Consider the following 55,084-nt stretch of genomic DNA (forward strand, 5'->3'; position numbering starts at 1 on the left):
GAAAAGCCAATTGCTTGGCTTTTCGAGCTTCGAACGCCCTGAGCCTGCGAAGGGCCGGGCGACCTCTCAGAACTTAGCTTCCTCGCCCCCGCAAAGCGGGGGAGAGTGGCCGCGAAGCGGTCGGAGAGGGGGCTTCGTAGGGTGCCGGGTTGGCAAGATGAGATTGGCGTCATCTGCCAGGTCTGCGCCATCCCCCTCTCCGTCGCGGCTTCGCCGCGCCACCTCTCCCCCACATTCGTGGGGGCGAGGAACCCAGGCTTTCCGAGGCCCCCCATGTCCCGACACGTCACCTTCATGACCATCGACGATGCCGCGCATTATTCCCCGCAGGAGCGGGCGGCGATCGTTGCGGCCTATCCCGCGCATGAGCGCGAAGCCCGCGCCCGGGGCATTCCGGTGCTGGGGTCGGGGCGCATCTTTCCGGTGGCCGAGGCGCTGATTGCCTGCGAGCCGTTCCGGCTGCCGCGCTACTGGCCGCGCATCGGGGCGCTGGATTTCGGCTGGGACCATCCTTCGGCGGCGATAGAGCTCGCCTGGGATACCGAGGCCGATGTCGTCTATGTCACCAAGGCGGCGCGCGCCTCGCAGCAGACGCCGGCGATGCAGACGCTGACGCTCAAGCCCTGGGGCGAATGGCTGCCCTTCGCCTGGCCGCGCGACGGCCGCCGCGAGACGCTGGAGGGCGCCGGCGTGGCGCTCGCCCGGCAATATCAGGCACACGGGCTGAACATGCTGTCGCGCCACGCGCAATTCCCCGATGGTTCGGTGTCGGTCGAGGCCGGGCTGATGGAGATGCTCGACCGCATGCAATCCGGCCGCTTCAAGGTGTTTTCGACGCTTGGCGACTGGTTCGAGGAATTCAGGCTTTTCCATCGCAAGGACGGCCAGGTGGTGAAGTTGCGGGACGACCTGATGGCGGCGACGCGCTACGGCGTGATGATGCTGCGCGAGGCGGTGGTCGATCCGGCTGAGTTCAAGGCCGCGCGGAAGCAGACGGGGCAGAGCGATCCGCTGGGGGCTTTTCGGTAGCTTCCACACTTCGTCATTCTCGGGCTTGACCCGAGAATCCATGCCGTGACATCGGCCGACGAACGCGGCCCGTCGGAATTCTGCACCGCTGGCGGCGCACAGCATGGATCCGATGGTCCGCACCGCGTCCGCTTCCTTGCTGCGCCCAGGATGACGAGTGGGCGGCGTGCCTGGCCGCGCCTGTAATCCGCAGTACCGGTCGGTCCCTTAAGAAATTTCCCTCCGCCAAATCCCGCGAACGCAGCGGCCAGCGAGCGCGTCATCCGGTCCTGCCGCGATCACCAGCGCGGGGCGCGCCCTTTGTTCAAAACCAGTTGGGCAGGAGACAGCCAATGGTCAGCATCATTCCTCTCTCCGTTGCCCAGCGCCGGCTCGATACCGGCAACGCGGTGCAATATCCGCAAGGATCGCCAATCGGCGGCGCCATGCAAGGCCTTGGCGAGCACCTGTCCGCTGTCGCCGAGCGCTATCAGCAGATGAAGGAGCAGCAGGAGGCGTTCGACGCCGAGCTTAAGCGCCGCCAGTTCAACGCCCAGATCGCTCAAGCCGAAGACGCAGTGGCGGCCAATGCGCCGGCCGATGGCGCTGGTCTGCATGAGGCCATGTACGGCCAGGTCGACCCATCCAATGGCCGGGTGGTGAAGACCGGTCTGTTCGACACGCTGTTTGCCGCTGCCTTGCCCGACATGCCCGAGAGCCAGCGTGCCGCTTTCGCCAGGCAGAAGGAAGCGCTGCGCGAAACCGGCGCGCGACGCATGGCGGCACGGGAGCTTCAGCAGCGCAAGGATTATGAGCGGGCGCAGGTCGACACGGCGCTGCAGACCAGCGCCACCGCCATCGGCAATGCCAATCCCGACGATCACCTCACGTTCGAAGCAACCCGCCAGCAAGGGCTCGACCTGATCGACAAGATGGGGGTCGACGCCGGCATCAGGCAGCAGATGGTCAAGGACTGGTTCGGCACCGCTGCCAGGACGCGGTTCGAGGCACTGATGGCCAAGGACCCGCAGCGGGCGCTGGAGGTGTTTGGTGTCGGCACGCCCGCCGCCGGCAGCACGGCTACGGGCGACAGCGCGCAGACTGGGGGCATCTCGTTGTCAGGCAGCCCCGACGTCGCTGCGGAGAAAGGTGGCCGTATCGGCACACCGACGCCGCATGAGCGCATGGCGCAGGCGTTCAGGGACGATCTTCCGCAGCAGGACCAGGATGCGCTGTCCTTGAAGGCAAAGCTAGCCAAGTTCGCTCGGGACATCAACCTGCGCGTCGCGATCACTCGCGCCGAGGCGGAGGCGCCAGACGAGATCGCCCGCAAAGGCGTCTACTCGGGCAGTATGCCAGGCCGGGATGCCTACAGAACCATCTATGGCCTCGACGAGGGTGACAAGCGCCTGAAGGCTCTTGAGTGGCAGACCGATGTCGGGAAGCAGATTTTCGACATGGGCACCATGCCGAACCAGGCGATTCACGCCGCCCTTCGCGATGCGGATGCGGGTGCGAACACTTCGCAGGAGGACCAGTCGCGCCGTGAGGCAACCGCCGTCGCTGCGAAGCTGGTCTTGGAAAGGAGACGGGCCAATCCCGGTGACTACGTCAGCGAATTATCTTCAGATATTTCCGCTGGCTGGAAGGCTGTACTTGGCAATGGCCCTTACGGTCCAGAGGCATATGACCAAGACGCCTACGACAAAACGCTGGCCTTGTCTGTCGCCCAGCAAAAGGCATTGGGCGTCGCTGATGAAGATCTTCAGCCCGTGCCGTTCTCCATTCTCCTTAGGCTTGCCGAGGACCGCGACAGCGGAAGCATGGACGTCATGGACAATTACGCGAAGGCAAGCGCGTTGTTCGTGCGCACGAAAGATCCTGTCGTGCGGGCAGCCCTGGTCCGGGAATTGGATGCTGCCGGTCTGGGCGGGATTCTCCCCGGCGGCAAGCCGGGCCTTTCGGCGGGCGAGTTGTTTCGGGAGGACGCCAAAGCCCTTGGCAAGGTCGCGGCGAATACCGGGATCGCCGTAGCCAACGTAAATGATTGGGTTGCCTACGGCCTTTCGGGAGGAACGATCAGCCCTCCGCACTACGAGAATGCCTACTACGAGCCTTCGAACAATATCGAGAAGGTGGCTATGCGTCAGGGGAATGACGCATTGGGCTGGGCGATTCCGGGGCCTGGGGTTGGTCGAGCTGCGGTTGTCGAGAAAGACATATTACGAGCAGTTGGGCCGACGAGTGACATAGCGGCACAGCGTGCCGAAGTGCTCGGCGCAATTCCGGCGCCAACAGGCCAGTTCTACAGTGTAATATATGAGATGCGATTGGACCCGACCTTGTATCCGGGTTCGTCGCGCCCAGTACACGTCCAAGCTGCAAACGAATCCCTATTGCGAACGATGGAAGAGGAAATTGCTTTCGCTCAGGATCTGCTGAATCAGGGTCTCAATCTTCAGCGAACGCCGAAAGGGCTAGCCCCCCGCGCTGCACCTTCCGGCTTCAGCTGGCACCACGCAGATGAACCCGGTGTAATGCAACTCGTCCCTAGATCTCAACATGATCAGGGGAGTATCTTTCAGAAAACACTGCATCCCAATGGCCGAGGAGGATTTTCCCTATGGGGAAAAAAATGAAGTTGCTGGATATCGTTGGGCGGTTGTCGGAATTTGACGAGGAGGACCCGGTCTACGCAGCGGAGCCCACAATCTACGTGGCGGAGCCTTGGACAGAGGATTCAGACGCAATGGTTTTGCCTCAGCAGGATGGGGTGTTGGTACCACCCGAGGCAGCTAAAGAGGGCCTAGCATACTTTCTCGAAATCAACCTTGCGATCGAGATTGCCGAGGCTTTTCTTGCATCGCAGAAAGAAAAGCCAAGCATTTCTGCCATCTGCGAACGCGTTATTTATTATGCCACCTATGATGCGTGAGAGGTTAAATGTCGAATAACCCACGTTATGACGGACAGCCGCTGCTTAGACTGCTGGATGTTTATGTGCTCTGGGCGATCGGAGAACTTTCTCAAGAGTCGGAGGAGGGCTTGAAAAGAATGGCCCCCAAACTGCAATCTCTGTTTGGTGGTGATGGACAATGGCATGATGCAGTCGCCCAGTCCATGCACATGCCCGACGGAATGCCGGAAGCAATCCGGGATATGTGGGCGAAAAACCTCAAAATCGCCCGCGACAACAATATGACGCTCACGCCCCAGCAATTTGCCGAGATGTTCGTGGACAACAATTTCGCGGCGTGAGCTTCGGCAGAATTACGGTGACGGTATTGCCCTGCCGTGGTCGGCCTCGTCCCCGAGGTTTCGCGAGCAAAACGCGGCCATGCGGTCAATCCATACGGACTACCTGCCGGGTATGGTGCACTGTGGCCGTAATTCGAAGTTGATCGAAAACAAGCTACGCCGTGGTGGAATCAGTTGCTGAAGGACCTGGGAGGATAGCGGTGGGATACAGTTTGACTGAGGGCCAGTTCGACGCGCCGGCTGAATCCACAGTTGTCGATGGCCTGTCGGCACGTTTGGGAGTCGCACTGCCCAAGGACTACGCCGATTTCCTCAAAGAGCATAATGGAGGTGAAGGATTCATCGGCGACAGCTATGTAATTTTTTTATCAAACCGATTGCGGTTGGCGGCGATCCAGTCAGTTTGGAGAACAAGATATGGTTGACCAGACAAGAGCATTTTTAAGTGGTGCGCTTCTGGAATCGAACTATCGAAATTCAGCGTAAGGTGGCACTGGAGAAGGTGGCACGGGCGGATCGTTAGGGCGCGGCAATTGCGGCGATGTGCATTTTAGCGGCTGTGTCTATGTGAGTGGAGGGAGGTTCGGGACCGAGACGTGGAAATAGTGCACTGTCACCGTAATTCGGCTTTGGAGCTTGAAGATGAGCTCCACGCGTTACCGATTTTTGCGGAATGACCGGGCGATACGCTCGGCAATCGGCCCGAACGTCGCCTGATCCTTCTTGTTCCAGACCATATCGAAACAGGTGATGATACGGTGTTTCTGGCACATGCCGTAGAAAATTGCCGTTCCGTCCGCTGAGGTGCCGGAAACCGCGGCGAGCGATGGCCTGTCAAGCTTATATGTCACTTTGTGGGCATCGCCGACGACCGCCTGCTTGAGATACTCGAACGGGCTCATTTTGTTGTTATCGGCCCGGTACTGACGGAGCTCGGCATCGGGATACCCGATTGGGTCGAACGTTTGGCCGTGGTTGTCGGCGAAGCCACCAAGCAATCGACCATCGCCCTCAACAAAGAAAACGGGGATTTCGATTGTGCTTCCACCGCTGATGGAGGTGGTCCATTTGATAGGCTCCTTGGCAACGGCCAGCGGTTGCGCCAGCATCAATAAGCCAAGTGCAAAGACGATTGCTCTCATGACATTTCCTCTCCCAGCATCGCCATCGTAGAAATGCCTCCTATGGTTGTGCCGTTTGTCGTACTACGCCGATCAGGTTGTGACAACAATTACATGGGCCGCAACAGCAGTTTCGGCAAGCGTTGTGAGATTATCCCAAACGCTGCGCGACATGGCTTTGCGATGGCCGTGCTTTTCAATGACGATGGCTTGAGAACGATAGGGAGTTACATGCTGGCCCGGAAGCATAAATTAGGAATTTTTTCTTACGTACCATTGACGGCGTGACGGCACCAATGGTACATTTTTGTCCATGGTGCTGATTTGCGCCAACGGCCCGCCGACGAGGCGGGTTTTGTTTTGGGGCGATGGTCGGTTCGGATAGATGCCGCGACGATCGCGACGGAACGCAGCGCCTCGTCGCGGCGCCCGCAGGTCACGGGATGAGATCCCTTGGGCTGCGGAGCAGCTCCAGGTCTGCGCTGCGCTTCCTCCGCCATAGGATGACGAAGCAGATGGCGCATCGGCGCTTCCTTCGCCGACGATGGCTTCCGACTGACGAAAGTCCATCCATGACGCTCCGCATCATCCCCGCCACTTTGCGGGACCTCTCCTATATCGCCGCGAACCTGCGCCCCGAGGACCGCGCCGAGATCGACTGCCAGCTTGACCATTGGTCGCCGGCGCTGCTGGCGCTGACGGCGCTGCAGGGGTTTGCCTATGTCGCCGAGCTCGACGGCAATCCGGAGGCCGGATTTGGTGCCGCCGAGCAGCGCGGCGGGCTGTGGATCGCCTGGAGCTGGGGCACGCGCCGCATGAAGCGCTGCGTGCCTGGGATAACGGAATTCTTTCACACGGTGCTTGGGCCTCAGGTCGCCGCGCGCGGCGCCTGGCGGGTCGAGGCCCGGGCGCTTGCCGCCAATCATCTGGCGCTGCGCTGGCTCGGCCGGCTCGGCGCCACGCAACGCTGCCGGCTGCCGGGCTATGGCAAGAACGGCGAAGATTTCTTCCTCTATGACTGGACAAGAGAAGGCTGGAACCATGTGTCTGTTTCAAAAACCACCGGAACTGAAGCCATTGCCGCCGGTGCCGACCGTGCAGGACAAGGATGTGCAGGCGCGCGAAGCGGCGCTGCGGTCTGAGCTCGAACAGCGCCAGGGCACGGCGAGCACGATCAAGACCGACCTCGCGCCGTCGAGCCTCACCGGCCAACGCCGCGTGCTCTTGGGGCTTTGACCATGACCGCGATGAAGCGCAGTTTTCGCCGCCGCGTGCTGGACTGGTGGTACTGGCGCCGGCATGCACGGCTGGTGAAGAAGCGCGGGTGAGGGGGGCATCCTTCTCCACCAGGGGGAGAAGGGAAGGCTCCGCCGTTCACGCCTTCTTCGCGAACGCCCAGACCATCAGCGGGTATTCTTCATCATTGCTCAAGTCGCGCCACAGGCCGTAGGCGCGCACGGGGCCACCAATATGGGCGCGGGCGCAGGCCTTGTTGCCCCAGCCATGCACCTTGACGTTGGCCTCGGCAAAACCACCCTCGACCATCAGCTGCTTCAGGCCGGCTGGCGTCCATCTGTTGTAGTCGTGCGGCCTGGCATGGACCCGGAACAGGAAAGGCGTCGCCACCATCGCCCAGCCGCCTGGCCTTGTCATGGAATGGATATTTGCCACCGCCGCCAGCGGCCGCTGGACATGCTCCAGCACCTGGTCGGCGATGACGATCGAATATTGCTCGTCGGTGCGGTCCTTGCAGATGTCGAAGGCGGGGAAATCGACCGACCTATAGTTGGGGCACATTGCCCGCCAGTAGCGGTTCCAGCCGGGCGAGATCTCGATGACATCGGAGGCCTTGCGGTTTCCGGCTTCGAGGAAGAGCGTGAACGCCTCGATCTGGCGGATGCGTAGCCAATTGCGGGAATCATAGCCAAGCAGACGTTTGGCCGCCTGTTTGCCGCGGTTTTTCAGGGCGCCGGCAAGGCTTGTCGTCATAGGATCGACCTCCTTCAAAGCCCGCCGCGCAGGAGTCCCTAACACCGCCAGGTGGGCAAAAGATGACAGGGCAGCCAATCTCCCCCCTCGTGGGGGAGATGCCCGGCAGGGCAGAGGGGGGCGTGAAGGAACGCCAACCTCGGCCATTTCCAATCGAACACCCGTGACGGGCAACATGAATATGAGGCTGGCGGGACAGCGCCCCCCTCTGGCCTGCCGGCCATCTCCCCCACGAGGGGGGAGATCGACAGTTCCTGCCTCCGCGCCAAACAAGCGAGCTTAGACATGACCGATTCCCGCGCCCGCGATATCCTTGTCCGCCAGTCCGAGCTCGAGAGCGAGCGCAGCCAGTATGAGGCTGTGTGGGAGCAGGTGGCGGAGTTCTGCGACCCCGACGCGCCCGATATCTGGCGCGGCCGGCGCAGCGGCGGCCCGGACTCGCAGGCCGAGCGGCAGGAGCGGCGCGGGTCACGCGTCTACGCCAACACCATCAACTCGGCCGCCAACCGGCTGGCCGCCGGCCTCGAAAGCCTGATCATTCCGCAGTCGGAAAAATGGCACGGGCTGTCGACCGCGCAGATGAATGACGAGGAGACCGACGAGGAAAAGGAGTGGGCGGAGGCCCTGCGCGATTTCCTATTCTCGCTGCGCTACTCCGCCAATTCGAACTTCGTGCCGGCCACGCAAGCCTGCCTGCGCAACGTCGTGCGCTATGGCCCGGCCTATCTCTATGCCGAGGAAGGGTTCGGCAACACGCTGATCCGCTACGCCTCGATCCCCGTCGTCGAGGGCTATCTCTCGCGCAACCGCTGGGGCCAGGTCGACACGTTCCACCGCCGCTACGAGCGCACGGCGCGGCAGGCAGCACAGCTGCTCGGCTACGACAAGCTGCCGGCACGCATCAAGGTGCTGGTCGACGACCCGGCCAAGTGCGACACCAAGATCTCGCTGGTCCAGTGCATCCAGCCGCGCGACGAGCGCAAGATGTACCGGCTGGGCGGCCAGTACCAGTATCTCGACACGGCGTTTGCCTCCTACCACGTCATCGAGGACGAGGAGGAGATCGTCCGGGAAAGCGGCTTCCGCACCTTCCCGGTGTCGACCTTCAACTGGCGCCGCTACGAGGGCGATCCCTATGGCATTTCGCCGACCATCGAGGCGCTGACCACGGTGCGCGAGGAGAACGCGGTGCGCCGCTCGGGCCTGCGCGCGCTGCAGCAGATCACCGACCCGGCCACCGCCTCGAAGGCCAGGCTCGACTATGTGCCGGTGCTCAATCCCGGCGAGAACTATCCCGGCCTGATCGACGACAATGGAAGGCCGCTGATCGCGCCAATCACCACCGGGCAGAACCCGACCTATGCCTTCAACTACGCGCAGAGCCGCGCCGACGAGATCCGCGACATGATGTTCGTCAATCTGTTCCAGACGCTGGTGCAGAACCCGCAGATGACGGCGACCGAAGCGCTGATCCGGCAGGAAGAGAAGGGGGCGCTGCTCGGGCCTTCCGGCTCGATCATCCAGGCGGGCTTCGCCACCAATCTTGATCGCGAGCTCGGCATTCTCGAGGACAAGGGGCTCTATGACGAGGACAGCCGCTTCCTGCCGCCGGAAAGCCTGGCCGGCAAGGCGGTGCGGCCGACCTTCACCGGCCCGCTCGACGTGCTGCGCCGCTCGGCCGAGGCGCGCGACACCATCCAGGTGGTGACGACGGCCATGCAGATGGCGCAGTTCGACCCCGGCGTGATGGACAACATCGACAGCGACGAGGCGATCAAGATCGTGCAGAGCGCCGGCCGCAGCCCGCAGCGCATTTTCCGGCGCAAGGAGGAGGTGGACGGTCTGCGCGGCGCGAGGGCCAAAGCCCAACAGGCGCAGGCCGGCATGGCGGCGATCGCCACCGCGGGCAAGGCTGCCAAGGATGCGGTGCCGGCGGCCGTGCAGGCGCGCGACAGCGGCTTGCTTGATGGGTTGCAGACCATGCTGCAGGGCGCGGGCGGGCAGGGTGGTCAGACCGGGCAAGGCATGCCCGGTGGTGGCCAGGCGCCGGCGGGTGGCGGCGCATGAGCGGCAAACGCTTCGCCCGCGCCAGTCAGGCCGGCGGCCCGGCCAGGGCGCGGGACGCGCTGACCAAGGCGTATCTGCGCGTCTTCTCCGGCGAGGATGGCGAGATGGTGCTGGCCGACCTCGCGGCGACCGTCGGCTACTACCGGCGGCCGTCCTATGGCGAGTGGATGGCACGGACCCGGACGCCCGATGGCTTCGAACTGCACAGCGCGCTCAGCAATGCGCGTGCCGAAGTGGTGCAGCACATTATGGGGTTCCTGACCCTGGACGAGGCGCAGCTGGCGGCGCTGGAGAAGGCGGCAAGGGCGGAGGGGTAGGCGAGGGCCATCTCGCCAAGCATACGGTGATGACAGCGCTCATCGAAAGACTTTCTTTAAAGAATATCCCGAATTAGCTGGATCCGTTTTTTATTCACCACCGAATCGAGCAGAAAGTTCTTAAGAGATATATTGGAGTTATAACAAATGAGATGATGCACTCGCTTGAAAATCTCCGCGGGATACCAAAGGAGTTGAATTCCACGTTGCATCTGAGTACCATCCGGCGCGAATGGGGCGCTTTCTACAGGCAGAATCCAACTACCACACTACAGAAGCTGCTAGAGAAGGCGGCGGAAGTAGATCAACAATATGGCCACCTTTTCAATCCACCAATAGGTAAGAAATGAAATATTATTATCTAGAACCAGAAGTTTCTGGCGGCCCTGGTGAAAATACCATTATGAACTCAAGCGTTCACCCTCCTTTCGTAACCCGTTTACACTATGAATTTGATGGATGGTTGGGCGATAGCATAGTGACGTCGTTCCCGTGTTACATTGTAACCGAAGATGCCAGAGAGAAAATTCTTGAAAGTGAGTTCTCTGGTATAACATTTGATGACGTCGAGGTGACCACATCCGAGTTGTTCGAGGAAATGCAACCGGACCAGAGGCTTCCGCCCTTCGCATGGCTGAAAGTGAACGGGGATGCGGGCCACGACGATTTCGGAATCGCGAAAGACTATCGCCTCGTCGTTTCCGAACGCGTTCTCGATGCCCTCAAGCCGTTCGGGATCTCCAATGCCTTGGTTGAACCTTTTGAAGCATCTTGATGTTCTCAGTCTTGGGGGCGGCGTTGAGGCGATGGATTGCTGTGCTGAGGTCGAAACCTGACGAAGCGACACCGGGGCACCCGCCCAACGAGTCGGCAGGATACTTTAAAATAAGACCGAACGTCGCTGGCGGGATTGGCGAAAACACCGTTCTCGACCGGAGCGTTCACCCGCCAATCGTAAGCAGGCTCCACTATGTGGTAGAGGGCTGGTTCGGTGATGTAATCGTTGCGACATTCCCCTGTTTCCTCGTCACTCAGGAAACCCAGCGCGCACTGCAGGAGATGGGATTTTCAGGTGCGACGTTCGCCGACGCCGAGGTGACTATCTCGGAAGAGTGTCAAGAGGATCAACCCGGTCTGGAGCTGCCACGTTTCGTCTGGCTGAAAGTGAATGGGAAGGCTGGCCGAGACGATTTCGGGATCGCAATACCCTTCCGCCTCGTCATCTCGAAACGCATTCTTGATTTGCTGGAATCACTGGGAATACCGTTTGCAGTGGTCGAACCCTACGAACAGTAACGGGATTGCGCCTTTGTTGTCGCGGCGACGCAACGGCCTCTCCGGTGAGTTTGGCGGTAGTCCGATCGACACCTCCAACGAGATCGTTCTGCCTCGCGAAGTTCATCGACAACAGGCTACGCCGTGATGGAATCAGTTGCTGAAACACCTGGGAGGATAGCGGTGGGATATGGTTTAACTGAGGGACAGTTCGATGCACCGGCTGAAGCCGCAGTCGTCGATGGCCTGTCCGCACGCCTGGGAGTCGCGCTGCCCAAGGATTACACCAAATTCCTTAAGGAGCATAATGGCGGCGAAGGCTTCATCGGCGACAGCTATATAATTTTTTTCAAAGCCGAAGAGTTGGTAGACTTCAACCGAGAATATGAGGTTGAAAAATACGCACCAGGCATCCTGTTGTTTGCATCAAACGGAGGAGGGGAAGCCTATGGCTTCGACACCCACGATGTGGAAATGCCAATCGTGCGCATCCCCTTTATATTTATGGAACGGCAATCCGCCGAGACGATAGCGCGAGACCTCGCCGATCTATTTGCTACGCTGGGGGACTTGAAATGAGCGTACAAGATACAGCTTCTCGCTCCAAGGGCATGGAACTGTTCGAGATCAAACCGATAGCGGTTGGTGGCGATCCAGTTAGTTTGGAGAACAAGATCTGGTTGACCAGACAAGAGCATTTTGAAGTGGTGCGCTTCTGGAATCGAACAATCGAAATTCAGCGTAAGGCGGCGCTGGAAAACGCGGGACGAAACGGGGAATAGGGCGCAAGGGGCACTGCAATGGTTGCGCCTGAGCCGGACGAGGGATTGGTGCCGCCAGCGGCCGCCAAAAAGGGCCTGACATATTTCATCGAAATATTCATCGCGATCGAGAATTACGGTGACAGTGCACTAATTTCCTTTCGCCGTCGGCCTCGTTTCTGGGGTTTCACGGCTCTGCCGGTTTGCCCGGCGATCCGATCCAAAAACGCCTCGTCGCCCACCGGCCGGCCGATGCTCTCGGCCTTGCGCAGGTTTGGCATAAGGCACCAGCCCAGGTGCTGACATCGGCGGCCCGGCAATGCTCGACCAGCAGCCCCCTATAGAACTCATAGTCTCGATGCGTGATTGTCGACGGCGGCACCCGGCAAGACCAGGCAACCGCTGATCTGGCCAATGTTGATGGCTTCCTTGGCCTGTGCGGAGACCGAAAAGGCAACCAGGAGTGAGGCTGTCAGAAGTCGCATCGTCACCCCCTTGGAGAGGAGACGATAGCGTCGAAATGCTCTGGGGATAAGGGCAGAGCCAGCTTTTCAGGCCTTGGCGCTGCCCCTCATCCACCCTTCGGGACCTTCTCCCCGTTGAACGGGGAGAAGGTGGCTAACGGTCAATAATCGCCGTTGTAGTAGCGGTCGTCGCAAGGCGCCGTGTAGATGCGGCCGTAGCGGTCCTGGTAGCGGCACATCTGTTCGCCGCGGCGCTGCGGGGTGGTGGCCGAGCCGACGACGGCGCCGAGCAGCGCGCCACTGGCCGCGCCGATGACCGTGCTCTTGGTGTTGCCGCCGATGGCCTGGCCGACGAGAGCGCCGCCGGCGCCGCCGATCAGTGCGCCGGTGGTGGCACGCTGCTGGCCTTCGGTCTGAGTCTCGCAGCCTGCAAGGGCCGCAGTCATGAGGACGGCCAAAATCGCTTTCTTGATGATCATCTGAAGAACCTCCTTTTGAGGCCACGGGGGCCGATGCCCAGCCAAGTGCGGTCGCATTGCGGCGGAACGGCGGCGCCCTTTCTCACGAAGTGAGTCATGGTTTCTCGGGCGTTGATAGGCCGAGAGGCGAAAACACCCCTTTCGAACAAGGCGGTAGCGCCGATCCTTGTCAAAATGATTCAGCCTTGGCGTCTGGCCCACGCCGGCCCGTCGCCATCGCTCCCCAGCCCTTCGACCTATCAATCCGCCCGAAGGCGGACCGGCCTTTCACCGTTCGTCATCTGGAAAGCCAAGCAATTGGCTTCCCGTGCGCCGCGCGCACCACGTCTCGCCCAACAATGGAGAAATGAAATGACCCGAGGTCTTCCCCGCACACTCGTCCGCGCCGCCGCCCGCGAGGCCGGCTTTGCCCCGCCCAAGCTCGGCCTGAAAGCCGTCACATCAGGGCAGGGCGGCTCTTATCGCACCGTGTTCACCTTCGCCGGCATGCAGGTGCCGGTTACTGACGCGCTGGCCTATGCCAGCCAGAAGGTCTTCGACTTCACCGACGGCAAGGTGCGCATCAAGGGCGGCACGGCAAGGCTGCAGTTCGCGGTGCTGACGGCGCGTGCATCGACCATCAACGACAATGCGGCGCTCACCTGGTCGCTCGGTTCAGCGCCGGCATCCAGCGCCACGCTCGCCGGGGCCATGGTCAATGTGCTGGCCTCGACCGCCCGCGCGCTGGACGGCGCCGGTGCCGCGCTGTCGACCGCCTCGGCCGCTGACATCGCCGCCGCCGCGACGCTGGATGGCACTGCAACGCCGGTCGATCTCCATCTCAACCTGGCCTTCGCCACCGGTACGGACATCGATGCCGACGGGACGCTTGCGGTGACCGGGACGATCACGCTGCTCTGGGAGAACTGGGGGGATAATGCGTAGGCGCCCGATGACGGCCAATCTCCCCCGTGAGGGGGAGATGCCCGGCAGGGGCAGAGGGGGGCGCTGTCCCGCCGGCCTATCCTGTTGATCAAATTGCATTTGCACGAAGGTGCAGGCCGACGAAGTGCGCCGATCGCTTGCGTTCCTTCGCGCCCCCCTCTGTCCTGCCGGACATCTTCCCCACGAGGGGGAGATTGGCAGCTTCGCCGCCGGCTCATTTCTAACCCTCACAAGGAAATCTCACATGACAGATCTGGCAGACGCCGGGTCCGTGGCGGCGCGTGCGCTGCCGGCGGGCAACCCAGTACGGCCACCGGCAGGCGCGGACAACGGGTCCGCCGCACCTGTCGCCAAGAGTTGGTTTGACGGTCTTTCCGAAGGCAACCGCAAGCTCGCTGAAACCAAGGGCTGGACCAAGCCTGAAAGCCTCGATCGGGTTTTCACATCCTATGCGGAACTGGAACGGCAGCAGGGTGAGAGCCTGCGCGTACCCGGCCCGGATGCATCACGCGAGGACTGGGAGCGTTTTCATGCCCGGCTGCCCGAGACCATGCGTCCGGTTACCTCGTCCGAGAAGGTCGAATACCGGCGGCCGGAAGGCCTGCCGGAAAACTTCGCCTATTCTGACGAACTCGCCAATGCGTCCAAGGCCTGGGCGGTCGAAGCCGGCGCAACGCCGAAGATCGCCCAAGCCTACCACGACAAGTTCGTCGGCTACATGGCCGAGCAGGCCGCGCGCCAGGAAATCGCGCTCGCCCGCTCGGTCGAGGCCACCCATGACGACCTCGTCAGGGACTGGGGGCCGACCGACAGCGACGGCTTTCGCCAGAAGCTCGAGGTCGCCAACCGGGCGATGAAGAAGCTCGGCCTGGTCGACGCCTACAAGGCGAAGGGCATCCTTCTGCCTGACGGGGCGCTGACCGATCCGCAGATCGCCAAGGCGTTTCACGCCGTTGGCGAGGCGATGTTCCGCGAAGACACGATCGACGGCGGTGCTGCCTCGAGCGGAGGCAATCCCTTCAAGCGCAACGCCGCCGGCGAACGCAACCTGACGGCGATTTCAGCCCTCGTCAAAAGCGACCCCGCACGCGCAAGGCGGCTGGCTCGCGAGGCCGGCGAGAGCCCGGACCTCTGGATGCCAAACAACCCCCTCTGACTCTACAGCTCGCCGCCAAACCCAAACCTGAAGGAAGAGAAAAATGGCAGATGCCTACACCCGTATCGCGGACGCGATCGTTCCGTCCGTCTATGCGCAATATGCTTTCGAGGAACACGTCCAGTCGCTCGAGATCTACCAGGCTGGAATCCTGTTCTCCGACCCGGCCATCTCCTCGAAACTGTCGATGGGCGGCCGCTCGGTCGACATGCCCGGCTGGAAGGATCTCGGCAACGATCCGTCCGAGCCGGTCAATGACGATCCGGCCGACTCCATCGAGATGAAGAAGATCGGCTCGCGCCGCGAGGTCGCCGCCCGCAATGTCCGCGCCCAGGCGTGGGGCGTTCCGGACCTGACCTCGATCCTGGCGGGCGATGATCCGCAGAAGCTGATCGTCAAGCGGCAGACCGAGTACTGGCAGCGCGCCAACAAGCTGACCTTGCTCGGCATCCTGAAAGGCGTCGTCGCCGACAACATCGCCAATGACGGCGGCGACCTGGTGCGCACCACCGGCGCTTCCATCGTCGACACCGACATCATCGAGGCGGCTTACCTGATGGGCGACCGCGCCGACAAGTTCAAGACGATCTGGATGCACTCCAAGCAGATGAAAGCGCTGAAGCTCGCCGACCTCATCGACTATGTGCCGTCCTCCGAGCAGGGCGGGCCGCTGATCCCCTACTACATGGGGCTGCGGGCTGTCGTCGACGACGACATTCCGGTGGCCGCGGGCGTCTACACCGCCTTCATGTTCAAGGACAAGGCGATCCTGTGGAACGAGCTGCCGGTCAACACCGAAGGCGGGCCGCTGGAGTTCGACCGCAAGCCGCGGCAGGGCCATGGCGGCGGCGTCACCGAAATGGTCGGCCGCCGGCACTTCGTGCCGCATGTTCCCGGCACTCGCTTCCTGGACGCCTCCTCGGCCGGCGAATTCGCCACCGATGCGGAACTGGCGCTGGCGGCCAACTGGGACCGCACCGCGTCCAGCGTCAAGAACATGACGTTCATCGCGCTGAAGACGACAGAAGCCTGACCGGGCCGAGGCGAGGGGCGGGGGCGTCGCGCCCGCCCCGCTGAAGCGTGGCCAGGCCGTGAAGAAATGCTGGTATCCTGGTGTGGCCGGGGTCACGCGAAAAGGCGGACCCGGGGGACACGGGTCCGCCTTTGCTTGCCGAGCTGCTTCGGGGGGAAGACGGGTTTTCGGCAAACAATCCGATAGCAATGTCAGCATGCGTTGAATGTGCTGGGCTTCGGAAGATTGGATAGTGAGCGCGTCTCGCCTCGCATTCAATTCGCCCGATAGGCGTAATCCGATATACCTAAGGCTGGGACGCCAGCTATGTTGGCCTCCTCACAGTCGACGTCGGCAATCCGTCGTACAATCGAGCCTCCGGACAGAGGCGCGCGGTCCCCCCAGCTTCGCGTATCCGCCGACGACAACCGCCGGCTCCCACCTCCCATCCACATCAGACACACTGCCGCCCCGCAGCGGCTTTTTGCCGTGGAGGCATCAAATGTTCCGATCAACCACCCTGACGGAGGCCTGACCCATGGCCATCACCCCGCTCGACATCGCCAACATGGCGCTCGCCGTGCTCGACGAGGCGCCGATCGACAGTCTCGATCAGGACGTCAAGGCGGCGCGGCTCATCAATCTGCATTTCGACCTCGCGCGGGAAGCGGAACTCACCAAATACGCCTGGGTGTTCGCGATCCTGCGCGCCACGGTCGCGGGTACGGATAGCGGCAGCGGCGATTGCACGCTGAACTTCGCCTATGAACTGCCGGCCGACTGCCTGCGGCCGCTGCCATTGACCCACAATGGCGAACCGGACGGCGTGCCGATTTCCTGGCTGCAGGAGGCCGGGGTGATCTACTGCGACCAACAGGGGCCGCTAGCCATCCGCTATGTCGCCAACCTCACCGACCCCAACGACTGGGACGCGCTGTTCACCGAGGTGCTGGTGGCGGCGCTCGCCATCAAGCTCGCGCATCCGCTGACCCACAAGTCGGGCATGATCGACATCGCCCGCTCGGCCTATGACCGGGCGCTGGATGCGGCGCTGACCGCCAATGCCATCCAGCGCGGCGGCCGGTTCTACACCGCGTCCTGGGGCAGCCAGCGCGGCGACAACAGGATTGCGCGCTGATGACGACACTCTATCCGGTCCAGGACGTCTTCACCCGGGGCGAGATTTCGCCCAGGCTGCACGCCCGCGCCTCGCTCGATTTCTATCGGGCGGCGCTGTCGAAATGCGAGAACTTCGTCACGCTGCCGCATGGCGGCATCCGCAAGCGCGGCGGCACCTATTTCGCCGGCGAGGTGAAGGTATCGGCCAGGAAGACGCGGCTGGTCCCGTTCATCTTCTCGGCCGACCAGGCCTATGCGCTCGAATTCGGCGACCAGTATATCCGCGTCTACGCCTATGGCGCGCGCGTCGGCACGGTGGAGGTCGCCTCACCCTATCTCGAAGCGGACCTTTTCGAGCTCACCTATGTGCAGTCGGCCGACCAGATGTGGATCACCCATCGGGATTATCCGCCCAAGGTGCTGACGCGCACCGCGCATACGAGCTGGACGCTGACGGATTTTCTCTTCCTCGACGGTCCATACGATCCAATCAATGAGACCGCCACGACGCTTCAGCCGGCGAGCACCGGCCACGCGACGCCGAAGATGACGAGCGCCACCGCGCCGAGCGGCACGGTGACCGATGACGGTACCGGCGCCAACAGTTGGCAGATTTTCGATCGCGATTTCACGCAATACGTAAAGGTCGGGGACGGAAGCAACGGCTTCGTGCAATACCGGTTCCCGGCCGGGCAAGGGAAGGCGGTCAACGCTTACTGGATCGCGGCAACCGACAACGTCACCAGCAACGGCGACATGGCGACCGCGTGGACGCTCTCGGGCTCGAACGACGGTGTCAATTACACATCTCTCGACAGCCGTGCGGGCGAAATCGGCTGGTCAGGCTCGGAGGTCCGTTTCTACGAATTCCAGAACTCGGCCACCTACGAATATTACAGGTTCAAGTTCTCCGGCGGTGGCGGCGGTGATGCAACCGTCACCAGCATGGCTGAACTCGCCATGGCCGAAAACGGCGACACCATGACGCCGTTCGATCTAACCGCCTCATCGATCGTCGGCATCAACGATGGCGCCGGCTTTCAGCCGAGCGATGTCGGCCGCGCCATCCGGCTGCTCGGCGGCGACAATGTGTGGCGCTGGGCCAAGATCACCAGCCGCACCAGCACGACGGTCGTCAAGATCAGGCTCCATGGCCATGCGCTTCCCGACCTCTCGCCGATCACCCGCTGGCGTCTCGGCACCTTCGTGCCAGGAAAATATGTCGAGAGCGGCTCGCTCTACGAAGAGCGCCTGGCCTTCAGCCGGAAATTCTCGGTCTATGCCTCCGCCACCGGCGACTTCGACAATTTCGCGCTCGGCGAGAAGGACGACGATGCGCTGGAGTTCGTCCAGGCCGGCGGCGGCCAGGCCAACGACATCGTCTGGATCGCCGATTCCGACGGCGCGCTGCTGATCGGCACTTCGGGCGGCGTGCGCGCCCTTTCGGGCTCGGGCATCGACGAGGCGCTGACGCCGTCCTCGTTCAAGAACCGGCGTTCGCGCACCTTCGGCTGCGCCCGCATCCGCCCGGTCGATGCCGGCCAGTCGTTCCTCTATGTCACCCGCTCGCGCAAATCGATCGCAGAGCTGACGCAGACGGCGCAAAGCCGGTTCACCTCTGACGATGTCGGCCAGATATCCGAGCATATCCCCAAGCAAGGCGTGGTCGAACTGGCGTTCCAGACCGACCCCGACCCCATGCTGTGGTTCCCGCTCGATAATGGCGAGCTTGGGGGTTACACGCACCAGCCATCCCAGGATGTCAGAGGCATGCACCGGCACCGCCTGGGCGGTGGCTTCGGTGGCTCCGATTGGGCGGTCGTCGAAAGCGCCGCGGTGACCCCCGGGCAAGACGGCAATGACGACCTCTGGCTGGTCGTCAAGCGCACCATCAACGGCGTGACCAGGCGCTATATCGAGATCAAGACCGCGCCGTTCGAATATGGCGCCATCGCCGACGCCTTCGAGGTCGATTGCGGCCTGACCTACGTTGGCGCCGCGGTGACCACGGTGGGCGGCGCCATGCATCTCGCAGGCCAGTCCGTCGATGTTCTGGCCGACGGCAAGGTCTATCGCGGCCTCACCGTCAGCGGCGGCGGCACGGTGACGCTGCCGGGTGGGGCGACCGCCGCCAAATGGCAGCTCGGCCTGCCCTATGCGGCTGGCGCCGACACGCTGGAACTCGATGTCGGCGGCCGCGACGGCTCCATCATCGGCCGCCGCAAGAAAGTGGCGAAAGTGATCCTGTCGCTGCTCGAGACCGACACCACCGGGCTCGAAGTGCAGTCCTTCCTGCGCGGCCGCTGGGAGCCGGTGCGGATACATTCGGTCGCCGCGCCTGACGGGCGGGCAACGCTGTTCACCGGCAATGTCGAGGTGCCGATCGACGACAGCTGGGAAGGGCAGGGCCGGGTGCGGATCCGCCACGTCAACCCGACGCCCTGCACGATCCGCGCGTTCACGCCGGTGTTCGACGCGGAGCCGTAAGTGAAGCCAGCGTAGCGTTCCCGCCCACCCCCCTCCCTCTGGCCTGCCGGCCATCTCTCCCGCAAGGGGGAGATCAGCGGCACCTTCTGCTTTCGCCAATCGCCAACGTCGCAGGAATAGCGCCACGTCTGAACTGCCAATCTCCCTCCTTGCGGGGGAGATGGCCGGCAGGCCAGAGGGGGGTGCTGTCCCTCCGGCCTCGGCTGTTTCTGCCAGCCAAAAAAGGGACCTCCCCACCAATGACATCCCACCATGCCGAGCAACTCGGCAGGGCGCGGACGGCTGCCGAGTTCGCTGCCGTCATCGCCTTGCTTGATACCGAGCTCAATGACGCGATCGCCCGCAAGAGCGAACTGGCACAAGCCGAGGACCGCGCGGTCTTCGGCGACGGCGACCTGGCCGCCGCACGTGCCGCCCTCGACGACTGCAACGACCAGATCGCGCTCCTGGAAAAGACCATCGACGCCGCCGGCAAGCGCCGTGCGGAGGCAGCGCAGAGCGAAGCCCGGGCCGACATCGCCGCCCTCGGCGACGAGATCAAGGCCAAGGCGGCAGTGCTCGGCGAGCGCTGGCGCAGCGTCCACCGGCTGGTCGAGCAGCTGCGCCAAGAACTGTTCGAGGCCGATGCGCTCGCCCGCACCATTGCCACCGCCAATGGCCTGTTCGACGCCGCCGGCGTCACCGAGCTGAAGGTGAATCTCACCACCACCCGCCGCGCCGCCATGGCCGGCGTGCGGGCCGCCCCACCGGCGCGTCTCAGCCGGCCGGCGCTGCAGGCCGACAGGCTGCTTTTGTCCTTCCTCAGCCCCGGCGGCGCGCTCGACCCGCGCCCGGCGCTCGGCGCCCCCGTGGACGGCATCAAAAGCAAATTCATTCCCGCAAGCTTTAGCGAACGAGGCTGACCATGTGCACACTTGCCCTTCTTGGACTGGCAGGGACCGCCCTGTCGGCCGGCGGCGCGCTGGTCGAGGGCCAGCAGCAGAAGCAGATGGCCGACTACCAGGCCAAGGCCTATGAGCAGCAGGCGCTGGCCGACGCGCAAAGTACCGCCTTCGAGCAGAGCCAGGAGCGCCACAAGCAGGACCTGCTGCAGGCTCAGGCCCGCGCCCAGGCTGGCGCGTCCGGCGTCGGCATGGCCGGCTCGCCGACCGAGGTGCTGGCGGCCAACGCCAGGCAGGGCCAGCTCGACCTCGACGCGATGTTGTACGGCTCGCAGCTACGCCAGAACAATCTCAACAGCCAGGCGGCCATCTCGCGCTTCTCCGGCAAGCAGGCGGTGACGGCGTCGATCTTCAACGCCGGCAGCGCGCTCGTCGGCGGCCTCTCCAAAATCTACGACCCGGCGAAGAGCCAGACCTCGAGCATGGCAGTCGGCACGGCGCCGACGCGTTCCGTGATCTTCGGCAGTTCGCCTCTCAGGGCTGCGTGGGCAGGGAACACTTAAATGGCAACCATCCCTCTCCAAATAGCCCAGCGCCGGCTCGATACCGGCAATGGGGTGCAATATCCCCAGGGATCGCCCGTCGGCAGGGCGATGCAGGGGCTGGGCGACCAGCTTTCCGCTGTTGCCGAGCGCTACCAGCAGATGAAGGACCAGCAGGAGGCGTTCGACGCCGAGTTGGCAGGACGCCGGTTTAAAGGCCAGGTCGCGCAGGCGGAAGACGAGGTGGCGGCCAACGCGCCGGCCGACGGCAGCGGCTTGCATGAGGCCATGTACGGCCAGGTCGATCCGCGCACCGGCCAGGTGGTGAAGCCTGGGCTGTTCGACACGATGTTCGACGATGCCCTGCCGACCATGCCCGAGAGCCAGCGCGCCAGTTTCGCCAGGCAAAAGGAGACGCTACGCGCGGTTGGTGCGCGGCGCATGGCGCAGCGGCAGAAGGCGCAGCGCGACGACTACGAGTTGGCCGAGTGGACCAAGGTCGACACCATGTCGACGAGCGCCATCGCGAACAGCGACCCGAACGACACCGCGAATTTCGAGGCGATCCGGCAGAGCGGGTTTGACCTGATCGCCAAGATCGGCAACCCGCTCGCCCGACAAGCGGCGGAAGCCGCCTGGCGCACCAATACGGCCAAGGCGCTGGTCCAGGCGATGATCGCCCAGGACCCGAAGCGCGCCGTCGAGATGCTGGGTGCGGCGCAGGTTGGGGGGCGGACGAAGGACGATACGGCAGAGGCGGTTGGTGGCTCCCGCGCCTCGGGCAACTCAAATGCGGCTGCGGCAGATGATGCTGGCAAGCTGATGCCGGTCGAAGGTAGTGCGCGGGCATTCGACGGAAGCAGCGCGACGGCGCCGGACGACAAGACAGCCATTCCCCTCGACGCCATCACCTACCTGAAGCCCAGTGATGTCGTAGCGCTAAGGAATCAGGCCAACACCGCGACTGCCGCGCAATTGGTCGATGCCCGCGCCAAAGTGCAACTCGCGGAGCAAAATGCACCGGCTGTCATCGCCAGCACGGGCGAATATCCCGAGGCGAAACCGACTACGCAGGATTTTGCCAGCATCTACGGAGCCGAGGACGGCCCGAAGCATTTCGATCAGTTCAGGATAACGACCGGCGTCGCTGGTTCGGTCTTCGACATGCGCCGTATGCCGAACCAGGCAATACACGCTGAGCTTCGGGACTTTGAGCCCGGTCCCAACAGCTCGCAGGAAGAGCGGGCGCGTTACGAGGCAAAGGCTGCCGGCGCACAATTCGTTCTGGGCGCTAGGAGGGCCGACCCTGCCGCCTATGTCGGCCAAATGTTCCCAGGCCGGGCTCCCGACTGGGACAAGATCACAACTCCCGAGGACTACAAGGCTGCCATCACCTGGGCCGTTGCAGCCCAACAGGAGATGGGTTTCGACAAGATACTGCCGTTGCCGCGGTCCGCCGCGGAAAGCCTCGCCGCGAAATTTATCGACCCAAGCGTGCCGTGGCGGCAGCGTATGACCGAACTGAGTACGATCTTTCTGGCGGTTCGCGATCCACGCTTGCGTCTTGAGATGGCGAGGCAACTGTTTCAGTCTGGCTTGCCTCGGCTGCAACAGAACGCGGCAACCGATCCGAAGCTGACACCGGCAGACATCCAGGCACGGGAAGACGCCTTAGCGGCCGGCCTGTTGACCATCACATTGCATCCGGCCCGGTCACAATACAACGCTGCGTCGTTCTGGCTGAAACCCTTCCAAGCCGCCGATGACGTGGTCCGCCTGATGGCCAAAGGCGTCAGCTTTGGTCACGCGGACAAAGCCGCGGCCGCCCTCAATTCGCTTTTCTCCGACAGAAGCTATGAGGAACTGCTCGCCGCCGAACGGGCCGCGACAGAAGATGCCGAGGACCGGGCAGGGTCGGCAGCTCTACCGGCGGAACTCCTCGGTGGTGCCATCGCCGGACATGGCCTGGCGAATTCGGGCATCACTCTTACGGGCAGGTTGGGCACCGCAGCCTTGGACGGCCTGACCGGCTTGGCCGCGCGGACCGCCGTCGCCGGCGGCGAGGGTGCAATCTATGGCGCCGCATATGCGCACGGCTTGGATGAGGACATCCTGAGCGGCGCGGCGGCTGGGGCACTTTGGGGCGCCGGCGGCAATGTCCTTGCCGAGGGGCTCAGCGAAATTGGCAGGCAGGTAACGGCGAGGCTCACCGGTTGGTCGAGGGGCGCAAAAGCATCCGAATTTGCGCAGAACAGATCGGCTGAAGAGGTAACCGAAGTACCTGGAAAAGAAGGAGTTGGTGACCCGAAGGCGGCTGAAGTCGAGGCGTTGGAACGGTCTGCTACTGCTGAGAACCCGGCCGCAAAAATTACTGACGAGGATGATCTAAAGCTTGTTCCTACCAAGCGCACCATGACGAGCAAAGCTCTTCGCAAGGAATGGGAGTTGCTGCATGGTAAGCCCTGGCCCAAAGACCCTGCGACAGGTCGAAATATGGATGTTTCCCATGAGAAACCGCTGGCCGACGGGGGGTTGGATCACGTATCAAATATTGCGCCTCGTACGAGGGAAGATCACATACGGCACCACAAAGAATCTGGGGATTTCGAGCGCTGGGCTAGGAGACGATGGCGCCAGAAAAAACCGAGTATTGGAGAAACATCGTGAACGCAGTTACGCCAGACCTCAGTAAAGTCAGTCGTTTGCCGCTGGCTTCCGACGATCCTGAATCGGGGGATGACATTGACGCGGCTCTTCTGGAAGCCCGTCAATACCTCCAGTCTTATAACTGGGGAAAAAATATCAAAGCCGAGTATTTTGGGTATGGTGCCGAGGGTATAATATACATTTTTCTCTTCGAGATTTTACCTGGAAGACCAGATGTGCCTCAATGGATATGGGTGATCGTGGGCGATGTGCCTCCGGCCTATATGCCTGGCGATGACGTCCAGACACCGTATGAGGTGCTGGATGGATATATCGGTGCAATGGAGGATTGGGTTGAAGCTGCGCGACAAGGGAAGTCAGTTGCGAAGCTGATCCCCGTTAATGTCCCGGCGACTCCTGCCAACGCTGAAATGCTGGACAGTCGTCTCAAATTTCTTGATGAAAAGGTTCTGCCGCTGCTTCAAGAGTGACATGTTCTACTGGCTCAAGGTGGACGGCAGGGCAGATTACGATGACTTCGGGATCAACCTGAACCTCGTGATATCGGAGCGAGCCTTCAGCAAGAAACCGCTGTTTCTGGGCGGCGGGGACGCAATCGAGAATCTCGAATTGTCGGACCTGGTGTCTATTGGCATATCATGGGTCAAATTATCGCGAAGGTGCGAGGCCTGCCACCTGGGACGGCGGTAAATGTCCGCAAAGCACCCGAAACAGAAGCAGCGGCTCCCGCGGCACCACAGAGTTCAACGCTGGGCAAGTTGTGGAGATCATTGACTAAATAGGCCTGATTCTCAGCTGCGCGTTGGATGTGGCCACTTGATGGCTGCCGACCTTCGCGCGGTAGTGTCGTATCGGTACTCAACCTTCTTCAAGCCTCGCTTTCGCGGGGCTTTTTTCATGGAGCAAGCCTTATGGCCCGACCTGCAACCGCCGCCGTTCGCCTGTTGACCGGCGAACGCGAACCCGTGCGCCTGGCGACCACGGCCAACATTGCCCTCTATGGGCTGCAGACCATCGACGGTGTCGTGACAGAAGTGGGCGACCGTGTGCTGGTGAAGAACCAGGCCGATGCCAGCGAGAACGGCATCTATACGGCGAGCGAGGGCCAGTGGTTCCGCGCCGCCGACGCGCGCACCGCGCGTACAATGCAGAAGGGTACGACGGTGCATGTGCAGCAGGGCATGGCCTCTGCCGATTTCGTCTATGCCTTCGAAACGCTGAACCCGGTGATCGGCAGCGATGCGATCACACTCGCGTTCTTCCTCTCGGAAGACACGCTGGGCGATGCCACGGCCGCCGCGACGGCCGCGGCCAACAGCGCGGCCGCGGCGCTGACTTCCAAGAACGCCGCCGCCACCAGCGCCACCAATGCCGGCACCTCGGCAACCGCCGCGTCTGGCTCGGCCACGGCGGCTTCCGGCTCCGCCTCCACGGCGGCGAATTCGGCCACCAGTGCCGGCAACTCGGCAAGTGCCGCGTCGGGCTCCGCCTCGAGCGCCGCGACCAGCGCCACCAATGCCGGCAATTCGGCCACCGCTGCCGCCGGCTCGGCAAGCGCGGCCTCGGGATCGGCCACGGCGGCGGCGACTTCGGCGACCAATGCCGCAACCTCGGCCACCGACGCCGCGACATCCGCCACGGCGGCTGCAAGTTCGGTGGCGGCGCTCGGCTATACCTTTTCGACGACCACCGCTGATGCCGACCCCGGCAACGGCACCTTGCGGCTGAACAACGCCACCGCCGCCTCGGCGACCGCCGCCTATATCGACAATCTGGACGCTGGCGGTGCGACGGTGAGCGGCCTTCTCGATACGTTCGACGACAGCACCAACACCATCAAGGGCCAGCTGACGCTGCGCTCCAAGACCTCCGCCGCCATCTCCTATGTCTACAATGTCACCGGCGCCGTCTTGGACGGCGGTGGCTACCGCAAGCTGGCGCTGGCCTATGTCAGCGGCTCCGGCACGTTGCCGACAACGGCGAACGGCATCTGGCTGATGTTCGACCGGGCAGGGGACAAGGGCGCGGATGGCGCGGGGGTCGGTGATTTCACCGGTCCGGCTTCGTCGGTGGCCGACAACATCGTTACCTTCAACGGCACGACGGGCAAGGTGGGCAAGGATAGCGGTGTCAAGGCAAGCGACTTGATTGTCGGTCCTGCCTCGGCGGTGGCCGACAACATCGCCACCTTCAACGGCACCACCGGCAAACTCGCAAAGGACAGCGGTGTAGCCGTGTCGAGCCTGGCGCCAAAGGCCAGCCCAACATTCACCGGGACTCCGGCCGCGCCGACAGCCGCGCCTGGCACTAACACGACGCAGCTAGCAACGACTGGATTCGTCAAGGCCGCGATCGACGTGGTGCTTGGTGGCGTGTCAGCGGCGTTTGACACGCTGGCGGAGATCGCGGCGGCGATGCTGCAAAAGGCGGCGGACAACACGGGCATCACGGCGGGGTTTACGGCGACTGCGGCGGCTGACGGGACCAAATCCTCGGGCACTTACACGCCTTCGCCAGCCGGCGGCAACTTCAAGACCATCACCAACGGCGGCGCCTTCACCCTGGCGGCACCATCACTTGCCGGCACGTACAACATGGAGATAGACATCACGAATAACGCCTCGGCTGGTGCCATCACCTTCGCCGGCTTCGCATCCGGCAATCCGAAAGGCGATCCGCTCACCACCACGAACGCAAGCTTGTTCAAGCTTCACATTTCGAAAACGGCTGCTGGCGTGACGGCGGTGATTGAGGCGCTGCAATGAGTGCCGGCCTGATAATGCCAGCGTATCAAATACTTGATCCGCTGCCGGTCAAACAGTTTGTCAGTTCGCTTTTCGATACCTCCGCACTGTCGGCCTACACAATATCTGTCGATACCGGTTTGCCTTCGCCGCAGCGCTGCATTCTCGTCATGTGTTCCAGCAACGTGACGCCTGTTGGCCTGAGCGGGACGATTGGCGGGGTTGCGATTACCTGGGTGTCGTCGGTATCGAATAGTGTTTCGTGGTGCGGGATCGGTATTGCCCGCGTTCCCAGCGGGTTAGGAGCTCAAAACGTCGTCGTTAGCTTGGGCACATCTGCCGCTTACTGCACGGTGGCGACGTATCGCCTTTATAATGTCCGAAGCATTGCGGCGGCTTTCACGGCCAGCTCGACCGCAAATCCTGGATCGACAACCATCAACGTTCCCAAGAATGGCCTGCTCTTTGCCAACGCCCGCGAAGGCAATGTTAGCTCCACATACACATGGACCGGCGTCTTGGAAGACTATGACACCGACGTAACGGGCCAAAGCCGATCGACATCGGGGGGTAGCTACCAGGCGATAGAAGCCGAGACGGCGCGCGGCGTCGTGGCGACGCGCGCCTCCAATGGCAACAACTACGTGATGGGCGCTGCAAGCTTCAGATAGAAGAATCCCCACCGATGACACTTGCTCTTATTCACGATGGCGAATTTGTCGCCGCGATAGTCGAAGGCGCGTCCTTCGAACATGAAGTCATGCAGGGCAGGAAGGTCGAGAGGTTCTTCCCTGACGCGGCAAATCTCTGAGCTACCAGATGCGCCATGCGATGATACACAGCATGGCGAAGCAAAGCCAAAGCACAAGCCGAATTTCAAAGAGAGCATGGCTGACGGCGCTCGGCGCAAAATGGTGCGCATCGTTATCAAGCGTCTCTGCCTCGAACCGCTCCTGAGCGTCGATAAACTGCTGTTCGGCTCTAGTCGGTTGTCTGTCAGATCTCACGGGCGCAACTCCAAGCCTCTGCGATACCTGAAAGCCGCGCGCGGTTCAATCTTCATCACACTCCCAACATCAAAGCCCGTGAGGGGCGGAGAGGAATCCCCATGGCCCGCACCTTTGCGGAGGCGCTCGCGCAGCTGTGCCCGAACGCCTCGAAGACGATCATCGCCGGCATTGTCGATAACCTTCATCTGCTCGACCATGCCGGCATCAATACGCCGATCCGCGTGCGCCACTTCTTCGCCCGCGTCTGCGTCGAGACCGGCGGCCTTCACGCGATCGAGGAGAACCTGAACTATTCGGCGCGGCGTGCGCATGAGGTGTGGCCGGGCCGGTTCCCGACGGCTGCCTCCGCCAAACCCTTTGCCAACAATCCGGTGAAACTTGCCGAGAAGGTCTATGGCGACCGGCTTGGAAATTTTGCGGCCGGCGATGGGTGGAAATATCGTGGTTCCGGGCTGCTGCAGAACACCGGTCGTGAGAATTTCGAGGAGGTCGAGGCCGCGACTGGACTGCCTGTGGTCGCGAACCCGGACCTGCTGCGCGGTTTCCCCGGCGCCCTGCTGGCGGCCACGATTTACTGGAGCAAGCGCAACATCAATGCGCTGGCCGACAGGAACGATGTCGCCGGTGTGTGCAAGGCGGTGAACGGCGGTGCGATCGGGCTGGCCGACCAGAAGGCGTGGCTGGCCAAGGCGGCGAAGGTCTGGCCGGATGGCGCGGTAATCGCTTTTCCCGCCGCGCCCGCGCCCGCGAAACCCGTTCCGGTGGTCGTCCCCGACCCTGCCGCGCCCGCAATGCCTCCACAGGCGACCCCGATACCTCCGGTCGCGCCGGGTCCGTCTGCCGAAACGGGAATTCCCGTTTCGCCTGCTGGCGAAGCTCCGGCAGTCCGGCCCGTGCCTTCGGCAAAACCGACGTCGTCCGGCGGCAAGGCGGCTGTCGCGGCTGGCGTCTTCGCTCTCGTCGTCACGGCGCTTGCAGCCTTCTGGCGCCACGTCACCGAGCTTTTATGGAGCATCTTCTGATGAAATGGTTCAACACGAATGCGCTGCACAATGTCCTCAACACGCTGATCGCGATCATCTGCGGCGGCGCCCTGGTCGGCTTCGACTGGACGATGTTCGGCCTGACCGATCGCACAGCACTTCAGATCAGCGGCGCCATCGCCCTTGCAAAGATCATCATCAACGCGCTGCGCGATGGCCCGGGCGGCATGGTTGCGCCACCAGCCGGGGAGAAGTGAGATGTCGCTTGTACCGATCGCAACCGCGCTCATCGAGCAGCTTTGGCCATATCTTCTCGCGGGCCTCATGGCGATCGCGGGTATCTGGACCGCCTACGCCAAGGGCAAGGCCAGCCAGAAAGCCAGGCAGGCGGCCGCGGATGCAGCGGCACGCACCGAAGCCCAGAAGATCGATGATGCCGTCGCCGGCAGGGCGCCGGATGACAACCGGGCGAGACTGGGCAAATGGGCAAAATCATAGCGATTTTGCTCATGCTGGCCGGCTGCACCACGGTTGGCGGGTCGTTCTGCGCGGTCGAGCATCCCATTCGGCCGGCAAAGGCGGAGGTGGCAACCCTTTCCGACGCGTCGGTGGCGGCGATCCTGGCTCACAACGAAAAGGGCCAGAAGCTTTGCGGATGGAGGCCATGATGCACGATTTCTTCGACATGCTCGGCATCAAGGGACCTGTCGTCGCCGCCGGCCTTGCCGGCGGTGTTCTGCGCGCACTGTCGCGGCACCGTTACAAGCTGCGCGAAATGGTGGCCTCGCCGATCTGCGGCGCGCTGGCGGCGGCGTATCTGACCTTACCGGTCGTGTCCTATTTCAAGGCGAGCGGCCTGCCGATGCCTGATCCGGCCGACGACACGACCACGCTTGCCGCTGCCTTCCTGATCGGCGTATCGGCGATGTGGATTTCGGATATTTTGTTCGAGTTCGTGGTGAGGAGGTTCAAGCCGTCGGCTGAAGAGTGATCCAGGATGATCCTTGAAACGGCCGGACCGGGCAGAGCATGCCATTTTTGCGCGTTCAACTGCATGGAATAGGTTGTTTTGCCGGGAGTTTGGCCATGACCAAGCGTGTTTCTGCCAATCCCAGCCGATCACCGCCGCTTTAAGCGGGCGTCTCCTGCTTGATCCTGACGTAGCCGACGAGGCTCGAACACAACCAATAGCCCGTCCGGTTCGCCGGGCGGGCTATTTTGCGTTTTTGGCCCGAGAAGTCCCGCCCATCCGCTCAACGAGCCTTGCATCGGCGATCCGGCCTGGCAAGCCTCAAGCCAGGATGTTGACCGCGCGTGCGGCGACCAGCGCGATGGTCAGCAGCGAGATCATGGCCTCCGCCATCATCAGCAGCTTGGCGCGCTGGGAGAGCGGCAAGGTATCGGTAGGCGAAAACGCCGTCGCGTTGGTGAAGGCAAGGAAGACATAGTCGACGAAACCCGGCAGCCAGTCGCGAAGCTCGCGGTCGTTGAGTGTCATCTGCGCAAACAGGAAATCGGCCTGGGCGAGCTTGACGAGGCCGCAGGTCGGCGGTCCGCCGCGGTCGGTGCTCCAGAACCACAAGGCGAAGACGATGACGTTGGTCACCCAGATGTTGAGCGCGTCGATCAAGAGCGTCGTGCCGCTGCTGCCGGCATGGCCCTCCAGCAAGGCACGCACCAGCAGGACCAGCGAACCGCAATTCATGATGCTGATGACGGCTGTCATGGTCAGTGCCGTTCTGCGGATCATGACGCGAAACTGGCCGATCGCGTGCCACTCGTGGTCCTCGACCGCCTTTCTGGTGGCAGCCTGCGTCCAGGCCGTTGCCACCGACAAGGGCAGCAACAGGGCGGCTTCCAGTGCCGGCGCCAGCCAGCGTGGCCCGAATGAGAGGTTGTTGATGACCAGAAGCTGCAGGCAGATGATGATGAGGACGGCGGCACGCGCCATCCAGAAGTCGAGCGCTCGGTAGTGAATGACGGCATGCTGGTGGCGCATTGTAATCCTGGCGAACTTTGAAGGGTTTGGAGCGCGGCGGGATGATCCGCTCAGGCGCAGGCGACGTGCGCCGCCATCTCGCCCGGCGCGTGGCTGGGATCACGGGCATCGTGGGCCGGAAATGAATCTCCCCGATGCGTGGCTTGTCCCGCGGGCTCGACATTTTCGAGGGGCTGCCTGGAGACGTCTTCCATCGCTGTTCTGCTTGTATTCGAGGTGAGGGTTAGCATCGGAGCGATAAACTCCGCCTCAATCTTGGTCTTGCAATGGTCATGTAAGTATACATTTTCGTAAGCTTCGATTTCTGGGCTGTTCGGAAAATGGTCCGGTGTGATTTACCCACCGCATGGCGAGAATCGATGAATCCATGGACAGCTGGCTGCCGGTCGGCCTGGCTGTTGCGAGTGGCCGGTACCGGTCGTCGATCTGGTCGACCCTGGTCCGTTATCCGGAAGTCGTCCTCGCGCTTTTGTGCCTGATGCAGATCCTGTGCTGGACCGTGGTACCGGCGCTTGTCGACGCCGCGCCGCCCGGCGATGTCGTCGAGGGTTTCATGTGGGGGCGCGAATGGGTGCTGTTGACCTACAAGCACCCGCAGCTTCCGGCATGGCTGCTCGAGGCCAGCCATCTTCTGACCGGATCGTTCCGCTGGCCGCAATATCTGCTTTCCCAGCTTGTCGTTTCGACCACCTTCATCTTCGTCTATCTGCTGGCCCGCGACATGCTCGGGCGAACCCGCGCTCTGGCCGCCGTGCTTTTGATGCCGTCGATCTATTTTTTCGGCTGGCCCACCCCGCAGTTCAATCACGACTACGCGCAGATGCCTTTCTGGGCCGCCATCTCATGGCTTTTGTGGCGCGCAACCCGCGACACTGGCTCCAGATGGTGGTGGATCGTGCTGGGAATGGTGTCCGGGGTCGGGCTCTACGCCAAGTTTTCCACCGGTCTGCTGTTGCTGTTCGGCGCGATCTGGCTGTTGTCGGACACACGGGCACGCACTCGCCTCGCCACGCTTTGGCCATGGCTGGGGCTCGCCGTGTTCGTTGCCGTCGCCGCACCCTTGGCCGCCCAGCTCTACCGCATCGACTTCCTGCCGCTGACCTATGTCGCCGGCCGCGATGACTGGGTGATGGCCCACCGCGCCCGTCTCTACTACATCGGCGTGCAATTGGCCGGGCTGACAGGCTTCCTTGCCGTTCTCGCAATATCCGGGCTGTTGCGGCGCGAGCCGCCGCGCAAGGTCGTGGCAGTGCACATGGCGCCGGTCGGGCCGAGGGCGTTCACCTATCTCTTGTGTATGGGGCTTGGCCCGGCCATTCTCGTCATGGTGGCTTCGCTGTTCACGGGAGCGGGGGAGGCGTGGGGCGCGCCGATGTACAATCTTGTCGGCGTCGTGGCCATTGCCTGTCTTGGCGACCGGCTCGGCATTTCCGAGATGCGCAGGCTGGCGATCTGTGCGCTCGTGTGCGTCATCGGCGTGTCCGGGGCCTATGCGACGATCCGATCGACAAGCTGCAATGTCCTCGGACACATGCAACCCGTCTGCTGGCCCGCGCAACTGGTGTCCGATGAAGCGGAAACCGTCTGGCACGAGGCCAGCAAGGGTCGGCTGGGCATCGTCGGCGGTGACACAGGGCTGGCCATGCTTGCCGGGCTGAATGCCTATGACGAGCCCTCGATCTTTACCGGCCTCGACATGCGGTTTGCGCCATGGATCACGCCAAAGCGGCTGCAGGACCAGGGCATGCTGCTGATCTGGCAGGGTAGCCAAAAGCCGCCGCGGCGGCTCATGCCATGGATCAAGGCACTTCCGGTCAAGACCGTCATGCTCGGCTGGTCACGCCAGGCGCCTCCCGTGGCCATCAACTTCGTCGTCATTCCCCCGGGCACGCACGATCTGCCGAATGATCCGCCGGCCCCGCCTGAAGATCAGGAGAACTGACCGCTGCCCGCCGTGTCCGACGCTGGCGACTGGACGAAAGCCGCGACAATGCCCATTTATGGGGAGATCCAATTCATTTTTGCGCAATTCCAGACGGAAAAACCGCTAGACACTTTTCCTGGAATTGCTTTGAGAGGAGACGTGATATGGCGACTTCGACCGAACGCGCAGTGCTTGCCGGCGGCTGCTTCTGGGGCATGCAGGACTTGATACGGCGCTATCCCGGCGTCATTTCCACCCGTGTCGGCTACAGTGGCGGCGACGTGGCCAACGCCACCTACCGCAACCATGGCACCCATGCCGAAGCCATCGAGATCAATTTCGATCCGGCCACGATCAGCTATCGCACATTGCTGGAGCGGTTTTTCCAGATCCACGACCCGACGACGCGCAACCGCCAGGGCAACGATGTCGGGATGAGCTATCGCTCGGCGATCTATTACACCAGCGACGAACAGAAGCGCGTTGCCGAAGACACCATCGCCGATGTCGATGCCTCTGGTCTGTGGCCGGGCAAGGTCGTAACCGAAGTCGCGCCGGCCGGTCCCTTCTGGGAAGCCGAACCCGAGCACCAGGACTATCTGGAGAAGTACCCTAACGGCTACACCTGCCATTTCGTCCGACCGGGCTGGAAGCTGCCGGTGCGTGAAAAGGCGGTTTCTTAGGGTTCGCAGGATCGGGGTCAAGGCCCCGATCCTCGCCTTGCCGTCTATCGCGGATCAAGCCTGTTGCGTCGGGTATAGCGTCAGGATGTTGACGTTGACCCTTGGCGGCTGCGACACCGCGTAGAGCATCGCTGCGGCGATGTCCTCGCTCTCCAATTGCTCCATGTCGCCCAGCCGGTGCTCGACCGCCAACCGCACATCGTCGCGCATGTTGGCGGTGAACTCGGTCCTCACCGCGCCCGGTTCGATCACGGTAATCCGGATGCCGTCCTTGCCGATTTCGCGGCGCAGCGATTCCGCCATGGCGCTCACCGCGTGCTTGGTGCCGGAATAGACCACGGAAGGGTGGATGTATCGCCCGGTGCCCGACGAGACGATGACGATATGGCCTGATCCCTGCCGCTTCATCGCCGGCAGTGCCGCGTTGATCGCGTAGAGCACACCCAGGATGTTGATGTCGACCATCTCCCGGTACTCGCGGGTGGTGGTGTTCTGGAAGGGGGCGGCGACGCCGACGCCGGCGACATTGAATAGCATGTCCAACTGGCCGTAGCGTTCCAGCACTCGCCGGACCATGGCGGTGGCTTGTGCCTCGTCGCTGATGTCGGCCTCGATGGTGAGTGCCTCGCCACCGGCGTCGCGGATGCGCCTGGCCAGATCGTCGAGCCGCCGCAGGCGCCGCGCCGCGATGGCGACGGTAGCCCCTTCAGCCGCCAGCGCCAGCGCGGTTGCCGCGCCGATGCCAGAGGACGCGCCGGCCACCAAGGCGATTTTCCCATTGAATTTCCGCATGTTCGCTGCTCCTGCTCAGAGGGAGATTCAGATGCGCTCGGTACCGGGCCGACCCTGGTCGGATCCCCTTCGAGGCGTCTCTGCAAACTAGGTGACAGACACTGTGCGGATAATACGATAGAATTCCATCGCACTCATTGGAGAATCTGGCATAATGCGTGGCAGCGACTATGCGGAACTGAAGGCCTTTGCCGCTGTCGTCACGCATGGCGGCTTCGCCCGCGCCGCGGAAGATCTCAGGATTTCGGCGTCGACGCTCAGCCAGACGATCCGTCAGCTCGAAGCGCGGCTTGGCCTGCGGCTGCTCAACCGCACCACCCGCAGCCTGTCGCTGACCGAAGCCGGCGCACGCCTGCTTGCGCGCTTCGCGCCGGCCATGGCCGAGATGGAAGCGGCGGTCGGCGATGCCGTTGCCTTGCGTGACGCGCCGGCCGGCGTTTTGCGCGTCCATATGCCCAGCGTTGCCGCTGCCACCTATCTGGAGCCAGTGCTCGGTGGCTTTTACGAGGCATGGCCGGACATCGTCCTCGACGTGACGATCGACGACGCCGCCATCGACATTGTCGAGGCCGGCTATGATGTCGGCGCCAGGCTTGGCGAATTCCTCGAAGCCGACATGGTCGCCGTGGCGCTTGGCGGCAAGCAGCGCCAGTTCGCCGTAGCCTCGCCGGACTACATCGCCCGCCACGGATCACCGTCAGCACCGGCGGACCTGCTCCAGCATCGCTGTATCAACTGGCGCCGGCCGGGCAGCAGCGGCCTCTACAAATGGGAATTCGCCAGGGAAGGCCAATGGTTCTCGGTCGCGGTCAACGGTCCGCTTGTCGTTTCCAGCCGTGACATGGCAATTGCCGCCGCGGTGCAGGGGGTCGGCATTGCCTTCTGGGCGGAAGATTTGCTGCGCCCGCTGATCGAGGCCGGCAAACTGGTGCCGCTGCTGGACGACTGGTGCGCGACCTTTCCCGGCTGGTTCCTCTGCTACCAGAAACAACACCATACGCCGCCGGCCGTGCGCGTCTTCGTCGATTTCCTGCGGCACGCCAATGCCGGCCGCCAAACCCTGCCTGGCGGTTGACAGTTTGCTGTGCCGCTGGCCAACTGCGGATGCTGATTTGATGTCAGTGCGCTTTCGGGGGTGGACATGAAGAAGATCTACGAAAAGCCAGTGCTGGTGAAACGCGAACGACTTTCGGTCGTCACCGCCGTGGGGGCGCTTTCACCCAAACCGGCCGGCTGACGGGCGCGGCTCGACCCTGCTTGGCGGTTTGTGCGGTCGGCCTGGATCGCCGGTCGCAGAATGGTGGCGAGGAAGGCACTGTTTGACCGGACGTCAGAAGATGAATTCGACTGACCCCGCCGGTCGTGGGGTGTCGATCAGTGCGGTTTTCATGCTGGATATCTCTGCTTACACCGGACCGCTGCTTGCCGGCTGGGTGGAGGCGGGAAACCACATCGGCGCGATCGTCGTGCCTGGCTTCCGGCGGCGGCCCACCGGCTTCAGCATCGGCAATTTCCGTCGAAGGCTGAAACGCAAGCTCCTGCTCCGGCGCTATCTGGGTAACGCCGGGGTGAAGCTGATTGAATTTGGCCGGCCTTACGACTGGGGCGAGCTTGACCGGCAACTGTCTGAAATCACAGCCGATGTGCTGATCTGCTATGCTTTCCCGGCCCTGATCCCCCAAGACCTGCTTGGTCGCTTTCCCAAAGGCGGGCTCAATCTTCACCCGGCGCTGCTGCCCAACTACCGTGGCCCGCACCCTCTCCACCGTCTGGCCGTGGACGGTCTGCATGCTGTTCACGGCGGCGTCACGCTGCACAAGATGTCCGCCGGTTTCGACGAGGGCGACGTCCTCGGACAGGTTCCTTTTTCCGAAGCTGACTGGGTGTCGAGACAGAGCCTGGTCGATGGAGCGGCGACCGCGATGCGGATGCTGGTGAGCGAGGCGGCGCCGGCCTACTGCAAGGGCGCCTTGTCAGGAGTGCCGCAGCCAGCCGGTGACTTCGTCTGGGCGCGGCTCGAGCCCGCCCATTTGATGATCTCGCAGGCCATGTCGATCGAGCATGTTGCGCGGCTGTGGCATGTGCTGGGACTGCTGCCGGGCATCTACCTCACGGTAGCCGGCCGCAAGGTCAGGCTGGCATTGCAGATTCGCAGGCTGGGTCCTCCCACCGGAGAGGCACCGGTCAAGCGATGGGGGACGGTGGAGTTCGATCTTGCCGATGGCAGGGTTCTGCATCTCACCTATAGCCGCCTGCTCAAACGGCTCCTGAAAGTGCGAAGTATGTTCGTACCCGCTCCAGTCAAGGAAACGCGCCCGGCAATGCGACTTTTCGGCAAAATGGAAAGCAAGTCCGGGCAGAGATGAGCGTCCGCCGCATGGCCTGCTTGCCGCAGTTGTTGTCGGCAGGGCGGTGTCCTGCGAGCTGCCGTTGGCCCCTGGCGCAATGGTTTTGACGCAGCGCGCTGAAGAAAACGGCTTCCCCAATCGCTTGAATGGTGCTTTAACCCCCGCATCCACAGGGGTGCTCCGTACGGTCGGGGCTGAGACGGGGGCGGCAAGCCCACAGACCCTAGAAGCTGATCTGGGTAATACCAGCGGAGCGAGGCGGGCGATGTTTTCAGGCGCACAAATTTCCCTATATCCCATGGCCGACGATTTCGTCGGCATCATTCTTGGTGCGCTCAGCGCGCTCGATCCCTACCGCGACAGGCTCAGGATCGAGACCGACGATATCTCGACCTTGCTGGTCGGGCCGCCCGAAGTCCTGTTCCCGGCTCTTCGCGATCTGTTCGTGGCGGCGGCCCGCAGCGGCAAGCACTGCGTGCTGTCGGCCGCCATCTCGCGCGGCTGCCCGGGCGAGCCGGACGATCCGATCTGCCGCTCCGATGCGTTTGGCGGACCTGTCGGGCCGCTCGGTCCGCGCAAGGAGGCTGCCATCCGCGCGGTGCGTGAAGCCGCTGTCACCGGCCAGCCGGCGGCGGCGCAGTTCTCGCTCTATGTGATGGGCACCGACGACCACATGGACGAGATCTATGGCTGCATCGACTTCTTGAAGCAGTCCGGCGTCTATGAGCGCTCCAAGAATTTCTGCACCAAATTGCGCGGCGATGCCGGCGCGATCTTTCTGGCGCTGAACGAGGCCTTCTGCCGCTTCGGGCCAGGCGCCGGTCACGTAACCCTCGACGTCACGGTCTCCGCCAACAGCCCCACCGCTGTCTGAGCCTACCCGCGCTTGTGCGCGAGTACCCGTCCAAGGACATCTCCCGTGGTCTCATCGTCGTCCAGCCACTCGCATCAATTCGCGGGTCTCTTCGCCAGGGCAGCCCCGGCGGTGATCTCGGCCGGGCTGCTCCTGCTGGCGTGGGAGCTTTGCGCCCGTTATTCCGGCATCAAGCCGACGATACTGCCGGCGCCGTCGCGCGTCTTCGCGCAGGCGATGCTCAATCGCCAAGCGCTGATCGACAACACCATTCCCACCCTCCGCGCCACGCTATTCGGCTTTGCCTGTTCGCTCAGCGCTGCCTTCGCGCTGTCGATGCTGGTCGACTTTTTCCAACCGCTGCGGCGTGCGCTGTTTCCGGTGTTCGTCATCAGCCAGACCTTGCCGCTGGTCGCCATCGCGCCGCTGGTGGTGCTGTGGTTCGGCTTCGGGCTGACCCCTAAGATCATACTGGTGGCGCTGGTCACCTTCTTTCCGATGCTGGTGGCCCTGGTGCAGGGCTACGAGGCGACGGAGGCCGAGATCGGCCAAGTGCTGCGCGCCATGGGGGCAGGGCCCTGGCGCGTCTTCGTGCTGGCGCGGCTGCCTTCGGCGCTGCCCTATTTCTTCGCCGGTCTGCGGATCTCCATCACCTATGCCGTGGTCGGCGCCATCTTCGCCGAATATGCCGGTGCCGCGAAGGGGCTGGGCATCTACATGCTCAATGCCAAGAACAATTTCCGCCCCGATCTGGTGCTGGCCGCCGTCGGCGTCAGCGCCGCGCTCACGCTCGTCCTGTTTGGACTGACGGTGCTGCTGCAGCACCTGGCCATGCCCTGGGAACGGACCGACAGGCAAGCTCGGGGGAAGGGACCGGGGCGATGAGCCGGCTCGAACTGCGGCATGTGCGCAAGGCGTTCGGCGGGCTCGAAGTGCTCGCCGACATTTCGCTTGGTGTCGGTGCCGGCGAATTCGTCTCCATCCTTGGGCCTTCGGGCGCCGGCAAGTCGACGCTCTTCCAGCTTCTGACGGGTGCGGAGCATGGCGAGGGCGAGATGTTCTTCGACGACGCGCCGCTCGACGACCATGGCAGGCATTTCGCCTTCATGCCGCAGCGCGACGCGCTGATGCCATGGCGGCGCATCCTCGACAACGCGACACTCGGGCTCGAAGTGCAAGGCGTCAAGCGCAAGGCGGCGCGGGCACGTGTTGCGCCGCTGTTTGCCGAGTTCGGCCTTGCCGGCTTCGAGCGGCATTTTCCCGCCCAGCTTTCGGGCGGCATGCGCCAGCGTGCGGCGTTGCTGCGCACGGTGGTGCAGGAGCGCGACATGCTGCTGCTCGACGAGCCGTTCGGCGCGCTCGACGCACTGACCCGTGCGGCCATGCAGCGCTGGCTGGAGCAAATGTGGCGGCACCACCGCTGGACGGCGCTGCTGATCACCCACGATGTGCGCGAGGCCGTGTTCCTGTCCGACCGCATCTATGTGCTGTCGGCGCGCCCGGCCCGCATCGTCCGTGAAATCAAGGTGCCACTGCCGCGCCCGCGCGGCAGTGGCGGCGATGCCGCGCGGCAGGCGAGCGCGCTGGAAGCCGAGATCCTCGACATCATTCTTAACCCCGAGCCCGCAACCACTCAAAGGATACGATCATGACTGACTTGACGCGCCGCCAGGCCCTGTTGCTGACCCTTGCCAGCAGTCTTCCACTTGTTGCCGGAGCGGGCCGGGCTCAAGCGCAATCGGCGGCGCAAAAGGTCACCGTCGCACTCGACTGGACGGTCAACACCAACCACATCGGGTTGTTCGTCGCTCGCGACAAGGGGTTTTACCGCGAGGCCGGCCTCGCGGTCGATATCCTGCCCTACAGCGACACCGGTGCCGGTACACTCGTCGCCAACCGTGTCGCCGATTTCGGCATCAACGGCACCATCAGCCTCTTCACCCAGAAAACCGCCGGGGCCGACTTGAAGGCCGTCTATGCCGTGGTGCAATCCGAAACCGGCCGAGTGGTCTTCAATGCGGCGCGCGGCGAGATCAAAAGCCCGAGGGACCTTGACGGCTTGACCTATGGCGGCTTCGGCAGCGCCTGGGAAAACGCGCTGATCGGCACCATCATCCGCCACGACGGCGGCAAGGGCAATTTCGAGACGGTGACGCTCGGCACCTCGGCTTATGAAGCGCTGGCCAACGGCTCGGTCGATTTCACGCTCGAGGTCGCGACCTGGGAGGGTGTCGAAGCCGAGCTCAAAGGCATCAAGCAGCGCAGCTTCGTCTATGCCGACCATGGCGTACCCGACGAGCACACGACGCTGATCTCGTCGAGCGAAGCCTATCTCCAGGCCAACCCTAAGGTCGCGGCCGGCTTCGTCCAGGCGACGCGGCGCGGCTACCAGTTCGCCGCCGATCATCCCGATGAGGCTGCCGCACTGTTGATCGCGGCCAACAAGGATGCCTTGACCAATCCGGCGTTGATCCGCGCTTCGCTGAAGGCACTGATCGATGGTCACTTCTTGCGCAGCCAAAGTGGCGCCATCGCCACCATGGATCCGGCCAAGATGGAAGCAATCGGCGACTACCTGTTCGCCGCCGGCATTTTACGTGACTCCGATGGCAACGTCGTCAAGCAACGTCCGGATTTTGCGGGATATTTCAGCAACGCGTATCTGGGGTAGGGCAGGATTCTTGAACCCAGAAGTCTCATGCAGGACCACATCGTCGGCGTCGACGGACGATGACGGTGAGCTGGCCGCAATCGGGACTGGACGAGCTTTGGATCGCGAAGCTGCAAGGCAGGAACGTCCAATCCCATGCGCCGCATAGATTGCATGAATAGAGCAAGGCAACCCTGCCTGCTTTCGGCGATATATATCCGGTTTAATACCGATCTGATCTTGTCAATTAACTGCCCGGCAATGGTTGCGTGCAAAGGTCGGCCCGAGGGGAACATCGGGGTGCCTGCATTGCTTCTGTCAAAAAGTGAACCGCTTTCGCGGGCCAATGAGGACGGGATTTTGTCCGTAGCGCGAAAGCGCGAAATCCTGATCGACCTGCGGGAGGGCTTCTTTCGCGCCTGCGCGCTGGCTTTCGCGGCGCTCTTTGTCTACCGCGGCGTGTATCACTTCGTGCAGGATCCGACCCGGCTCAACATCGCGCTGATGGCGATTTCCGAGGTGCTGACCTTCACCTGGCTGCTGCTGTCACGGCGGCCGGTGACGCGCGACTGGAACCCGCTCACCGTGGTCGTCTCCGTAATCGCCAGTTTTGGCGCCGCCTTCATCACCCTTGAGCCGGGCATCACCATTATCCCGGTTTATGTCGCCGCACCTCTGCAGTTCCTGGCGTTGTGGTTCGTCATCTGGGGGAAGATATCGTTAGGGCGTTCCTTTGCCATCCTGCCCGCCAATCGCGGCGTGATGACGGGCGGTGCCTACCGCCTGGTGCGGCACCCGATCTATGCCGGCTACCTTGCCGGCCACGTCCTGTTCCTGCTGTCGGCGTTTTCCTTCTACAATTTGGCCGTCTACGCCGTGATCACCTACCTCCAGCTGTATCGCATCCTGCGTGAAGAGGCGTTGCTGGCCAACTTGCCGGAATACCGCGCTTACATGAACCGCGTGCCCTACAGGCTGTTCTACGGGATCGCCTGACAACAAGGCGGCGACCTCAACATTGAAGTTAGTGCCCGCTGATTTACCCGCCGCCGAGGCCAAGAGCGCAGAATCGGCCGTGAGGCTTTGACCGCACCCTCCTGGCATCCGGCCGGTCGGAAGGCCCGCCACCCAGGCGGGCTTCCGCGTGAACCAGGGTTTCTTCCGCTTGTTTTGCTACCGACAGGTCACGCGGAACGCTAACGCGCTGAAAGCGTTCATTCCCAGCAACATGCGAATGGCCATGTTGAGACCGGCGCGTCAGCGCCTAGAGGAGCGGGAAAACCCATGAGCTTAGGCACCATACTAATCATCATTCTTATCATTGCACTGCTCGGCGGGTTCAGTGGCCTTGGCGGCGGTCCGTTCTACGGAACCGGATATTATGGCGGCGGCGGGCTTGGACTGGTGCTGCTGATCATCATCGTGCTTGTCGTGCTCGGACGCATCTAGCCGTTTCGATCATCGCCGGGGTTCGCAATCTCGTGACCGCGTGAACAGCGCGGCGCACCGGATTGTGATGAGTTCAGGTCGGCTTGTGATCCGGCGTTCCGCAAGAATCCCTTATGGTGATTGCGGTCCACACCCCCCGTGGAAACAAGAGGAGAGGGTCCCACCCCTTGTCCTCCTCCAAGGCCCGCTCCGGTTTTGCCGTAGCGGGCTTTGCTTTGCGGTCGAGGGAACCGGCTTGCGTCGATATCGTTGAGTTGTGGAAGGCTGCAAAATGTCCCTGACTCTCCGAGCGACACTGTGCGAAATTCGCGACGATCTTCACGTCCTGCGGCGGATGGTGGCGGCTCGCGGCCATATGGAGACCATCCAGGGAATCGATGCGCTGATTGGGGTGGCGGAAGCAGAGACCATCAAGGCAATCCGCAGCATCGATCGCCCCACCTGAAAGAGATGCCGGGTCGCTTTCTGGGACGGCAGCGCCAATTGGCGGAGTAGGGTGCGCTGAGGCAGGCGTCCACGGTTTCAAGCAGCCATCTCTTCAACCGGATCAGATGTCGGAAGGAGGCATCTTGGCGGCGATATCAGGCCGCCCGCGGCACCCGGGAGGTAAACGTCGCCCGGGTCACAGATACGCTTGTGCCGTCGGCGTCGCTTATAACCTCCACCTTGGCCTCCAGTTGTTTCACCAGCGCCTCTATGATGGCCGTTCCAAGCCCGGTGGCCGGCAAGTTATTGGCGATCTTGCCGACGCCATTGTCCGAAACTGTCAGTTTCCAGTCGCTGCCAGCGGTCTCGTAGCTCACCTGGATGCGCGCGCCGGCTTTCTCCTTGGGGAAAGCATATTTGATGGCGTTGAGAACGAGTTCGGTAACGATCAGTCCCAGGCTGACTGCCCTTTGCGAATCCATCCTGCCGCCTTCTGCCATCGCGGTGACCGTGATTGGCTGAGCTTCGCCGACCATCGACGAGGCGAGGCTGCTACACAGTTTCGGAAGGTAAGAGCCGACATCGATCTCGTCGATGCCGGCTGAGGTGTGGAGATGGCGCTGCACTTCGGCCACGGATAGAACCCGTTGGTGGGCGTCCTTCAGATGCTGACGCGTTTCTTCCGACGTGACCGAGCGTGCCTTCAGCAGCAGGATGCTGGCGATGATCTGCAGGCTGTTGGCAACCCGGTGCTCCATTTCGCGCAGCAGCACGTCCTTCTGGTGGAGCAGATCTTCGGTACGCTTGAGCAGTTCCTCCTTCTCTCTCTCGATCACCCGACGGGCGGTAATGTCGTTGAAGGCGAGAAGGATGGTGATGGCCGAACTGTGGTCGTAAAGCACCTTGCGGGCATTGAGCAGCATGGTGCGGCGGCCGATGCGCGGGAAATCATGCTCGACCTCGAAACCGTCCATGGCGGTCTTCTCGGGAATGATCGTTTCCAGCAACAGCCGAAGTGCGGGAATATCCCATTGGCCGTCGCCGAGCGCGTAGAGCAGCGAGCCCTGGGTCTGCGCTGGGTCGACTTCGAATGTCTTGTAGAAGGAGCGGCTGGCCGCCAGCACGCGAAACTGCTCGTCGAGCACGAGAAACGGCTCGGTGATCGTGTTGACGATCGCCTGCGCCAGCGTCTGCGCGTCTTCGATATTCGCGATGGGTTGAAACATGGGCACAAGCCAAACGAGCGGCGTTCTACCCCTCCAAGGATGGACTTATACCTTTGCCGGCCCGCTGTCGCGAATTGAATCCGCCTGGCACGCGGATGTGATCTCCACATCGCGCTGAAAATAAGGCGGGCACTTCGCCCGCCTATTTCGGCTGTCTTAATCCGGGCATGCGCCCAAATCGAAATGCGTCAGTTCGCGCCGCCGAGTTGCTTGGTCATCTTGCAGAAATTGTCATGCGACTTGGCAATGGCCTCGTCGCCACATTCCTTCATCATGCCTGCACGGTCTTCTTCCTTCATGGCCATCCAGGCGGCCTTGAATTCCGCTTCGGACTTCATGGTCTTCATGCCGGCGTCGGTGAAGAAGGGCGACATCTTTGCCGGATCGTCGAGCGCGGATGTTCCGGTGCTGCCGCCGGCAAGCGCTGAGCCAGTCATCATCGCAAGCGCCATCGCGCCCATCGTGAGCATCTTGAAATTCATCTGGATATTCCTCTCTGTGGAGGTCATTGGAATAAACGACCTGCAGATAAACGGTATCGATAGAAAACAGTTCCTTCGGATGAGCAAATATCAAAACACCATTTTATTTTTCTGGCCTTGTCCGGAGTGCCGCCCAGCCGATTGGATTGGCAGCGATATTTTTGGCCCAGCCGCCGATATTGAGCGTAGGCCAGACTCCTGGCGCCAACCGACTACTCCATATCCGGTACGTCGCCGAAGACAAACAGCGTGTTCGGCGGGCCGTATTCGCCCATCGTCGGGTCGGCCTCGCGGCTCCAGGCGATGACGCCGGCATGTTTTGCCGCCAGAGCCCTGGCGGTGCGTATGGCGCGGTCCTCGCTCTGCTGGTCGGCAGGACCGAAGGCCGGAAACAATTCGCCATCCTCGCCACGATCGAACGCGACCACGACGATCAGCTTGGGACTTTTCCGGCCATTGGAATCGGACATCTTGCACCTTTCTTCCGGAACCTATCACAATAGCGGAAATTGGGTCGGCACGTTCGATTTCGGGAGGTGAGGTGGTGCAGGACCAGCGTTTCGACGAGCCGGTCAGGATTGCGCTCGGCCGCTCTGGGAACACGATCTTCAACGTGGAGAGGGTCGCTCAAGCCGCCGACATCCTGATGAATCGGTGGCCGGTTGCGACAGGGCAAAGGCATATGGTCGCTCGCAAGGCCTGCCTGGCCGTGCTCGAAGGAAAGAAAGAAGCCTCGGTGGCGCGGGCGGCGTTCATCAATGCCGCGATCGAGGCAGATATCCTCGTCGAGCCCCGTGAGGTGTCGATGCCTGTGCCAGTCCGATCAAGCTGAATCAGGATTTGCCTCTATCCTTCTGGTCGGTCGTGGTTTTTCGGCAACCAGGATGGGGCTTTCGGGGTCGTGCCGTCTGGCCGCATAACCCGCTTTGCGCGCATTTCCGCAACGTTCGCTGCCCGTTTGGCCTGCCTCGGCATCGCGTTGACACGAGACCTATGTCAATATATTGAACAGGACTATACAGGTTCACTGAACAGGTACCCATATGAAACGGCGTGCGGTTCAACTGTCTCCCGGCACTGGCAAGCCCGAGCAGATAGCCACAGTTCTGGAGCACGAAATCCGCTCCGGGGTTCTCGGTTTCGGCGACCGCCTGCAAAGCGAGAACGAGCTCGTCCAGCGCTTTTCCGTCAGCCGCAACACCGTGCGCAAAGGGCTCGAGGAACTGTTGAGCCGTGGGCTGATCACCACCAAGGTCGGAATCGGCTCCTTCGTCACCTTCGACGGCAAGCCAGTAGACGACGCCGTCGGCTGGTCGCGGGCGCTGGCCAATGCGGGCGCCAATGCCGAGACGCGCACGCTGCGGCTGGAGGTGATCGAGGACGCGGATCTGGCATCCCTGCTTGGCATCGAAAGTCCTTTTTTCATCGCTGTCGACCGGGTGCGCACCAATGCCAGCGATGGCCACGCGATCTCGATCGAGCGCAGCCGCCTGCCACTGTCGCCCGAACTGGAAGACGTGCCGTTGCGCGGCCTGCGCGAAGGTTCGCTGCACCAGACGCTGCGCGGCGCCGGGCTCATTCCCGACCATGGCGAGGAATGGGTCGGCATCGAAATGCTCAATGCCGAGGACGCCGCCATTCTCGGCTGCCCGCAAGGCACGCCGTTCCTGCGCGGCCGCCGGCTGACGCGTGCCGCCGACGATCGGCCGATCGAATATGTGACCAGCCTGCTCAACCCGGCGCATTTCGCGCTGCATATGAGGTTCTGAGCGATGCCGGACACCACCAGGGACACGCTCGATCGCGCCATGGGCGCACTTGTCGGCGGAGCGCTGGGAGACGCGCTCGGCATGCCGACGCAGCTTTTGTCGCCGGCCCGGATTGCCGACCTCTACGGACATGTCGAGGATTTCATCGCTCCTTTCGCCGATCATCCCGTGTCGAAGGGACTGCTGGCCGGCACCATCACCGACGACACCGAGCAGGCGCTGCTGCTCGGCCGCATTCTCGTTGAATCGGGCGCGCGCTTCGACCACACGCGCTGGGTCAACGCGCTGCTCGACTGGGAGCGCGAGGTCAAGGCGCGCGGTAGTTACGATCTGCTGGGGCCGTCGACCAAACGCGCCATCGACGCCATCAACAAGGGCGTGCCGGCGGAAGAGGCGGGGCGCGGCGGTGACACCAACGGTGCTGCCATGCGCATCGCGCCGGTCGGCATCATGATGCCGCCGGAGCCACTCGACGCGCTGGTGGCCAAAGTCGCCGAGACCTGCCGGGCGACACACAACACCTCGATCGCGATTGCTTCGGCCTCCGCCGTCGCGGCAGCCGTCAGCCGCGGCGTTGCCGGCGGCGACTGGCGCGCCGCTTCAGACAGTGCCGTCGCGGCGGCGAGGCGAGGGGCGACGCTCGGTCACTGGGTTACCGGCGGCGACATCGCCGCGCGTATCGTGTGGGCGCAGGATATCGTGCGCGGCGAGGCGACGAGGGATGCGATCCGGCTGATCACCGACCTGGTCGGCACCGGCGTCGCCAGCCAGGAATCCGTTCCCGCCGCCTTCGCGGTGCTGGAAGTCGCCGGTGGCGATCCCTGGCAAGCGGCGGTCATCAGCGCCAATCTCGGCGGCGACACCGACACGATCGGCGCTATCACCGCCGGCATGGCCGGCGCCTGCGCGGGCTTTTCCCAGCTGCCGCAGCAGCATATCGCGCGGCTAAAGGGCATCGACATTGCTGAGGTTCGCGCGCTGGCCGCCGACCTGGTGGCGGCAAGGGTGGCGAAAGCCGGGTCCGGCAAGGACGCGGCGGCATGAGCGGGCGTCTCGTCCATATCGGCAGCGCGGTGGTGGACTATGTCTACCGCATCGACGCCCTGCCGGCGCCCGGCATGGAAAAGACCGCATCAAGCTTCGCCCAGGTTGCCGGCGGCGGCTTCAACATGATGGTCGCAGCCGCCCGCACCGGCATGAAAGTGGTGTTCGGTGGCCAGCTCGGCAGCGGGCCGAACGGAGATTTCCTGCGCGCTGCCTTCGCCGCCGAGGGCATCGAGACGCTGACGCCGCCATCGCCCGTCATGGACAGCGGCAATTGCGTCGCCATGATCTCGAGCGACGCCGAACGCACCTTCGTCTCGTGGCCCGGCGCGGAAAGCGTTCTCAGCCTCGCCATGATGGCGCCTGTCTCGGTCGTGCCGGGAGACTGGGTGTTCACCTCCGGCTACACGTTGAGCTATCCCGGGAGCCGTGACGCGCTCACCGGCTGGATCGAAGCGCTGCCGTCCGAGATCCCCTTCGTCTTTGATCCGACGCCGATCATATCGGACATTCCACGCCCGATCCTGTCGCGGGTGCTGGCCCGTACGACATGGCTGAGCTGCAACACGGCGGAGGCGGCCGAGATCGCCGGTCCGGGCGATGTCGAGGCCGTCGCCGCACGGCTGCTGGCCGACCACTGTCCGAAGGCAGCGGGCGTCATCATCCGCGCCGGCGCGGAGGGCTGTCATGTGCGGCTGGCCGACGGCACCGCGCAAACCATTGCCGGATTCGAGGTCGAAGCCATCGATACCAACGGCGCCGGCGACACCCATATCGGCGCTTTCGTCAGTGCGTTGGCGCGCGGCGTGCCGCCTTTCGAAGCAGCGCGCTACGCCAATGCGGCGGCCGCTGTTTCGGTCACCCGCCACGGCGGGTCATCGGCGCCGACCGACCACGAGATCGGTACATTCCTGAGCCAGCCCGCCGGTCCGTCGACCGGCGAACCAGGCCAGAACCAGAAGGCCCATCAGACAGCCTGACAAGCCCGGGAAGCGGGCAAACCAAAGAGAGGAACGAACATGCGCATGCCTGATTTGACTGCCCTGTTGACGGCCACTGCCGTCTTCACCTCCGCACTCGCCTTCGCAGCCAAGGCCGACGAAGTGCATGTGCTCAACTGGAAGGGCTACGGTGCCGACGAACCATGGGCCATTGCCGCCTTCGAGAAGGCGACGGGCCACAAGGTCGTCAACGACTTCTTCAATTCCGAACAGGAAATGCTGACCAAGATCCGGACCAATCCCGGCCTCTATGACGTCGTCATGATCAACGCCGCCTTCAACGACCAGGCGATGGCCGAGAAATTGATCCAGCCGATCGACACCTCCAAGCTACCTAACTATGCCGACATCAGCAAGGACAAGGCGGGGTCGCCGATGCTCGACCATGACGGCAAGGTCTATGGCGTGCCGTGGGTCTGGGGCCTGACCGCACTTGCCATCAACGAAAAGTCCTTCGACAAGCCGCCGACGAGCATCGCCGAAATGTGGGATCCAGCCCACAAGGGCCGCGTGGTCATCCGCGACGATGCCGTCGAGGCTGTCCAGTTCGGTGCAATCGCCACCGGCCAGAACATCAACGATATCAAGGATATGGACGCGGTCAAGACGAAGCTCACCTCGCTGATGCCGCAGATCAAGACCTTCTGGAGCTCGGAGAACGACTGGAACCAGATGGTCGCCTCCAACCAGATCGACATCGGCACCTACTGGAGCGGCTCGGCGGATCGTGCCAAGACGCACTTCAAGCTGCCGGTCTCGCTGGTCATCCCACAGGAAGGCGCCGTCGCCTGGCTCGACGCTTTTTCCATTCCGGCAGGCTCCAAGAATGTCGCCGGCGCCGAGGCTTTCATCAACTACATGATCGACCCGAAGTTCTATGTCGAATGGGTCACCAAGGTCGGCGCTCCGGTGTCGGCCAACACCAAGGCGGTGGAAGCACTGCCCGAGGATGCCTTCAACCGCAAGGTGATGGGTGATCCGGAGGTCGCCAAGCGCATCCAGTTCCAGGCGCCCGTCACCGACGCGCAGCGCGAGGCCTATCTGGCGCTGTGGCAGCAGCTCAAGGTCGACGTGAAGTAAAGTCGACGTCCGGGCCGGCCGGCGGTTCGCGCCGGCTGGTTCTTCCAGTCCTGGGGAGGAGGGTATCATGGCAGCGCAGGGTGCGACCGCGTCGCGCGGCGGGCTGAGATCGGCACTGCCGCTGCTGGCACCTGCCTATCTCTGGCTGACGGTGGCGATCTTTCTGCCATTGTCGGCCATGGTGTTCTTCTCCTTCATGACCGAGCTGCCGCTGTCGGGAAAGCCGTGGACGTTCACGCTCGGCAACTACGCCGCCTTCTTCTCGCAGAGCCTCTATCTGACGCTGCTCTTGGCCTCGCTGCGGCTTGGCCTCGAAGTGACCTTGTGGTGCATCGTCATCGGCTATCCGGCGGCTTACGTGCTCGCCAAGGTGCTGAAGGGCCGTAGCCGCGAGGCGATCTTCCTGCTCGTCATCCTGCCGTTCTGGTCGAACGGGCTGGTGCGCATCTTCTCCTGGGCGATGGTGCTGCGCGAAGGCGGCATTCTCGACACCGCACTCAACGCGGTGCTGCCGTTCAAGATCAACATTGATCTCATGTACTCCTACCCGGCCGTCATCATCGGGCTGGTGCACTCCTACGTGCCCTACATGGTGCTGACCTGTTATCTCACTTTGCAGGCGATCGACGACTCGCTGATCGAGGCGGGGCGCTCGCTCGGCGCCTCGCGGCTGCAGGTGCTGAAGCGGGTGATCATCCCGCTGTCGATGCCGGGGCTGGTGGCGGGTGCCGCACTCATCTTCGTGCCGGTCGTCGGCTCGTTCATGGAGCCGCGCATCCTTGGCGGGCGCACCGGCACCTTCTACGGCACGGTCATCGAGGACCAGTTCGTCGCGGTGTTCAACTGGCCGCTCGGTGCTGCCCTCTCTTTCATCCTACTGGCCGTCGTGCTGGTCATCCTGGCGCTGGCGGCGCCGGTGCTGCGCAGGGCTGCCTGATGATGATGACACGCATCCTGGAAGGACTTGGCCGCTTCTATATCGGACTGCTGCTTGCCTTCCTCTATCTGCCGATCATCATCATGGCGCTGATGTCGTTCAACGTCTCGCCCTTCTACCAGTTGCCGTTCGAGTGGACGACGGAATGGTACGTCTCGCTGTGGCAGAACGACCAGTTGATCTCGGCCACCTGGAACAGCCTCGAAATCGCCGTCATCACCACCATCATCTGCGTGGTGCTGGGATCTGCGGCGTCGCTGGCGCTCTATCGCCATGAATTCCGCGGCAAGAAATTCCTGCAGGCGCTGCTGTTTCCGCCGATCGCCATTCCGTGGCTGATCACCGGCACGGCGATGCTGATCTTCTTCTTCGGCGTCGGCATCGGCCGCGGCCTGTTCGCCATCCTGCTCGGCCATGTCGCGCTGGCCTTGCCCTATGTCATCGTCGTCGTCTCGGCCCGGCTGCAAACCTTCGCGCCGGAGCTTGAAGAGGCGGCGCGCTCGCTCGGCGCCAACCAGTGGCAGGTGACGAACCGCGTCACGCTGCCCTGGATCATGCCCGGCGTCATCGCCGGCGGGCTGTTTGCGTTCGCCGTGTCGTTCGACCAGTTCGTCGTCTCCTATTTCCTGGCGACGCCTGGCCAGACGACGCTGCCGGTCGAAATCTACGCCGCGATCCGCAAGGGCTTCACGCCCGAGATCAATGCGGTCTCGACGATAATCATCGTCGTGTCGATGGCGCTGATGCTGCTCACGGCGCGCTTCTTCAAATTCGGCGGAGAGAAATAATGGCCGGCGTGCAGGTATCAAACGTCTCCCGCAGTTTCGGCGCGCACAAGGCGCTGGACGACGTCTCCATCGATTTCGCGGATGGCGGCTTCTATGCGTTGCTTGGGCCCTCGGGCAGCGGCAAGACAACGCTCCTGCGCCAGATCGCCGGCTTCGATTTTCCCGATTCCGGCCGCATCGCCATCGGCGGCGAGAGCGTCGAGCGGGTGCCGGTCGAAAAGCGGCGCATCGGCATGGTGTTCCAGAACTATGCGCTGTTTCCCAATATGAGTGTCGCCGACAATGTCGCGTTCGGCCTGTCGGTGCGCGGCGAGGCCAGGGCGGTGATTGCAACGGAAGTGCAGCGCGCGCTCGATCTCGTGCAACTCGGCAAGCTTGGCGGCCGGCGGCCGCATCAGCTGTCCGGCGGCCAGCGCCAGCGCGTCGCACTCGCCCGCGCCATTGTCACCAAGCCCCGCGTGCTGCTACTCGACGAGCCGCTCGGCGCACTCGACAAGGCGCTGCGCGTCGACATGCAGATCGAGCTGAAGCGCATCCAGCGCGAGATCGGCATCACCACCATCTTCGTTACCCACGACCAGGAAGAGGCGCTGACGATGAGCGACCGCATCGGCATATTGCGCGATGGCAGGCTGGTGCAGGAAGGGCCGCCGGAGGAGATCTACGACCGGCCGAAGAGTGAATTCGCCGCCACCTTCCTTGGCGACGCCAACATCTTTCGCGGCGACTCGACGGGTAATGGCATCAGGCTGCCGGATGGCACAGCGATTGCGGCTGGCGCCGGAGCGACGCTTGCGGCCGGCACCAAGGCGAGCTGCGCCGTGCGCCCGGAACGTATCCGCATCGCCACGGATGCCGGGGTTTCGGATGGCAATGCCAACATTTTGAAGGGCCAGGTCTCCAAGCGCATCTTCGCCGGAAACAACAGCACTTATTTTGTCGAGCGTGCCGGTCAGACGCTGAAGGTGATCGTGCAGAACACTGGTATCGAAAGGCTGGCCGAAGGGCAGGATGTCGTGTTGCGCTGGTCGCCGGAGAGCACGGTGTTGATCGCCGCGAGCTGAGGGGGCCAGTTCCCAACTGGGGAGGTTTGCGTTCCCTCCCACCCCCTCTGGCCTGCCGGCCATCTCCCCCGCAAGTGGGGAGATCGGCAGCGATAACGCCGCTGCTCTTCCCGCAACGTTGAAAATTTGCGAAGGCAGAGATGACGGCCAATCTCGCCCCTTGCGGGGGAGATGCCCGGTAGGGCAGAGGGAGGTGCTGTCCCTCCATAAGGTCGAACCAGGGCCGGAGCACATTTATGACGCTGGAATTGACAGCCAACGACCGATCCATTCTCGACGGCGAGCAAGGCCCATCCGCCGCCGCCGCGATGAAGATCCTGGTCGCGTTTTCCAATGCGGTTGGGGCAGCCAGCCTGCTCGACATCACCGGCGCCCATATCGATGGCTGCCTCTACCATGGCAAGGCAGGGCTTGATTTCGTCGAACGGCTGGTCGAGGGCGGCGGCCGTGTCCAGGTGCCGACGACTTTGAATGTCGGCTCGTTCGATCTTATCCATCCCGGCATGGTGAAGATGCCGGGGGCGGAAGGAGTGCCGGCGCGGCGGCTGATGACGGCGCATATGGAACTCGGCTGCCAGGCGACCTTCACCTGCGCGCCCTACCAGACGCGGTTCCGGCCAAGCTTCGGTCAGCAGATCGCCTGGGGCGAATCCAACGCCATCGTCTTTGCCAATTCCGTGATCGGGGCGCGCACCAACCGCTATGGCGATTTCATCGACTTGTGCTGCGCCATGACCGGGCGGGCGCCGGCCTGGGGGCTGCACCTGAGTGAGAACCGGCGCGGCCGCATCCTGTTCGAACTGGCCATTCCCGAGCCAGAGCCGAGTGACAGCCTGTTCGTCGGCGTCGGGCTGATCATCGGGCAGGCCAGCGGTGACCGCATTCCGGTGATCTCAGGCCTTCCTCGGCCGCGCGACGAGGACCAGTTGAAGGCGCTGGGGGCGGCCGCGGCAACGACCGGGGCGGTGGCGTTGTTCCATGCGGTCGGCATCACGCCCGAGGCGAGAACGCTCGATGAAGCGTTTGATGGCCATGCTCCGCAGGAAACGGTCCGCATCACCCGCGCCGACATCGACCATGCGCTGGCCAGGCTGTCGACCGTGCCGGATGGCGCGCAGTTGGCGGCCGTGTCGCTCGGCACGCCGCATTTCTCGCATGAGGAATGGATGCGCCTGTTGCCGATGCTGCGCGCGGTCGCGCCGGGCAGGGGCATTCCGATATACGTCAACACCGGGCGCGCGACGCTGACGCGGCTGCAGGAGGAGGGCGCCCTGGCCGGCATGGAAGCATTCGGCCTCATCCCCGTCGCCGACACCTGCACCTATGTCACCTCGATCCTCGAGCGTCTCGACGGCGTGGTGATGACCAATTCAGGCAAATGGGCGCATTACGCGCCCGGCAATATCGGCGTGGCTGTCGCCTTCGCCGAGATGAAGGATTGCATCCGCTCCGCGGCTGTCGGGCACGTCGTGCGGAGCGGCTCATGACGCAGCCGGTGGAAACAAAATCCGTCGAACGGACCGGCACTTTCCAACTGGTCGGGGAGGCCGCGGGACAGGCCCTGGTGTTTTTGCAGCCGCTCAGCTTCTGGGGCGGCATCGATGCGGAAACCGGCGACGTCATCGATCATTCGCATCCAGGTCTTGGCCAGAATGTCGCCGGCAGCATCCTGGTCATGCCGAGTGGGCGCGGTTCGTCGTCCTCATCCTCGGTTCTGGCCGAGGCGATCCGCAGGGGCACCGCGCCGGCAGGCATCCTGATGGAACGGCCGGACCCGATCCTGGCTGTGGGCGCCATCGTCGCCGAGTTTCTCTACGAGATCCGCATGCCGCTGGTGGTGTGCGATATTTCGCGCATCGCTTCCGGCGACCGGATCACAATCAGTTCGGGCGAGGGTGGCCGGGCGATCGTCAGCGTTCAGCCAGCCATCAATCCCGCGGAGCCGCGCCGCCAGTAGGCAGCGGCGAGCGTTTGATCGCGGCCAAGCCCCAGCGTGTCGCGCCAGTGCTCGCGCACGATTTTCGCGGCGGCGGCTTCGGCCGCGAACCAGCCGAAGGTCGAAACGTCCTTCGGCCACGCCACCGAGCGGACGGCCTCGGCCAGCAGCTTGTCCTCGCCCGCCGGCACGCCGTCCCTTGTCAGCCAGTGCAGTTCGATGCCGGTGGCGTTGGCGATCTCCTGTCTTTCGGCATGATCGGCGATCTCGACGAAGGCAACGCCCTTGGTTTGCGCGGGCAGCGTTTCCAGCAGCCGCGCCAGCGCCGGCAGGCCGGTTTCGTCGGCGCCCATGACATACCATTGTGCCGGTCGCACCGGGCGGCCGACTGGCCCCATGATACCGACCTTCATGCCGGGTGCCGCCTGCATGGCCCAGGCCGAGCCGACGCTCTCGCCGGGATGGACGAGGAAGTCGACATCGATGATGCCGTTGTCCGCATCGAGCGCGCGGATGGTGTAGACGCGCGCCACCGGCCGCCGGTCATCGGCAGGCCACACCGGCAAGCCATTGCCGCCGAGCATCGGCCACAATGGATCGGGAACCTCCCGGGTCGGAAACAGCATGCGGATATGCATGCCGCCGAACTTGGCGAAGCGGGTGAGATCGTCGCCCGCCAGGCGGATGCGGCGCATATGCGGTGTGAGGTGGCGAACACCTGTCACCACCATCTCGCGGAACTGGGCGAGGCGGGTCTCGCCGGCGAGATCGCCGGTCCAGACGATCGCGGGGTTTTCCTCCCTGGCATAGACCTCCACCGCGGTGGCGAGCAGGTCCTTGATGCGGGCGAGGCCGTCTCGGTCGGTGGCGTTGGCCCGCATCACCAGCCGCTCCATGTCGAAGGAAGCGCCGCCGAAGGCAAAGCGGAAATCGATGCGCTGCCCATGCTGCGAAGCATCGGCCTCGAAACTCCGCAGCCTGTCGCTGATGCGGTCCATGTAGTCGGGCAGGTGCCGCAGGTCGAGACGCGCCTCGCAGGTCAGTTCGCTCGCCGATGCCTCGCTCATTGTCAGCCTCCGATCCTGCCTGTGAGGGCCACCTTGAAGGTGCGACCCTTGCCTTGTTCGGTAGCCGCCGTGGTCGACCATGCGCTTTGCGGGTCGGTGTAGGCGGTGTTGAAGACGTTATCGACACCGAAATCGAGCCTGGCGTTGTCGTTGATGCGCCAGTTGGCGAAGACGTTGACCAGATCGAAACCGTCATCGACGACCGGCACGGCGTCGGGATTGCTGCGGCTGGTGCGGGTGATCTCGCCGACGCTGAGATATTGCGCGCCGACTGTGAGCTGATCCTCCAGCATGCGGAACCCGAGCGTGACCGAGAAACGGTCGAGCGGCGTGTTGTTGAGCGCCTGGCCGGCATAGACGCCGCTGATGACCTTGGCGTTTATCAGCGCGCCGGCGAGATTCACGAAACCCCAGCCGTAGTCATAGACCATCTCGGCCTCGACGCCCTTCAGCCGCGCGTCGCCGATGTTGATCGCCGTGCGCGGCAGGACGGTGAGATCGACGTCGATATAGTCCTCGACATCGGTGTGGAAGACGTTGAGCTTGGCGCGCAGGCGGTCGCCCGCGGTCAGCACGTCGTCGTATTTCACGTTGATGCCGGCCTCCCAGTTCTTCGCCGTCTCGGGTTGCAGCAGAAGATTGGGACTGTAGCTGTCGGCGCCGCCATGCGCGCCGCCGCCACGGAATACATCCTGCAGGCCTGGCGCCCGGTAGCCTTCGGAATAGGTGCCGTAGAGCTGGAAGCCATTGAAAGGGGTGACGCCGACGGTCAGGCGCGGCGACCAGCGGTCGCCCGAGATCGAGGCTTGCTGCGGCGGCACGGCGCGGGTCTCGCCATCGAGTTGGTAGCCGTCATAGCGCATGGCCGCGATCACCTGCAGCCAGTTCTCATAGTCGCCTTGCCATTGCAGGAAGCCGCCATAGCCCTGCTGTTCGCCGGCACCGAAATGCGCGGCTTCCGAGGACGCTTCGAGATAGTAATAGTCGAGCCCGTAAGTCAGCGTATGGGCTAACCCCCAGGCGTCGAAGCGCGAGGAGTTCTTCACATTGAAGCCCGACGTGGCGACGTCGTAGAAGCGGAAATTGCCGATCGCCGAGGTGGGCCAGACCTGCGTCTGCTCGGCGCGGGTGCGGTTGTGGTAGGCATTGGCGCTGAGGTCGATCAGCTCGCTGTCGTCAGGTTTCCAGGTGTAGGCAGCCGTGTAGGTCTGGTTGGTGGTGTTGGTGTCGTAGCGGCTCAGCGTCGGCGAGGTCGAGCCACTCGAGCCGGTGATCTGGTCATTGTAGCGCTGCAGGATGGCG

The 55,084-nt window shown here is 63.1% G+C and carries 61 protein-coding genes and 1 riboswitch (1 of these 62 cut by a window edge); of the genes, 50 read left to right on the forward strand and 11 right to left on the reverse strand.

Translation table 11 applies throughout. The annotated features are described in order from the left end of the window. The first annotated feature begins 273 nt into the window (after positions 1 to 273). From NR193_RS25375 to NR193_RS25395, 5 genes are all read left to right on the forward strand, one after another. Positions 274 to 1,029, forward strand: a complete 756-nt coding sequence (locus NR193_RS25375; RefSeq protein ID WP_256753489.1) for a terminase large subunit domain-containing protein — start codon at positions 274 to 276, stop codon at positions 1,027 to 1,029. A 332-nt stretch (positions 1,030 to 1,361) separates the two neighbouring features. Beyond that, a complete protein-coding gene (locus NR193_RS25380; RefSeq protein WP_256753490.1) occupies positions 1,362 to 3,647 on the forward strand; it encodes an HNH endonuclease in 2,286 nt (761 codons plus the stop codon). Next, the gene (locus NR193_RS25385; RefSeq protein WP_256753491.1) at positions 3,644 to 3,943 is read left to right on the forward strand and encodes a hypothetical protein; all 300 of its coding nucleotides are present in this window, start codon (positions 3,644 to 3,646) and stop codon (positions 3,941 to 3,943) included. Before NR193_RS25380 ends, NR193_RS25385 begins: the two co-directional genes overlap by 4 nt. A gap of 8 nt (positions 3,944 to 3,951) precedes the next feature. Further along, positions 3,952 to 4,266 (forward strand): hypothetical protein, encoded by a 315-nt coding sequence (locus tag NR193_RS25390; protein WP_256753492.1) that lies wholly within the window; start codon positions 3,952 to 3,954, stop codon positions 4,264 to 4,266. Positions 4,267 to 4,478: 212 nt separating this feature from the next. Then, complete coding sequence (locus NR193_RS25395; RefSeq protein ID WP_256753493.1) at positions 4,479 to 4,691, forward strand: SMI1/KNR4 family protein; 213 nt, start codon at positions 4,479 to 4,481, stop codon at positions 4,689 to 4,691. Positions 4,692 to 4,922: 231 nt separating this feature from the next. On the opposite strand, the gene NR193_RS25400 is transcribed toward NR193_RS25395, so the two are convergent. After that, on the reverse strand, positions 4,923 to 5,408 hold the full coding sequence (locus NR193_RS25400) for a hypothetical protein (protein ID WP_256753494.1): 486 nt from the start codon (positions 5,406 to 5,408) through the stop codon (positions 4,923 to 4,925). A gap of 551 nt (positions 5,409 to 5,959) precedes the next feature. Between NR193_RS25400 and NR193_RS25405 the strand changes: the two genes are divergently transcribed. Further along, entirely contained in the window at positions 5,960 to 6,529 is a 570-nt protein-coding gene (locus tag NR193_RS25405) for a hypothetical protein (RefSeq protein WP_256753495.1), read from the forward strand. A 232-nt stretch (positions 6,530 to 6,761) separates the two neighbouring features. On the opposite strand, the gene NR193_RS25410 is transcribed toward NR193_RS25405, so the two are convergent. Then, complete coding sequence (locus tag NR193_RS25410; protein ID WP_027052502.1) at positions 6,762 to 7,376, reverse strand: bifunctional 2-polyprenyl-6-hydroxyphenol methylase/3-demethylubiquinol 3-O-methyltransferase UbiG; 615 nt, start codon at positions 7,374 to 7,376, stop codon at positions 6,762 to 6,764. Positions 7,377 to 7,661: 285 nt separating this feature from the next. Between NR193_RS25410 and NR193_RS25415 the strand changes: the two genes are divergently transcribed. The 6 genes from NR193_RS25415 (at position 7,662) to NR193_RS25440 (ending at position 11,817) form a co-directional block, all read left to right on the forward strand. Continuing rightward, entirely contained in the window at positions 7,662 to 9,443 is a 1,782-nt protein-coding gene (locus tag NR193_RS25415; protein WP_256753496.1) for a portal protein, read from the forward strand. Beyond that, positions 9,440 to 9,760 carry a hypothetical protein gene (locus NR193_RS25420; protein ID WP_256753497.1) on the forward strand — a complete coding sequence of 107 codons (321 nt, stop codon included), beginning with the start codon at positions 9,440 to 9,442 and terminating at the stop codon, positions 9,758 to 9,760. Before NR193_RS25415 ends, NR193_RS25420 begins: the two co-directional genes overlap by 4 nt. A 346-nt stretch (positions 9,761 to 10,106) precedes the next feature. Next, on the forward strand, positions 10,107 to 10,535 hold the full coding sequence (locus NR193_RS25425) for a hypothetical protein (protein WP_256753498.1): 429 nt from the start codon (positions 10,107 to 10,109) through the stop codon (positions 10,533 to 10,535). Further along, positions 10,535 to 11,056 (forward strand): hypothetical protein, encoded by a 522-nt coding sequence (locus NR193_RS25430; protein ID WP_256753499.1) that lies wholly within the window; start codon positions 10,535 to 10,537, stop codon positions 11,054 to 11,056. Before NR193_RS25425 ends, NR193_RS25430 begins: the two co-directional genes overlap by 1 nt. Positions 11,057 to 11,182: 126 nt before the next feature. Next, positions 11,183 to 11,614: an SMI1/KNR4 family protein gene (locus NR193_RS25435; protein ID WP_256753500.1), complete on the forward strand. Its 432-nt coding sequence runs from the start codon at positions 11,183 to 11,185 to the stop codon at positions 11,612 to 11,614. Beyond that, positions 11,611 to 11,817 carry a hypothetical protein gene (locus tag NR193_RS25440; protein WP_256753501.1) on the forward strand — a complete coding sequence of 69 codons (207 nt, stop codon included), beginning with the start codon at positions 11,611 to 11,613 and terminating at the stop codon, positions 11,815 to 11,817. The genes NR193_RS25435 and NR193_RS25440 overlap by 4 nt, the downstream gene beginning before the upstream one ends. 326 nt (positions 11,818 to 12,143) lie before the next feature. Here NR193_RS25440 and NR193_RS25445 read toward each other — a convergent pair whose 3' ends face one another. After that, on the reverse strand, positions 12,144 to 12,281 hold the full coding sequence (locus NR193_RS25445) for a hypothetical protein (protein WP_256753502.1): 138 nt from the start codon (positions 12,279 to 12,281) through the stop codon (positions 12,144 to 12,146). Positions 12,282 to 12,421: 140 nt separating this feature from the next. Next, positions 12,422 to 12,739, reverse strand: coding sequence for a YMGG-like glycine zipper-containing protein (locus NR193_RS25450; RefSeq protein ID WP_256753503.1), 318 nt, complete (start codon positions 12,737 to 12,739; stop codon positions 12,422 to 12,424). 351 nt (positions 12,740 to 13,090) lie between these two features. Here NR193_RS25450 and NR193_RS25455 point away from each other — a divergent pair, with 351 nt between their 5' ends. The 16 genes from NR193_RS25455 to NR193_RS25530 all read left to right on the forward strand — a co-directional run bounded on the left by NR193_RS25455 (position 13,091) and on the right by NR193_RS25530 (position 29,255). Continuing rightward, positions 13,091 to 13,663, forward strand: a complete 573-nt coding sequence (locus NR193_RS25455; protein WP_256753504.1) for a hypothetical protein — start codon at positions 13,091 to 13,093, stop codon at positions 13,661 to 13,663. 244 nt (positions 13,664 to 13,907) lie between these two features. Then, entirely contained in the window at positions 13,908 to 14,819 is a 912-nt protein-coding gene (locus NR193_RS25460) for a hypothetical protein (RefSeq protein WP_256753505.1), read from the forward strand. 43 nt (positions 14,820 to 14,862) lie between these two features. Next, positions 14,863 to 15,852 (forward strand): Coat protein, encoded by a 990-nt coding sequence (locus NR193_RS25465; RefSeq protein ID WP_256753506.1) that lies wholly within the window; start codon positions 14,863 to 14,865, stop codon positions 15,850 to 15,852. A gap of 517 nt (positions 15,853 to 16,369) precedes the next feature. Then, positions 16,370 to 16,969, forward strand: coding sequence for a hypothetical protein (locus NR193_RS25470; RefSeq protein ID WP_256753507.1), 600 nt, complete (start codon positions 16,370 to 16,372; stop codon positions 16,967 to 16,969). After that, entirely contained in the window at positions 16,969 to 19,437 is a 2,469-nt protein-coding gene (locus tag NR193_RS25475) for a hypothetical protein (RefSeq protein ID WP_256753508.1), read from the forward strand. Before NR193_RS25470 ends, NR193_RS25475 begins: the two co-directional genes overlap by 1 nt. Before the next feature lie 239 nt (positions 19,438 to 19,676). Then, positions 19,677 to 20,339 carry a hypothetical protein gene (locus NR193_RS25480; RefSeq protein ID WP_256753509.1) on the forward strand — a complete coding sequence of 221 codons (663 nt, stop codon included), beginning with the start codon at positions 19,677 to 19,679 and terminating at the stop codon, positions 20,337 to 20,339. 2 nt (positions 20,340 to 20,341) lie between these two features. Continuing rightward, positions 20,342 to 20,881 carry a hypothetical protein gene (locus NR193_RS25485; protein WP_256753510.1) on the forward strand — a complete coding sequence of 180 codons (540 nt, stop codon included), beginning with the start codon at positions 20,342 to 20,344 and terminating at the stop codon, positions 20,879 to 20,881. After that, on the forward strand, positions 20,882 to 23,527 hold the full coding sequence (locus NR193_RS25490; RefSeq protein WP_256753511.1) for an HNH endonuclease signature motif containing protein: 2,646 nt from the start codon (positions 20,882 to 20,884) through the stop codon (positions 23,525 to 23,527). Continuing rightward, entirely contained in the window at positions 23,488 to 23,997 is a 510-nt protein-coding gene (locus NR193_RS25495) for a hypothetical protein (protein ID WP_256753512.1), read from the forward strand. Before NR193_RS25490 ends, NR193_RS25495 begins: the two co-directional genes overlap by 40 nt. A gap of 441 nt (positions 23,998 to 24,438) precedes the next feature. After that, the gene (locus NR193_RS25500) at positions 24,439 to 26,292 is read left to right on the forward strand and encodes a hypothetical protein (protein WP_256753513.1); all 1,854 of its coding nucleotides are present in this window, start codon (positions 24,439 to 24,441) and stop codon (positions 26,290 to 26,292) included. After that, positions 26,289 to 26,942 carry a hypothetical protein gene (locus NR193_RS25505; RefSeq protein ID WP_256753514.1) on the forward strand — a complete coding sequence of 218 codons (654 nt, stop codon included), beginning with the start codon at positions 26,289 to 26,291 and terminating at the stop codon, positions 26,940 to 26,942. Before NR193_RS25500 ends, NR193_RS25505 begins: the two co-directional genes overlap by 4 nt. A 14-nt stretch (positions 26,943 to 26,956) precedes the next feature. Then, positions 26,957 to 27,082 carry a hypothetical protein gene (locus NR193_RS25510; RefSeq protein ID WP_256753515.1) on the forward strand — a complete coding sequence of 42 codons (126 nt, stop codon included), beginning with the start codon at positions 26,957 to 26,959 and terminating at the stop codon, positions 27,080 to 27,082. A 297-nt stretch (positions 27,083 to 27,379) separates the two neighbouring features. Then, the gene (locus tag NR193_RS25515; protein WP_256753516.1) at positions 27,380 to 28,303 is read left to right on the forward strand and encodes a glycoside hydrolase family 19 protein; all 924 of its coding nucleotides are present in this window, start codon (positions 27,380 to 27,382) and stop codon (positions 28,301 to 28,303) included. Further along, on the forward strand, positions 28,303 to 28,521 hold the full coding sequence (locus tag NR193_RS25520; RefSeq protein ID WP_091581623.1) for a hypothetical protein: 219 nt from the start codon (positions 28,303 to 28,305) through the stop codon (positions 28,519 to 28,521). The genes NR193_RS25515 and NR193_RS25520 overlap by 1 nt, the downstream gene beginning before the upstream one ends. A gap of 1 nt (position 28,522) precedes the next feature. Next, positions 28,523 to 28,762, forward strand: coding sequence for a hypothetical protein (locus tag NR193_RS25525; protein ID WP_256753517.1), 240 nt, complete (start codon positions 28,523 to 28,525; stop codon positions 28,760 to 28,762). 169 nt (positions 28,763 to 28,931) lie between these two features. Next, positions 28,932 to 29,255 carry a hypothetical protein gene (locus tag NR193_RS25530; RefSeq protein WP_256753601.1) on the forward strand — a complete coding sequence of 108 codons (324 nt, stop codon included), beginning with the start codon at positions 28,932 to 28,934 and terminating at the stop codon, positions 29,253 to 29,255. A gap of 300 nt (positions 29,256 to 29,555) precedes the next feature. On the opposite strand, the gene NR193_RS25535 is transcribed toward NR193_RS25530, so the two are convergent. Next, positions 29,556 to 30,263 (reverse strand): hypothetical protein, encoded by a 708-nt coding sequence (locus NR193_RS25535; protein ID WP_256753518.1) that lies wholly within the window; start codon positions 30,261 to 30,263, stop codon positions 29,556 to 29,558. A 367-nt stretch (positions 30,264 to 30,630) separates the two neighbouring features. On the opposite strand from NR193_RS25535, the gene NR193_RS25540 reads away from it, so the two are divergent. After that, positions 30,631 to 32,205, forward strand: a complete 1,575-nt coding sequence (locus NR193_RS25540; protein ID WP_256753519.1) for a glycosyltransferase family 39 protein — start codon at positions 30,631 to 30,633, stop codon at positions 32,203 to 32,205. Positions 32,206 to 32,351: 146 nt separating this feature from the next. Further along, positions 32,352 to 32,870, forward strand: coding sequence for a peptide-methionine (S)-S-oxide reductase MsrA (gene msrA, locus NR193_RS25545; protein WP_091581290.1), 519 nt, complete (start codon positions 32,352 to 32,354; stop codon positions 32,868 to 32,870). 54 nt (positions 32,871 to 32,924) lie between these two features. Here msrA and NR193_RS25550 read toward each other — a convergent pair whose 3' ends face one another. Then, positions 32,925 to 33,662 carry an SDR family oxidoreductase gene (locus NR193_RS25550; protein WP_256753520.1) on the reverse strand — a complete coding sequence of 246 codons (738 nt, stop codon included), beginning with the start codon at positions 33,660 to 33,662 and terminating at the stop codon, positions 32,925 to 32,927. 154 nt (positions 33,663 to 33,816) lie between these two features. Here NR193_RS25550 and NR193_RS25555 point away from each other — a divergent pair, with 154 nt between their 5' ends. The 10 genes from NR193_RS25555 (at position 33,817) to NR193_RS25600 (ending at position 41,407) form a co-directional block, all read left to right on the forward strand. Further along, complete coding sequence (locus NR193_RS25555) at positions 33,817 to 34,737, forward strand: LysR family transcriptional regulator (RefSeq protein WP_256753521.1); 921 nt, start codon at positions 33,817 to 33,819, stop codon at positions 34,735 to 34,737. Positions 34,738 to 34,803: 66 nt separating this feature from the next. Beyond that, on the forward strand, positions 34,804 to 34,899 hold the full coding sequence (locus NR193_RS25560) for a putative RiPP precursor (protein WP_256753522.1): 96 nt from the start codon (positions 34,804 to 34,806) through the stop codon (positions 34,897 to 34,899). A gap of 100 nt (positions 34,900 to 34,999) precedes the next feature. Next, a complete protein-coding gene (locus tag NR193_RS25565; protein WP_256753523.1) occupies positions 35,000 to 36,028 on the forward strand; it encodes a formyltransferase family protein in 1,029 nt (342 codons plus the stop codon). 143 nt (positions 36,029 to 36,171) lie between these two features. Next, a riboswitch (TPP riboswitch) is annotated at positions 36,172 to 36,285 on the forward strand. Continuing rightward, complete coding sequence (locus tag NR193_RS25570) at positions 36,276 to 36,884, forward strand: Ykof family thiamine-binding protein (RefSeq protein WP_256753524.1); 609 nt, start codon at positions 36,276 to 36,278, stop codon at positions 36,882 to 36,884. (Overlaps the previous riboswitch by 10 nt.) A 45-nt stretch (positions 36,885 to 36,929) precedes the next feature. After that, complete coding sequence (locus NR193_RS25575; RefSeq protein WP_256753525.1) at positions 36,930 to 37,748, forward strand: ABC transporter permease; 819 nt, start codon at positions 36,930 to 36,932, stop codon at positions 37,746 to 37,748. Then, positions 37,745 to 38,515 (forward strand): ABC transporter ATP-binding protein, encoded by a 771-nt coding sequence (locus NR193_RS25580; protein WP_256753526.1) that lies wholly within the window; start codon positions 37,745 to 37,747, stop codon positions 38,513 to 38,515. Before NR193_RS25575 ends, NR193_RS25580 begins: the two co-directional genes overlap by 4 nt. After that, entirely contained in the window at positions 38,512 to 39,534 is a 1,023-nt protein-coding gene (locus NR193_RS25585; RefSeq protein WP_256753527.1) for an ABC transporter substrate-binding protein, read from the forward strand. Before NR193_RS25580 ends, NR193_RS25585 begins: the two co-directional genes overlap by 4 nt. 339 nt (positions 39,535 to 39,873) lie before the next feature. Next, complete coding sequence (locus tag NR193_RS25590) at positions 39,874 to 40,509, forward strand: isoprenylcysteine carboxylmethyltransferase family protein (protein WP_256753528.1); 636 nt, start codon at positions 39,874 to 39,876, stop codon at positions 40,507 to 40,509. A gap of 288 nt (positions 40,510 to 40,797) precedes the next feature. After that, positions 40,798 to 40,962 carry a DUF3309 family protein gene (locus tag NR193_RS25595; RefSeq protein ID WP_091581271.1) on the forward strand — a complete coding sequence of 55 codons (165 nt, stop codon included), beginning with the start codon at positions 40,798 to 40,800 and terminating at the stop codon, positions 40,960 to 40,962. 271 nt (positions 40,963 to 41,233) lie between these two features. Continuing rightward, the gene (locus NR193_RS25600; RefSeq protein WP_256753529.1) at positions 41,234 to 41,407 is read left to right on the forward strand and encodes a hypothetical protein; all 174 of its coding nucleotides are present in this window, start codon (positions 41,234 to 41,236) and stop codon (positions 41,405 to 41,407) included. A gap of 136 nt (positions 41,408 to 41,543) precedes the next feature. Here the strand turns inward: NR193_RS25600 and NR193_RS25605 are convergent, their stop codons facing one another. The 3 genes from NR193_RS25605 to NR193_RS25615 form a co-directional block, all read right to left on the reverse strand. After that, positions 41,544 to 42,614 (reverse strand): sensor histidine kinase, encoded by a 1,071-nt coding sequence (locus NR193_RS25605; protein WP_256753530.1) that lies wholly within the window; start codon positions 42,612 to 42,614, stop codon positions 41,544 to 41,546. A gap of 188 nt (positions 42,615 to 42,802) precedes the next feature. Then, positions 42,803 to 43,096 (reverse strand): hypothetical protein, encoded by a 294-nt coding sequence (locus NR193_RS25610; RefSeq protein WP_256753531.1) that lies wholly within the window; start codon positions 43,094 to 43,096, stop codon positions 42,803 to 42,805. Positions 43,097 to 43,308: 212 nt separating this feature from the next. After that, entirely contained in the window at positions 43,309 to 43,566 is a 258-nt protein-coding gene (locus NR193_RS25615) for a hypothetical protein (protein ID WP_256753532.1), read from the reverse strand. A 71-nt stretch (positions 43,567 to 43,637) separates the two neighbouring features. Here NR193_RS25615 and NR193_RS33570 point away from each other — a divergent pair, with 71 nt between their 5' ends. The 10 genes from NR193_RS33570 to NR193_RS25665 all read left to right on the forward strand — a co-directional run bounded on the left by NR193_RS33570 (position 43,638) and on the right by NR193_RS25665 (position 52,736). Further along, positions 43,638 to 43,928, forward strand: a complete 291-nt coding sequence (locus tag NR193_RS33570; protein ID WP_256753533.1) for a DUF982 domain-containing protein — start codon at positions 43,638 to 43,640, stop codon at positions 43,926 to 43,928. Positions 43,929 to 44,139: 211 nt separating this feature from the next. Beyond that, the gene (locus tag NR193_RS25625) at positions 44,140 to 44,865 is read left to right on the forward strand and encodes a GntR family transcriptional regulator (protein ID WP_256753534.1); all 726 of its coding nucleotides are present in this window, start codon (positions 44,140 to 44,142) and stop codon (positions 44,863 to 44,865) included. Between the two features lie 3 nt (positions 44,866 to 44,868). Then, on the forward strand, positions 44,869 to 45,909 hold the full coding sequence (locus NR193_RS25630) for an ADP-ribosylglycohydrolase family protein (RefSeq protein WP_256753535.1): 1,041 nt from the start codon (positions 44,869 to 44,871) through the stop codon (positions 45,907 to 45,909). Continuing rightward, the gene (locus NR193_RS25635) at positions 45,906 to 46,889 is read left to right on the forward strand and encodes a PfkB family carbohydrate kinase (protein WP_256753536.1); all 984 of its coding nucleotides are present in this window, start codon (positions 45,906 to 45,908) and stop codon (positions 46,887 to 46,889) included. The genes NR193_RS25630 and NR193_RS25635 overlap by 4 nt, the downstream gene beginning before the upstream one ends. Positions 46,890 to 46,928: 39 nt before the next feature. Continuing rightward, positions 46,929 to 47,990: an ABC transporter substrate-binding protein gene (locus tag NR193_RS25640; RefSeq protein WP_306280501.1), complete on the forward strand. Its 1,062-nt coding sequence runs from the start codon at positions 46,929 to 46,931 to the stop codon at positions 47,988 to 47,990. Positions 47,991 to 48,057: 67 nt separating this feature from the next. Continuing rightward, positions 48,058 to 48,927: an ABC transporter permease gene (locus NR193_RS25645; RefSeq protein ID WP_256753538.1), complete on the forward strand. Its 870-nt coding sequence runs from the start codon at positions 48,058 to 48,060 to the stop codon at positions 48,925 to 48,927. Continuing rightward, positions 48,927 to 49,715 (forward strand): ABC transporter permease, encoded by a 789-nt coding sequence (locus NR193_RS25650; protein WP_256753539.1) that lies wholly within the window; start codon positions 48,927 to 48,929, stop codon positions 49,713 to 49,715. The genes NR193_RS25645 and NR193_RS25650 overlap by 1 nt, the downstream gene beginning before the upstream one ends. Beyond that, entirely contained in the window at positions 49,715 to 50,779 is a 1,065-nt protein-coding gene (locus NR193_RS25655) for an ABC transporter ATP-binding protein (protein WP_256753540.1), read from the forward strand. The genes NR193_RS25650 and NR193_RS25655 overlap by 1 nt, the downstream gene beginning before the upstream one ends. 236 nt (positions 50,780 to 51,015) lie before the next feature. Continuing rightward, the gene (locus NR193_RS25660) at positions 51,016 to 52,266 is read left to right on the forward strand and encodes an aconitase X (RefSeq protein WP_256753541.1); all 1,251 of its coding nucleotides are present in this window, start codon (positions 51,016 to 51,018) and stop codon (positions 52,264 to 52,266) included. Then, the gene (locus tag NR193_RS25665; protein ID WP_256753542.1) at positions 52,263 to 52,736 is read left to right on the forward strand and encodes an aconitase X swivel domain-containing protein; all 474 of its coding nucleotides are present in this window, start codon (positions 52,263 to 52,265) and stop codon (positions 52,734 to 52,736) included. Before NR193_RS25660 ends, NR193_RS25665 begins: the two co-directional genes overlap by 4 nt. Here the strand turns inward: NR193_RS25665 and NR193_RS25670 are convergent. Both NR193_RS25670 and NR193_RS25675 read right to left on the reverse strand, forming a co-directional pair. Then, complete coding sequence (locus NR193_RS25670) at positions 52,697 to 53,782, reverse strand: siderophore-interacting protein (protein WP_256753543.1); 1,086 nt, start codon at positions 53,780 to 53,782, stop codon at positions 52,697 to 52,699. The genes NR193_RS25665 and NR193_RS25670 overlap by 40 nt on opposite strands. 2 nt (positions 53,783 to 53,784) lie before the next feature. Beyond that, on the reverse strand, positions 53,785 to 55,084 hold the 3' portion of the coding sequence (locus NR193_RS25675) for a TonB-dependent hemoglobin/transferrin/lactoferrin family receptor (RefSeq protein WP_256753544.1). Its footprint extends 824 nt past the window's final position; only the last 1,300 of its 2,124 coding nucleotides appear in the window; the start codon falls outside the window, past its right edge — the gene reads right to left on this strand; its stop codon occupies positions 53,785 to 53,787.

The sequence above is a fragment of the Mesorhizobium sp. Mes31 genome (genome assembly GCF_024519675.1).
Classification (GTDB): domain Bacteria; phylum Pseudomonadota; class Alphaproteobacteria; order Rhizobiales; family Rhizobiaceae; genus Mesorhizobium.

Coding starts and splice junctions, on each gene's coding strand:
- NR193_RS25375 (WP_256753489.1), top strand. CDS start 274: ATGTCCCGACACGTCACCTTCATGACCATCGACGATGCCGCGCATTAT.
- NR193_RS25380 (WP_256753490.1), top strand. CDS start 1,362: ATGGTCAGCATCATTCCTCTCTCCGTTGCCCAGCGCCGGCTCGATACC.
- NR193_RS25385 (WP_256753491.1), top strand. CDS start 3,644: ATGAAGTTGCTGGATATCGTTGGGCGGTTGTCGGAATTTGACGAGGAG.
- NR193_RS25390 (WP_256753492.1), top strand. CDS start 3,952: ATGTCGAATAACCCACGTTATGACGGACAGCCGCTGCTTAGACTGCTG.
- NR193_RS25400 (WP_256753494.1), bottom strand. CDS start 5,408: ATGAGAGCAATCGTCTTTGCACTTGGCTTATTGATGCTGGCGCAACCG.
- NR193_RS25405 (WP_256753495.1), top strand. CDS start 5,960: ATGACGCTCCGCATCATCCCCGCCACTTTGCGGGACCTCTCCTATATC.
- NR193_RS25410 (WP_027052502.1), bottom strand. CDS start 7,376: ATGACGACAAGCCTTGCCGGCGCCCTGAAAAACCGCGGCAAACAGGCG.
- NR193_RS25415 (WP_256753496.1), top strand. CDS start 7,662: ATGACCGATTCCCGCGCCCGCGATATCCTTGTCCGCCAGTCCGAGCTC.
- NR193_RS25420 (WP_256753497.1), top strand. CDS start 9,440: ATGAGCGGCAAACGCTTCGCCCGCGCCAGTCAGGCCGGCGGCCCGGCC.
- NR193_RS25425 (WP_256753498.1), top strand. CDS start 10,107: ATGAAATATTATTATCTAGAACCAGAAGTTTCTGGCGGCCCTGGTGAA.
- NR193_RS25430 (WP_256753499.1), top strand. CDS start 10,535: ATGTTCTCAGTCTTGGGGGCGGCGTTGAGGCGATGGATTGCTGTGCTG.
- NR193_RS25435 (WP_256753500.1), top strand. CDS start 11,183: ATGGAATCAGTTGCTGAAACACCTGGGAGGATAGCGGTGGGATATGGT.
- NR193_RS25440 (WP_256753501.1), top strand. CDS start 11,611: ATGAGCGTACAAGATACAGCTTCTCGCTCCAAGGGCATGGAACTGTTC.
- NR193_RS25445 (WP_256753502.1), bottom strand. CDS start 12,281: ATGCGACTTCTGACAGCCTCACTCCTGGTTGCCTTTTCGGTCTCCGCA.
- NR193_RS25450 (WP_256753503.1), bottom strand. CDS start 12,739: ATGATCATCAAGAAAGCGATTTTGGCCGTCCTCATGACTGCGGCCCTT.
- NR193_RS25455 (WP_256753504.1), top strand. CDS start 13,091: ATGACCCGAGGTCTTCCCCGCACACTCGTCCGCGCCGCCGCCCGCGAG.
- NR193_RS25460 (WP_256753505.1), top strand. CDS start 13,908: ATGACAGATCTGGCAGACGCCGGGTCCGTGGCGGCGCGTGCGCTGCCG.
- NR193_RS25465 (WP_256753506.1), top strand. CDS start 14,863: ATGGCAGATGCCTACACCCGTATCGCGGACGCGATCGTTCCGTCCGTC.
- NR193_RS25470 (WP_256753507.1), top strand. CDS start 16,370: ATGGCCATCACCCCGCTCGACATCGCCAACATGGCGCTCGCCGTGCTC.
- NR193_RS25475 (WP_256753508.1), top strand. CDS start 16,969: ATGACGACACTCTATCCGGTCCAGGACGTCTTCACCCGGGGCGAGATT.
- NR193_RS25480 (WP_256753509.1), top strand. CDS start 19,677: ATGACATCCCACCATGCCGAGCAACTCGGCAGGGCGCGGACGGCTGCC.
- NR193_RS25485 (WP_256753510.1), top strand. CDS start 20,342: ATGTGCACACTTGCCCTTCTTGGACTGGCAGGGACCGCCCTGTCGGCC.
- NR193_RS25490 (WP_256753511.1), top strand. CDS start 20,882: ATGGCAACCATCCCTCTCCAAATAGCCCAGCGCCGGCTCGATACCGGC.
- NR193_RS25495 (WP_256753512.1), top strand. CDS start 23,488: ATGGCGCCAGAAAAAACCGAGTATTGGAGAAACATCGTGAACGCAGTT.
- NR193_RS25500 (WP_256753513.1), top strand. CDS start 24,439: ATGGCCCGACCTGCAACCGCCGCCGTTCGCCTGTTGACCGGCGAACGC.
- NR193_RS25505 (WP_256753514.1), top strand. CDS start 26,289: ATGAGTGCCGGCCTGATAATGCCAGCGTATCAAATACTTGATCCGCTG.
- NR193_RS25510 (WP_256753515.1), top strand. CDS start 26,957: ATGACACTTGCTCTTATTCACGATGGCGAATTTGTCGCCGCGATAGTC.
- NR193_RS25515 (WP_256753516.1), top strand. CDS start 27,380: ATGGCCCGCACCTTTGCGGAGGCGCTCGCGCAGCTGTGCCCGAACGCC.
- NR193_RS25520 (WP_091581623.1), top strand. CDS start 28,303: ATGAAATGGTTCAACACGAATGCGCTGCACAATGTCCTCAACACGCTG.
- NR193_RS25525 (WP_256753517.1), top strand. CDS start 28,523: ATGTCGCTTGTACCGATCGCAACCGCGCTCATCGAGCAGCTTTGGCCA.
- NR193_RS25530 (WP_256753601.1), top strand. CDS start 28,932: ATGCACGATTTCTTCGACATGCTCGGCATCAAGGGACCTGTCGTCGCC.
- NR193_RS25535 (WP_256753518.1), bottom strand. CDS start 30,263: ATGCGCCACCAGCATGCCGTCATTCACTACCGAGCGCTCGACTTCTGG.
- NR193_RS25540 (WP_256753519.1), top strand. CDS start 30,631: ATGGACAGCTGGCTGCCGGTCGGCCTGGCTGTTGCGAGTGGCCGGTAC.
- msrA (WP_091581290.1), top strand. CDS start 32,352: ATGGCGACTTCGACCGAACGCGCAGTGCTTGCCGGCGGCTGCTTCTGG.
- NR193_RS25550 (WP_256753520.1), bottom strand. CDS start 33,662: ATGCGGAAATTCAATGGGAAAATCGCCTTGGTGGCCGGCGCGTCCTCT.
- NR193_RS25555 (WP_256753521.1), top strand. CDS start 33,817: ATGCGTGGCAGCGACTATGCGGAACTGAAGGCCTTTGCCGCTGTCGTC.
- NR193_RS25560 (WP_256753522.1), top strand. CDS start 34,804: ATGAAGAAGATCTACGAAAAGCCAGTGCTGGTGAAACGCGAACGACTT.
- NR193_RS25565 (WP_256753523.1), top strand. CDS start 35,000: ATGAATTCGACTGACCCCGCCGGTCGTGGGGTGTCGATCAGTGCGGTT.
- NR193_RS25570 (WP_256753524.1), top strand. CDS start 36,276: ATGTTTTCAGGCGCACAAATTTCCCTATATCCCATGGCCGACGATTTC.
- NR193_RS25580 (WP_256753526.1), top strand. CDS start 37,745: ATGAGCCGGCTCGAACTGCGGCATGTGCGCAAGGCGTTCGGCGGGCTC.
- NR193_RS25585 (WP_256753527.1), top strand. CDS start 38,512: ATGACTGACTTGACGCGCCGCCAGGCCCTGTTGCTGACCCTTGCCAGC.
- NR193_RS25595 (WP_091581271.1), top strand. CDS start 40,798: ATGAGCTTAGGCACCATACTAATCATCATTCTTATCATTGCACTGCTC.
- NR193_RS25600 (WP_256753529.1), top strand. CDS start 41,234: ATGTCCCTGACTCTCCGAGCGACACTGTGCGAAATTCGCGACGATCTT.
- NR193_RS25605 (WP_256753530.1), bottom strand. CDS start 42,614: ATGTTTCAACCCATCGCGAATATCGAAGACGCGCAGACGCTGGCGCAG.
- NR193_RS25610 (WP_256753531.1), bottom strand. CDS start 43,096: ATGAATTTCAAGATGCTCACGATGGGCGCGATGGCGCTTGCGATGATG.
- NR193_RS25615 (WP_256753532.1), bottom strand. CDS start 43,566: ATGTCCGATTCCAATGGCCGGAAAAGTCCCAAGCTGATCGTCGTGGTC.
- NR193_RS25625 (WP_256753534.1), top strand. CDS start 44,140: ATGAAACGGCGTGCGGTTCAACTGTCTCCCGGCACTGGCAAGCCCGAG.
- NR193_RS25630 (WP_256753535.1), top strand. CDS start 44,869: ATGCCGGACACCACCAGGGACACGCTCGATCGCGCCATGGGCGCACTT.
- NR193_RS25635 (WP_256753536.1), top strand. CDS start 45,906: ATGAGCGGGCGTCTCGTCCATATCGGCAGCGCGGTGGTGGACTATGTC.
- NR193_RS25640 (WP_306280501.1), top strand. CDS start 46,929: ATGCGCATGCCTGATTTGACTGCCCTGTTGACGGCCACTGCCGTCTTC.
- NR193_RS25645 (WP_256753538.1), top strand. CDS start 48,058: ATGGCAGCGCAGGGTGCGACCGCGTCGCGCGGCGGGCTGAGATCGGCA.
- NR193_RS25650 (WP_256753539.1), top strand. CDS start 48,927: ATGATGATGACACGCATCCTGGAAGGACTTGGCCGCTTCTATATCGGA.
- NR193_RS25655 (WP_256753540.1), top strand. CDS start 49,715: ATGGCCGGCGTGCAGGTATCAAACGTCTCCCGCAGTTTCGGCGCGCAC.
- NR193_RS25660 (WP_256753541.1), top strand. CDS start 51,016: ATGACGCTGGAATTGACAGCCAACGACCGATCCATTCTCGACGGCGAG.
- NR193_RS25665 (WP_256753542.1), top strand. CDS start 52,263: ATGACGCAGCCGGTGGAAACAAAATCCGTCGAACGGACCGGCACTTTC.
- NR193_RS25670 (WP_256753543.1), bottom strand. CDS start 53,782: ATGAGCGAGGCATCGGCGAGCGAACTGACCTGCGAGGCGCGTCTCGAC.